We start from the raw sequence: 57,671 nt of genomic DNA, 5'->3' as shown, positions 1-57,671 counted from the left end.
GGGAACTGCTGGCCATTCCCTTCGCCACGGTGTTGCTGGGGCTGGTGTTGCTGCTGGGGATGGCTCGCCCGTTGAACGCGCTGATGGCCGGCGAGCAGACCGCCGTGACCCTGGGCCTGAACGCGCGCAATGTGCGGCTCAAGGTGTTCCTGATCGCCTCGCTGATGACCGGCGTGCTGGTGTCCATCAGCGGTTCCATCGGCTTTGTCGGGCTGATGGTGCCGCACATTGCCCGGCGCCTTGTAGGTGCCGAACACCGGCGTTTGCTGCCGGTGTGCGTGCTGTTGGGCAGTGTGTTCCTGGTGTGGGTGGATGTGGCGGCCCGCACGATGATTGCCCCCGAGGACCTGCCCATCGGCGTGGCCACGGCGGCCATTGGCGGGCTGTTTTTTATCGGGCTGATGCGGCGGCGTTAAACCCCCTGGTCGGCCTGCTTGAATGCATGCAACAAGCGCCGCGCCACCTGGCTGCGGGGTTGCCAGAAGCGATCGGTTTCCAGGATGGTCAGCTTGCCCGAGGTCGCCAACCGGCGGATCACCTCGCTGGGCTTGACCTTCACCACACCCGTGTCTTCGTCGATCCAGTCATCGCGCAGCAACTGGCTTTCGTCTGCGTGATAGCTGGGCTCATAGACAATCAACGCGCCGTGCACCGGGGTGAAGTAGTAACGCGCCCCCGCGATCTTGTCCTGGCGCAGCATCTCGATGAACCCGCGGATTTCCTTCTGGGCAATGAAGTTGTGGGCCAGGCCTTCTTCGTAGCGATCCGCCAGATGCTGGCGCTCGGTGTCGAGCTTGAACAACTGCTGGACGCCCATCACCTTGTAGCCCGCCGGGTAGCGGGTCGATGTGCCGGGGTAGCCGAGGTTCATGATGCCTTCGAACAATGCCTTGTAGGCCGGTGTGTCCGGCCGCAGTCCCACGGCCACCGAGGGGCCCGGGTCTGCCACCGGTTGCACGGCGATGAAGGTGTCGCTGTCGCCGTTGCCCAGCACCGCTCCCAGCCGCGCCTGGTGCTCCAGCGGCACAACCTGTTGCCATACCTGGCGCGCGGCATCGTCCGGGTGGGCGCACAACGGGCCCAGGGCCATGCGGGTATCGCGCACTGCCAGTGTCGTGGCCAGGCGCTTTATCCGGGGCAACAAGGCATCCCAGAACGGGCTGCTGTCGAGTACCCGCAGCTCGCCGGACTCCACCAGTTTCAACACATGGCTGTCGATGCTGCCACGACTGTTGAGGTGTTTCAGATACGCCGCCTGCCGGCGGCTGGAATCCCAGTCCGGGTCGATCCTCACCGCCTGGTACCGAAACAGTGAGCCGTCGGCACATGACACATGCAACGCCAGGAACCGCTCACTCTGTGCCACCCGCAAAAAGCTCAGCGCCGCCAGCACCACGGCCGGAGCCATCAGTTGCGCGTAGCCTTCGGCCTGGGGCAACTCGGGCGCAGCACGCTGCGGCAGCCTCAGATACAGGCCTTGCAGGCTGTACCCGCTCGGCAACTGCCCGCGCAGGAACGCCCGGTCGAGGGCAAAGCCCAGGTCGTCGCCCTTGACCGGCGCACAGGCGACAAAATGCCCATTGTCGGAGGACTTGAGAATCACGCCAAAACTCAAATCGGCGCGCCCCTGGGCGTATTGATGACCATAGCGTGCCGCGTCGTCGGCATGCTTGAACACCGGGCCCAGCTGCCGATCCGCCACGGCATGGACCGCCGCCTGCGGCGCAACGTAGGCCAGGCCGGGCATCCAGCCCGGCAGCACACGCTGGGCAGAGCCCCACAACGGGCCGCCCTCCAGTACCTGCAAAGTCCCCACCCGCGCCAGCTGATTGACCAGCTCGGTGGGGCTCTTGCGGCCGCTGCGCATCTGCTGCTCGACGGCATTGCTGTAAGGGTCGTGCAGCGCCAGGCTGTTGGGGGCCAGGGAGGTTTCCAGGTGGCTGAGCAACTGCGTCGCTTCGTTGCGCCGGGCCGAATCCAGCAAGCTGCGCTCGGCGTCCTGGGTACTGAAACCGATGAGTGAGCCGTCGGGCGTCAGCAGGTATTCGTGGGTCCACAGGTGACCCGACTTCAGGGCGGTCTCCAGTACTTTGGTCGAGAACAGGTTTTGATACACCGCGTTTTCTTCAGAGGGTAACCAGAACTCCAGCACCCGGGCGACACGTGACCGGTAGCGCGCGACCATTTTCCAACCAGGGGCCAGCAGCGCCTGGCTGACGTCCAGGCCCGGCAGGATGACGTTCGGGTCGAAGTCTTCACTCAACACCGGCACCGCCAGGGTCGCGACAAACTTGCCGTTGCGCTGCAACACCAGCCCGCCTTGCAGCGTGTCGCGCTGTGTGCCCAGCTGTTGGTGGGCGTAACGCACCGCATCGGCCTGGTTGCTGAACAGCGGGCTCAATGGGCGACGCATAAAGTTGGCGAAGGCGGTCCATGGGGCCTGGCTGACATCCAGCTTACCCGCCAACGCCCAGCATTCGCTCGGCACCAAAACGCTCAACCAGCTCAACTTCGCCACTTCGTTGACAAACCCGACCGCCGAGAGCTGCCCGCTGGCCATCAAGGTCTGCACGTCTTCATAGACCCCCGACGGCTGGCGGACCGGGTTGAACAGCGTCGATGCCACCGGCGTTTGTACCTGCAGCAGCGCCTGGTCCAGTGTCGAGATAAACACCGGCAAGCCCGTCAGTGCGCCTGTCTCCCGTTGGCGCTTGGCCTCGACGGTGGCACTGGCCAGATCCCCGGCCGAAATAAAATGCTGCGCCAGCCAGTGTTCGGCGGTGGTCAGCCCCTGTGGCATCCAGTTGCGCCGGTAAACCAAGGCGTGAAGTTGATAACCCGCGGGGTAAATGAACTCGCTTTCGTCATCCACGGCAAACACGGCGCTCAAGGCGAACAGCCCGGCCCTATCCCAGGCGGGTACAAGCTCGGAGCAGACAAAGGCGTCCTGATCGCGATGCTTGAGCATGAAACCGAAACCGGTTTGCGTCGGTGCTTCATGGTCCAGGCGCGTGTGCAGTGCCCGAGCCGCGTCAGCGGCACTGGCGCAGACCGGGCCATAGGCAATCTGCTCCGGACGTTCGCGCCGGGGTATCGGCAGGCGTGGCCGCCAGTGTTCGGCGATCAGCCCCGGCGCGCCCCACAACGGGTTGGCCTGCACCACCCGCACGCTGCCGGCCGCCGCCACCTGGCTGATCCACTCCCGCGCCGTCAGCGTGCCGCTGGCCAGGTTGAGGGCCGTTGGGCTGCGATGGGGCAAGGGGTCGAGCGCCTTGAACAGGTTCGCCTGGGCGGCAGAGTCGATCAGGTCATACGCCAGCAAACAATCTTCGGCGCCCGACAGGTAGGCCACGGACACCTGTTGGCGATTGCGGATCAGCGTGTGCACGTCCAGGGCGCTGAACATCTGCGCCTCCAGGCAGGCATCGTCCCGCGACCAGCCCGGGCGCTGCAGGCGCTCGGGTTCCAGCAACGAAACCCCGCGGCTGGAACCGTACACGGCCTTCAGCATGTGACCGGGCGGGAGCAGTGAGCGGCCCTTGACGTCCTGAGGGTAGACAACGCCCAGGGCAAAGCGCCCGGCGTCGCTGGCCGGCAATGGCTCAGTGGCCACGTAGAGACCGTCCGGGCGCTGCAGGATATAGCCGCAGTATTCGCCCTCACGCCAGCTGCCGATTTGCCCGTGGGCATAGCGTGCCGCGTCTTCTACCTGGAGAAACCCGCGGCTCAGTTGCGGGCGGGGTGCCAGGGCGTAAGGTCGCCAGGTGTCGGCGACCAGCCCCGCCACATCCCACAACGTGCCCGGTTGCAACACCGACAGCGCCCCGGCGGCGGCGACCTTTTGGATCATCTCGTGGGGCGTCACGGTGGCGGCCCGCAGTTCATCCCCCAGCCCGTTGTCCGTCACCCGGCCATCGGGCAGCACCTGGTAGAGCTGGCTTTCCTCGGCCGAGCCGGAAGCGTCATAGGCCAGCTGAGCGCCGTCCGCCGTGCTGAGGTAGAAGGCCAGATTGCTCTCGGGGTGGATGCGCAGCGCGGCAATCCCCTGGGCAAAATCCGTGGTGTCGATAAAGCCCTCGTACAACCAGGGTTCGGCGCCGATGCCGGTGGCGTCCGGTGCGCTGCGGCAGTACCAGCCACGCAGGGCGAAGCCTGGCGGCAGGCTGGCATTGCCAAAAACATTCGCCAACACGAAAAGGGTTTCGCCGGCGGGTATCGGTGCGCAAGGCTCGCTGACCACATACTGCTCTGCACTCGAGTGTTTGAGGATGCAACCGACTCGCCGGCCATCCGCCGTTGCCTGCATACGGTCATGGGCATAACGGGCGGCGGTTGCCAGGTCAGTGAAAACCCAGCTCAGGGGCATATCAATGGGGGCTGCGGCGGCGAAAGGCGTTTCGGGCTCCCAGGTGGCCGGGACCCGGCCCTGGACGTTGTACCAGGTCTCATCCGCCAGCAGCACCGTCAACTCACCGAGTTTTACCAGCTCTTTGATCAGCCCTTCACGCGTGCCGTCAAAACCTTGTACGCGGGCCACTCCCTGGCCATCGCGTTCAACTTGTGCCAGGTACTCGCCGAATTCACGCTCGGCCCGAGAGCCGCTGACAGCGTATTTGATCAACGTACCGTTTGTTCCGCTGGTGTAAAGCACCTTGATCTGATCGGAAAAAACCAGCGTCATGTCGATTGCTTGAGTCGACGGTGTACTGATCAGGAACGCCAGCTGTCGCGAGGTTTTTTGAGGATAGTTGGCACGCACCTCGGCCAGGTCGTAGACAGCTCGATTGAACTCGCCAACCATTTGGTGCCCTTCAAGCTCGACCCGCGTCAGAGCGTTGTCGGTGGGCAATGCCCCACCCCACAACGACAGCCACTTTTCAGGGTTTGACAGACTGGAGGCCACAAACAGCCCATCGCTGCGCTTGAAGATGTAAGCCTGGAGAAAAGAGCCGTGGGGTGAACCCACCTTGTAATGCAGGTAGCGTGCGACATCATCGGCAGTGACGAAGGCAGGGCTCAGCGACGCATGGACTTTCGCGAAGGCGCGCCATTGCGGTCCTACCACCCCGGCCTTGTCCCATATCCGTCCGGGCTCAACCACCGTCAGCGTGCCCACGGCAGCCACTTGCCGGACAAACTCGGAAGGGCTCAAGGTAGCATCCTTCAAGCGTCCGTCGAGATCCGCGCCGCGATTGGCGAACAGCTGGGACTGCGCCTGCGAGCCGGTGCAGTGGTACATCAGCAGCGCGCCGTCGTTGGCGCGCAAGTAGAAGTGCAAGCCCAGGTCGTCGGTCCCCGCCATCATCACCACGGCAGCCAACGCAGAAGCCGTGAAGAAGTTTTCCGCCAGCCACGACTCTTTCGCCACGGTCGGTTTCGCTTGCGGTGATAGGGAGCAGTAAATACCGAAGGTCAAAAACTCACTGTCCGCCTTGTGCACTTTTGGCAGTGACAACTTGCCACTGGTCAGCGCAAACGCCGCCTTGAGTTCATCCGACGGAAATTCGGCCACGTACTGGTTCGACGCGCTTTTGTACAGGTAGCCAAAGAGACTCTCCTGCCGTGCAAACCCCAGCGGCGGCAAGACTGATCGCACCGCGTCCTGCCACCGGCGGCTGACTTGGCTGGCGAGAGGCGCCAGTGCGTTCTGCCCGATTTGCGACAGGGTTTGATTGAGGGTCCACGGCGCCAGCAGTTGGCCAGGCTTTCCACCCAGCTCGGCGTTGGCAACGATGACCCGCAGGTAGCCGGCCCTGGCCGTCTGATTGATAAAGGCGATGTAGTCGTCGAAATCGGCCGCAGGCTTGGCCGCCATCAACGTGTTCAAGAAGCTGGCCTCAGTCGCAGAGCCGCTGCTTTCATACTGGATGAGCGAGCCATAGAACCCGGACAGGTAGTAACGGGTGCACAGCATGCGCACCTGGATGATGATGCGCAGGATATTGATGGGGAAAAAGCTGCGATCCAGGCGGCGCTGCGCGCCTGTCCAGTGCTGTATCTGCGCGGAGCGTCGGGTGCCATCCTCGCCGCGCGAACTGTACAGGGCGTGAACGCTGTGGCCCTCGTACGCCAGGAAATTCCTGTTGGCATCGACCTTGAGCAGGTCGCTCTGGAAATCGAATGCAGTGGCGGTGCCGGCCACCGGCACGCTTGGCAGGTACATCCCGTCATCACGCTTGAAAACCAGCCCGCCAAATACCGTCTCGCGCCGGTTGCCGATCTGTTGATGCGCCCAATGGGCGGCATCGTGATCGGTAACGAACGCCGGCCCCAGATGGGGAACCGGCCTGCGCGTGCTCGCCGCTTGATCGTCTTGAATGTGAGTACTGTCCATGTTCATCGTCACTTGAGTGAAGTTAAGAAAACTGGCGCTGCCCCTGGGTTGCCGGGGGCACCAGGCAGGCTTCACTTTCAAGGGTTTGGCTGGACGCAGGCATTAGATAGTTAAGGCTCGGGGCGCCAGGCACCATCAGGGTGCGCCTGCACGCACAGCCTGCGTTGATTGGCGCCGCATTGGTGCATCGCCCACCCCCACAGCCCGGTCACGGCTCGCGCGCACCACGATTGCGCGCCCCGGCACAGCCTTTGCAATCACTCCCTCATCACATCATTGAGTCATGGAGATTGCACAATGAAGCGTCGCAGCTTGATCAAGGCTTTCACACTGTCGGCATCCATCGCCGCGATGGGCATGACCTGGACGGTACAGGCCGCCGAGACCATCAAGGTCGGCATCCTGCACTCGCTGTCCGGGACCATGGCGATCTCCGAGACCTCGCTCAAAGACATGGCGCTGATGACCATCGACGAGATCAACGCCAAGGGCGGCGTGAACGGCAAGATGCTCGAACCGGTAGTGGTGGACCCGGCTTCCAACTGGCCGCTGTTCGCTGAAAAGGGCCGCCAGTTGCTGACCCAGGACAAGGTCGCCGTGGTGTTCGGTTGCTGGACCTCGGTGTCGCGCAAATCGGTATTGCCGGTGTTCGAAGAACTCAACGGCCTGCTGTTCTACCCGGTGCAATACGAAGGCGAAGAGATGTCGCCGAACGTGTTCTATACCGGTGCGGCGCCGAACCAGCAGGCGATCCCGGCGGTGGAATACCTGATGAGCGAAGAAGGCGGCGGCGCCAAGCGCTTCTTCCTGCTGGGCACCGACTACGTGTACCCGCGCACCACCAACAAGATCCTGCGTTCGTTCCTGCACTCCAAAGGCGTAGCGGATAAAGACATCGAAGAGGTCTACACCCCGTTCGGCCACAGCGATTACCAGACCATCGTGGCCAACATCAAAAAATTCTCCGCCGGTGGCAAGACCGCAGTGATCTCCACCGTGAACGGCGACTCCAACGTGCCGTTCTACAAAGAGCTGGCCAACCAGGGCCTGAAGGCTACCGACGTACCGGTCGTCGCCTTCTCCGTGGGTGAAGAAGAACTGCGCGGCATCGACACCAAGCCGCTGGTGGGCAACCTCGCCGCCTGGAACTACTTCCAGTCGGTGGAGAACCCGGTGAACAAGAAATTCGTCGCCGACTGGAAAGCCTACGCCAAGGCCCACAACCTGCCGGGCGCGGATAAAGCCGTGACCAACGACCCGATGGAAGCCACCTACGTGGGCATCCACATGTGGGCGCAGGCGGTGGAGAAAGCCAAGTCCACCGACGTCGACAAAGTGCGTGAAGCCATGGCCGGGCAGACCTTTGCCGCGCCGTCCGGCTTCACCCTGACCATGGACAAGACCAACCACCACCTGCACAAGCCGGTGATGATCGGCGAGATCCAGTCTGACGGGCAGTTCTCGGTGGTGTGGCAGACCCAGGAGCCGATTCGTGCCCAGCCGTGGAGCCCGTACATTCCGGGGAATGACAAGAAGCCGGATTACGCCGTCAAGAGCAACTAAGACCGCCGCACTGATCGTTCCCACGCTCCGCGTGGGAATGCATCCCGTGACGCTCTGCGTCACACAGCGGACGCAGAGCGTCCAAGGCGGCATTCCCACGCAGAGCGTGGGAACGATCTATAGGAAACTGCCATGCCCACTGCCCTATACCGCTTCATCCTCGCCGCCCTGCTGTTGCTACCCCTCGCCGCACACGCCAGCGACGCCGAAGACTTCATCAACGCCAACCCGATGCAACAAGCCAAGCTGCTCCAGGACTGGGCCGCCCAGCCCGACCCGGCGCGCATCGAGCTGGTGGACGCCCTGCAACAAGGCCAGATCAGCGTCAACGGCGAAACCAAGACCGTACGCCTGAACAACCGCCTGCGCGGCCTGATCGACAACGTGCAAGCCAGCCAGGAATTGCTCGCTGCCGACCCCAAGGTGCGCCTTGCCGCCGCCCAGACTCTGCAAAAAAGTGCACAACCTGCGCAGCTGAAATTCCTCGACCAGCAACTCGCCGGCGAAACCAATGATGACGTACACACAGCCCTCAGTCTCGCCCTGGCCAACCTGCAACTGGTAGACCCCGACCCGGCCGTGCGCCTGGCCGCCGTGCGCTTGCTCGGCGGCACCGGCGACCCGCTGGCCCGCACTCGCCTGGAAGCCTTGCTCGCTCCCGGCGTCGAAGCCGACGCCACGGTGCACACCGCCGCCGAGACCAGCCTGGCCCAGGTCAAACGCAAACTGATGGTGGGCGAGATTCTCGGCCAGGCCTTCAGCGGCATGTCCCTGGGCTCGATCCTGCTGCTGGCGGCGCTCGGCCTGGCGATCACCTTCGGCCTGCTCGGGGTGATCAACATGGCCCACGGCGAGATGCTGATGCTCGGCGCCTACTCCACCTATGTGGTGCAGTTGCTGATGCAGCGCTACGTGCCCCAGGCCATCGAGTTCTACCCGCTGATCGCGCTGCCGGTGGCGTTTTTTGTCACCGCCGCCATCGGCATGGCCCTGGAGCGCACGGTGATTCGTCACCTCTACGGCCGCCCGCTGGAAACCCTGCTCGCCACCTGGGGCATCAGCCTGATGCTGATCCAACTGGTGCGCCTGGTGTTCGGTGCGCAGAACGTTGAAGTGGCCAACCCCGAGTGGCTGTCCGGCGGGATCCAGGTGCTGCCCAACCTGGTGCTGCCGTACAACCGCATCGTGATCATCGCCTTCGCGCTGTTCGTGGTGGTGCTGACTTGGCTGCTGCTGAACAAGACGCGCCTGGGCCTCAACGTGCGGGCCGTCACCCAGAACCGCAACATGGCCGCCTGCTGCGGCGTGCCCACCGGACGCGTGGACATGCTCGCCTTTGGCCTCGGCTCCGGCATAGCGGGCCTCGGTGGCGTGGCCCTGAGCCAGATCGGCAACGTCGGCCCGGACCTCGGCCAGAGCTACATCATCGACTCGTTCCTGGTGGTGGTGCTCGGTGGTGTCGGCCAGTTGGCCGGTAGCGTCATGGCCGCCTTCGGCCTGGGGATAGCCAACAAGATTCTTGAACCGCAGATCGGTGCCGTGCTCGGCAAGATCCTGATCCTCGCGCTGATCATTCTGTTCATCCAGAAACGCCCGCAAGGACTCTTCGCACTGAAAGGACGGGTGATCGACTGATGAACCAGCCATTGATGCTTACGGCCGCGCAAAAGGCCGGCCCCAAGGTGACCGTCGCGGTCGGTGCAGTGGTGCTGATCCTGCTGCTGGCGCTGCCGTTGTTCTCGCTGTTGTCACCGGAAAATCCGCTGCACGTTTCCGCCTATACCCTGACGTTGGTGGGCAAGATTCTGTGCTACGCCATCGTCGCCCTGGCGCTGGACCTGGTGTGGGGTTATGCCGGGATGTTGTCCCTCGGGCACGGCCTGTTCTTTGCGCTGGGCGGTTATGCCATGGGCATGTACCTGATGCGCCAGGCGTCCGGCGATGAGCTGCCGGCGTTCATGACCTTTTTGTCGTGGACCGAGTTGCCGTGGTACTGGACCGGCACCAGCCACTTCCTCTGGGCAATGTGCCTGGTGGTGTTGGCGCCGGGATTGCTGGCGCTGGTGTTCGGATTCTTCGCCTTCCGCTCACGGATCAAGGGCGTGTACTTCTCGATCATGACCCAGGCCCTGACCTTCGCCGGGATGCTGTTGTTCTTCCGCAACGAGACCGGGTTTGGTGGCAATAACGGCTTTACCAATTTCCGCAGCATCCTCGGGTTTGGCATCACCGAGCCGGGCACGCGAGCGGCGCTGTTTGTGGCTACCGTGGTGTTGTTGGTGGCGAGCCTGTTCATCGGCTGGCGCCTGGCCCAGAGCAAGTTCGGCCGGGTGCTGACGGCACTTCGGGATGCGGAAAATCGCCTGATGTTCTGCGGCTACGACCCGCGCGGCTTCAAGCTGTTCGTGTGGGTGTTGAGCGCGGTGCTGTGTGGTTTGGCGGGCGCGTTGTATGTGCCGCAAGTGGGCATCATCAACCCCAGCGAAATGTCGCCGACCAACTCCATCGAGGCCGCTGTGTGGGTGGCCCTCGGCGGGCGTGGAACCTTGATCGGCCCGCTGCTGGGCGCCGGTGTGGTCAACGGCATGAAGAGCTGGTTCACCGTGGCGTTTCCTGAGTATTGGCTGTTCTTCCTCGGTGCGCTGTTCATCATCGTCACCCTGTATTTGCCCAAGGGTGTGATTGGCCTGCTGAAGAAGAGGGGCGACCAATGAGGATCACAGCGACGGCCGAATTTATGCTCGAACCTATCCTTGAACCCAATAAAGACCAAGGCAGCGCCCGCGATGCCATTGGCCTCGGCCAGGCTGCCGGCAAAGGCCTGAACACCCGCCACGGCACGATCCTGACCCTGGAAGACATCAGCGTCAGCTTCGACGGCTTCAAGGCGTTGAACGACTTGAACCTGTACATCGGCGTCGGCGAATTGCGCTGCATCATCGGCCCCAACGGCGCGGGCAAGACCACGCTGATGGACGTGATCACCGGCAAGACCCGGCCCAGCCACGGCAAGGCCTGGTTCGGCGAAACCCTCGACCTGACGAGCATGAGCGAAGTGCAGATCGCCCAGGCCGGCATCGGTCGCAAGTTCCAGAAGCCCACGGTATTCGAAGCCCTCAGCGTGTTTGAAAACCTGGAGCTGGCGCAGAAGACCGACAAATCGGTGTGGGCCAGCCTGCGGGCGCGCTTGAGTGGCGAGCAGAAAGACCGCATCAGCGAAGTGCTCGACACCATCCGCCTCACCGCTTCAGTCAATCGCCCGGCCGGCTTGCTGTCCCACGGCCAGAAACAGTTCCTGGAAATCGGCATGCTGCTGATGCAAGACCCGCAACTGTTGCTGCTGGATGAACCGGTGGCGGGCATGACCGATGCCGAAACCGAGTTCACCGCCGAGCTGTTCAAGCGCCTGGCGGGCAAGCATTCGCTGATGGTGGTGGAACACGACATGGGCTTTGTCGGCTCGATTGCCGACCACGTGACGGTGTTGCACCAGGGCAGCGTGCTGGCCGAAGGGTCGCTGGAACAGGTGCAGGAAAATGAGCGGGTGATCGAGGTTTACCTCGGCCGCTGAACCTGATCGTTCCCACGCTCCGCGTGGGAACGCATCCGGTGACGCTCTGCGTCACACGGCGGACGCGGAGCGTCCATTGCGGCATTCCCACGCAGAGCGTGGGAACGATCATTAAGGGGAACTGAACATGCTGCAAGTCGACAAGCTGCACCAGTACTACGGCGGTAGCCACATCCTGCGCGGGCTTTCCTTTGAGGTAAAAGTCGGCGAAGTCACCTGCCTGCTGGGCCGCAACGGCGTGGGCAAGACCACCTTGCTCAAGTGCCTGATGGGTTTGCTGCCGGCCAAGGAAGGTGCGGTGAACTGGGAAGGCCGCGCCATTACCGGCTTCAAGCCGCACCAGCGGGTGCACGCCGGTATCGCTTACGTGCCCCAGGGCCGGGAGATTTTTGGCCGCCTGACAGTGGAAGAAAACCTGCTGATGGGCCTGTCACGCTTCCCCGGCTCCGAAGCCAAGGAAGTGCCCGCCTTCATCTACGAGCTGTTCCCGGTGCTGCTGCAAATGAAGCAACGCCGGGGTGGTGACTTGTCCGGCGGCCAGCAACAGCAGCTGGCTATCGGTCGGGCCCTGGCCAGCCGCCCGCGCCTGCTGATCCTCGATGAACCCACCGAAGGCATCCAGCCGTCGGTGATCAAGGAGATCGGCGCGGTGATCAAAAAGCTCGCGGCACGCGGCGACATGGCGATTCTGCTGGTGGAGCAGTTCTATGATTTTGCCGCGGAACTGGCCGACCAGTACCTGGTGATGTCCCGGGGCGAAATCGTCCAGCAGGGGCGTGGAGAAAATATGGAAAGCGAGGGTGTGCGCGGGCTCGTTACGATCTAATCTGTAGCGTCCTAACGATAAGCACTGACCATGACCCTACCTGCCCCCACCGCGCTGTTCACCCCAAGCTGGCACGCCGAGCTGGAACTCGGCTACGCGCGTTTCGGCGACACCACGCGCCCAGTGATGCGCCGCCACCTCGGCCCACTGCGGGTGCAAAAGCATCTGTACGCCGAAGGCCCCGAGGTGTGCCAGCACATCATCGTGCACCCGCCGGGCGGGATTGCCGGCGGTGATCGTCTCGATATCAGCGCCCATGTCGCCGAAGGTGCGTGGGCGCAACTGACCAGCCCCGGCGCGGCCAAGTGGTACCGCGCCGGCGGGCCGGCGTATCAGAAACTGGAGCTGACGGTTGAGGCGGGCGCGACGCTGGAATGGCTGCCGCAGGAGACCATCGTGTTCAGCGCCGCCCAGGCCGAACTCACCACCCGCATCGACCTGCAAGGCGATGCCCGGCTGTTTTACTGGGACGTGGTCGCCCTCGGGCGCCCCGCCAGCGGCGAGCGTTTCGACCTCGGGCACTTCCAGTCGCACCTGGATATCCGCCGCGACGGCCAGTTGATTTGGCATGAGCGCCAGCGCATTGTGGGCGCCGACGGTTTGCTCGACTCACCCATCGGGCTGGACGGGCAACCGGTGTTTGCGACCTTGCTGGTGACCGGCGAAATCGACCCTGAACTGCTCGAACAATGTCGCTCCCTGCCCCACCCGGTACGCGGCGACCTGACCCAATTGCCCGGCCTGCTGGTGGCCCGCTGCCTGGCCAGTGAAGCGCTGCTGGCGCGAGCCTGGCTGATCGCACTGTGGCGCCTGCTGCGCCCGGCCGTGTTGGGCCGCGAGGCTGTATCACCGAGAATCTGGAGCACATGAAGATCAAAAGTCGACCCTGTTCCCTGTGGGAGCCGGGCTTGCCCGCGATGGCATCACCTCGGTACATCAGACATACCGAGTCGTCAGCATCGCAGGCAAGCCAGCTCCCACATAAAGCAGCTTTCACATCGGATCTTCAGTGTTTTTATGAATATTGTTTGAAGGACCTTGAACGATGGACCTGACCCCACGGGAAAAAGACAAACTGCTGATCTTCACCGCCGGCCTGGTGGCCGAGCGGCGGTTGGCGCGCGGTGTGAAGCTCAACTACCCGGAAACCATCGCCTACATCTCCGCCGCGTTGATGGAAGGCGCCCGCGATGGCCGCACCGTGGCCGAGCTGATGCACTTCGGCACCACCCTGCTCACCCGCGAACAGGTGATGGAAGGCATCCCGGAAATGATCCCGGACATCCAGGTGGAAGCCACCTTCCCCGACGGCACCAAGCTGGTCACCGTCCACCAACCCATCGCCTGAGGCCCGACCATGTCCTTTTTGATTCGTGATGCGGTGCACGCCGATTTGCCAGGGATTCGCGATATCTACAACGACGCGGTGCTCAACACCACGGCGATCTGGAACGAACAACCGGTAGACCTGGGCAACCGCCAGGCCTGGTTCAGCGCTCGTCAGTCACAGTTTTACCCGGTCCTGGTGGCCGTCGAAGACGAGCAGGTCATCGGCTATGCCTCGTTTGGCGACTGGCGGCCTTTTGAGGGTTTTCGCCATACCGTCGAACACTCGGTGTACGTGCGCAACGACCAGCGCGGCAAGGGCCTCGGCCCCCAGCTGATGCAGGTGCTGATCGAGCGGGCGAAAACCTGCGACAAACACGTGATGGTCGCCGCCATCGAAAGCGGCAACCAGGCCTCGATCCGCCTGCATGAGCGCCTGGGTTTCATCACCACCGGGCAGATGCCCCAGGTCGGCACCAAGTTCGGGCGCTGGCTGGACCTGACCTTCATGCAACTGACGCTCAACCCAGGCGCTGTGCCGCCCAAGGAGTGACACTGATGAACGCCCAACTGCGTCGAGTCAATGCCGAAAGTTTTGCCCATTACCGCCCGGGTTTGATTGAGCTGTTGCTGGACGCCGTGAGGCACGGCGCATCGGTGGGTTTCATGGCCGACTTCGATGAGGCCCAGGCCAACACCTATCTCAATGGCGTGCTGGTCAGCCTCACCGATGGCAGCCTGCTGCTGTGGGTGGTGGTGCGTGATGAGCACGTCATCGCCAGCGTGCAATTGGCGCTATGCATGAAAGCCAACGGCCTGAACCGCGCCGAAGTGCAGAAGCTGCTGGTGCACAGCGAGGCCCGGCGCCGTGGCCTTGGCCAGCAACTGATGAGCGCCCTGGAACTGAGCGCCCGCCAGTACAAACGCGGGCTGCTGTACCTGGACACCGAAGCCGGCTCCGGCGCCGAAGCCTTCTACCAGTCGCTGCGTTATACCAAGATCGGTGAATTGCCCGACTACTGCCAAAGCCCGGACGGGCGCTACACCCCGACCGCCATCTACTTCAAGACCCTGGGGCAACCTGCATGATTCCTGGCGAATTTCAGATCCAGCCTGGCGACATCGAACTCAACGTGGGCCGGCGCACCGCCACCCTGAGCGTAGCCAACAGCGGCGACCGGCCGATCCAGGTTGGTTCCCACTATCACTTTTTCGAAACCAACGACGCACTGACGTTCGACCGTGCCGCCAGCCGTGGCATGCGCCTGAACATCCCGGCCGGCACCGCCGTGCGCTTTGAGCCGGGGCAGAGTCGTGAAGTGGAACTGGTTGAGCTGAGTGGCAAACGCCGGGTGTTCGGGTTTGCCGGGCGCATCATGGGCGACCTGGATTAATGATCGTTCCCACGCTCTGCGTGGGCATGCATCCTGTGACGCTCCGCGTCACGACCTTCAAGAGCGGACGCAGAGCGTCCAGGGCGACATTCCCACGCAGAGCGTGGGAACGATCAGGAACTAAACACATGAAGATTTCCAGACAAGCCTACGCCGACATGTACGGCCCCACCGTTGGTGACAAGGTCCGCCTGGCCGACACCGAGCTGTTCGTCGAAGTCGAACAGGACTTCACCGTCTACGGCGAAGAAGTGAAGTTCGGCGGCGGCAAGGTGATCCGTGATGGCCAGGGCCAGAGCCAACTGCTTGCCCATGAGGTGGTCGACACCCTGATCACCAACGCGCTGATCATCGACCACTGGGGCATCGTCAAGGCTGACGTCGGCCTGAAAAACGGCCGCATCGCCGCCATCGGCAAGGCCGGCAACCCGGACATCCAGCCCGGCGTGACCATCTGTGTCGGCGCCAGCACCGAAGTGATTGCCGGTGAGGGCATGATCCTCACCGCCGGCGGCATCGATACCCACATCCACTTCATTTGCCCGCAGCAAATCGAAGAAGCACTGACCAGCGGCGTCACCACCATGATCGGCGGCGGCACCGGGCCGGCCACCGGCACCAACGCCACCACCTGCACCTCCGGCCCATGGCACCTGGCGCGCATGCTCCAGGCCTCCGACTCGTTCCCGATGAACATCGGCTTCACCGGCAAGGGCAACGCCAGCCTGCCGGAGCCGTTGATCGAACAAGTGAAGGCCGGTGCCATTGGCTTGAAGCTGCACGAGGACTGGGGCACCACGCCGGCGAGCATCGACAACTGCCTGAGCGTCGCCGACGAGTACGACGTGCAGGTGGCGATCCACAGCGACACCCTCAACGAATCCGGCTTTGTCGAAACCACCCTCGCCGCCTTCAAGGGCCGCACCATCCACACCTACCACACCGAAGGTGCCGGTGGCGGTCACGCGCCAGACATCATCAAGGCCTGTGGCTTCCCCAACGTGCTGCCCAGCTCCACCAACCCAACCCGGCCGTTCACCCGCAACACCATCGACGAACACCTGGACATGTTGATGGTGTGCCATCACCTGGACCCGAGCATTGCCGAAGACGTGGCCTTTGCCGAAAGCCGCATCCGCCGCGAGACGATTGCCGCCGAAGACATCCTTCACGACCTCGGCGCCTTCTCGATGATCAGCTCCGACAGCCAGGCCATGGGGCGGGTCGGCGAAGTGATCACGCGTACCTGGCAGACCGCCGACAAGATGAAAAAACAGCGCGGCCCGTTGCCTGGCGACGGCGAAGGCAATGACAACTTCCGCGCCAAACGCTACATCGCCAAGTACACCATCAACCCGGCGATTACCCACGGCATCAGCCACGAAGTGGGCTCGATTGAAGTGGGCAAGTGGGCCGACCTGGTGCTGTGGCGCCCGGCGTTTTTCGGGATCAAGCCAACCCTGATTCTCAAGGGCGGCGCGATTGCCTCAAGCCTGATGGGCGACGCCAATGCCTCGATCCCGACGCCGCAACCGGTGCACTACCGCCCGATGTTCGCCAGCTTCGGCAGCTCGCTGCACGCCACCAGCCTGACCTTTATCAGCCAGGCGGCGTTGGCGGCAGGCCTGCCGGAGCAGTTGGGGTTGAAGAAGCAGATCGCCGTGGTCAAGGGTTGCCGCGCGGTGCAGAAAACCGACTTGATCCACAACGATTACCTGCCGGATATCGAGGTTGACCCGCAGACCTACCAGGTCAAGGCCGATGGAGTATTGCTGTGGTGTGAGCCTGCGGATGTGTTGCCGATGGCGCAGCGTTACTTTCTGTTCTGAAGCGCGATTTCCAGAGCCTCGTCAGTGAGCCTCTGGAGAATCGCCTTGCGCTCCTCGTGCAGTTTCACCGCAAGCGCATCATAGACGTCCTGGTGCATGGGCGTGCCGGGAGGAAAATCCTCAACCGACTTGTCCAGCATCAGGGCCGAATTGCGCAGGGTATTGCGCAGGGCCATCTTCTGCGACTCAAGCAATCGACCATTGGCCGCCAGATCATTCAGGGCACTCGTCAAGTCTTCCAGCGCCGCCCTTTTGCGCGTCAGCCAGACAAAGGCCGCGGGCGTCGAACGCTCAAGGTACTCACCCCAGAAGTCCAGCTCGACGAGCGCATCCCTGAGCAGGTCGCCCTCCTCCAATGCCATGACCCGATCAAAAGCATCGTCCAGCATCTGCGGGGTGACGTCGGGTTCCGGGTACATCACATCCGCTGATTGCCAGGGCAGCTCAAGCCGTTGGGCCAACCCGGTGGAAAACGCCAGATGGACCCCCACTTCGTCGATAGCCCGTTCGGGGTTTCCAGCAGAGTCGGTTCCCCGGTCTCGATCATTGGGGAACTTGCGGCCTTGCTCACCCAATGCCGCCACCCGGGCGCGAGCAATTTCTCCCAGCTTGTTGAGCCGGGTCCTGCCTTTGGCCACCGTCAACATCAGTTGCTCGACCACGTCGGGGTGAGGGTTGGTCCAAGCCTCATACACCATCACTTCGATCCCCATGGCATTGAACAATTGGGCACCCGCATCAACGCAGCTGGTAGGCGCCCTCGCCATGTCGAAAAGCTTCTCACGCAGCCGGGTGTCGTCGTACATGGCGCGCAACATTCGCCAGACCTTGGCCGTAAGGTCTTGCGCGAAGTCCTCCGACATTGCATCGGCAGACTCGCTCAACTTGCGGATTTCGTTAAAAAACGGTTCGGCGCCCCTGGACTCTTCCAAGGCATTCCATAGGGGCTGCAAGTCCCTCCACTGCATGTCGGTGAGGCCGGACTTCCATTGGATGCTGTCCTGCATCCCTCGGGGTGGAAACTGCCGCTCCGGGTCCATACCTACAGATGCAATGTACTGCTTGAGCTGGCGAAGGCCTTCGGGCGTCAGCAAGGAGCGAGTAACACGGGTGCGCGCAAGAATCGCAGCCTGCGCTGAACCTGGCTCGACTATCGGCACCTCGAGCGCATTACCTTCCAGGTCCAGGTTGAACTCGCGAGGTCGAGGCCTGGCGAAGATCCCAATGGGCCAACCACGCTGCCCGGTATCGCCCAATGAAACGTGATACAGCCGGCGCATCCGGCTGATGTCCGGCGCCATGCCCAGCGGATTGGACTCCAGCTCGAGTGTCTGGAGCCGGGTGAGGTTCTTCAATCGGTTGACGGCCGCGACGTCCAGCACAATCTCGTTATCCGCCAGTATCAACGTCTCAAGCCTGGGCAGATGCTCAAGCAACAGGGGCAGGCGAGTGAGCTGGTTGTCTTCCAGGTTGAGGGTGCGCAAGCCGCGAAAGGGAGCCAGGAAAGGCTCGACGGCATTGGTCAGTTCCGCACTGGATATTTCCAGGTAAGTGACATGATCAAAGTTGGCGCTCAGCGCCGGAAGCGACGCCAACTGAGGTTGTATGTCAATCTCGCTCACTTCGATCTTCTGGCCCAGGGGATTGCCGGAACTATCCACATCAACCTCACCGTTACGCCTCCAGGCGCGAATCAACACCTTGCGCAGTTCTTTACGGATGGCACGCTGCTCTCGGTATTCAGCGCTATTGGCCTCACCAAAGCCCTGGATCGGTGATGCTTCCCAGGTCTCCAAGGTGGAACGGAGCATTTCGTACTCCTGCTCCAGAGAGATGAGCCAGGTGTCGTCGGCCGGCGTGTAAGGTGCACGCAGTTGGGTAATCTGCACTTCGTCAAAAGTGGGGTAAAGGGCTTTGATACGCTGGCGAACGTTGTGCTCCCAGGAGCCCGCACCACGACCACTCCAGGCATAACCGATCCGCCCGCGAGAAGAGCGCTGCGGCGAAATGAAAAAGGGTGAGCCCAACGGTTGCATGCCCAGCACCTTGCGCAGGCCGGCACGGGACAGGGCGTGCTGTTGAATCAACCTTCCAAGTTGTGGCCCCTGCCCGACCTCTGGCAACCCCACGGACTGGCGATGGGCCTCCGGCAGTGCGTGCTGCAAGGAATCGTACAAGCTATCGACCCCATGTAACTCGTTGCCCTGGGTGTCAAACACCTGATACTGACCATCGCCCACTCGCACCAGCAGTTTGAGGTTGCTGGACCCAGGCAGGCCATAGCTGGCACGCAGGCGCCCGCTCACCGAGCCTTCGTGCACTTCAATGCGCAGGCTGTCCCGCCAACCGGGAAGGTGCTCAAGGGTATTGAGCACCAGGGCTTCAGTGTCAGCATTGGCCAACGCATCCAGGTACAGCCCTTCATACGCCCGGGCCAGGCGCAATTCCCCAAGTTTCTGGCGCGCTTGCTGCGCCAGCTCCAGGGGAATCTTGCGATTGTTGACCAGGCTCGCCCTCTGCGAGGGGCTGGCACCTTCCAGCAGTTCCTCGACCATGACCGGTGGCAGGCTTTTGAAGTCGCGCGCGAACAGTTGCAGTTCGGCGCTGCCAGGCGATGACCGCCCGAGGTAAAGGCTGTCGAACACCCGCCGCAGGGACTGTTTGGCATAGATTCCCAGGCGAGCCTGCAACGCCTGGCTACGCAGCGCGGCCCCGTAAGGCATGTGTTGGCCGAGCAGGTTTTTAAGCTGCTCCTCGGGCAAACTCTCGACGATCAACGCCGGCAGCTTGCCGCCGAACAGGTCTATGCGGCTGATGCTGATCAGTTCCGTCCCGGGCGCATGAGGTTGGCCATACAACGCAGCTGTCCTGCTGGCGCCATGGCCGTCAAATACTTCGATGGTCCTGCCGGGCGGCCAGCCGGTCATTTCCACCATCAACGACGCGGCGTAGCTACCCAGGTCCATCGACATCGACCCCGCAAGGATCTGCCCACTCAAGCTTTCGGCACGCCCGTAAGCCCGCATGCGCACCGCCGTATCGAGTGTGATTGCCTGCGTGGGCTCGCTTTCCACGTACAGCCGGCGCATCACGCTTTCGTCGGTGTCACTGATCTTGCGCACCTGCTCCAACTGCGTATCGCTCAGGCCTTCCATTACATGGCTCAGTCGCCGCATCAGCGGAACACCTTGCCACGTCAGGGGCTCATCGGCCTCATGGGTCCAGGCGCCAGAACCGTTGTTGACGATCTGAGGCTCATACGCCTCGGGCCTGCTGGGGTGCTGGACCCGGTACACGCCCGGTTCGTCTTGCGCGGTCACGGCGTAGCGATTGCCGTCCACCGACACCACCTGGCGCCCATTGACGGTATGTAGTCCCGCCTGGTCGGGAACCGAGCCTGCCGGCAGTCGGATGTCCTGCGCATAGGGCGCAAGGTCCGGCTTCCACAAGCGGGCCTTGCCCGACGGCAGCCTGACCGCCTTGAGTCCTTCGATAAACGGCGACACGCTGATATGCAACGCAGCGCCGCCCACCGCCAGTTGCGCGAGATTTTCCAGCACGTCAGCGATATGCGCCCAGCCGGCCTCGCGGTCACCCTGGCCGAGTTCAACCACGCCCTCCAGCACTTCGTACAGCAGTTGCCCGGCCGTGACCACCGCCATCAGTGCACCCAAGGGCGGAATGAACATCGACACCAGGTTCAAGGTGAACAGGCCGATGTTCATCAGATGCGCCATCCGCCGGTCGTGGCCAGCCGCGTCGGTGTGAGCGGTGGGTATCGCCATGCTCAACCCATCGTCGAGTGCGCGCTTGCGCATGTCGGCGTACAGCTCGTCCCAAGGGTCGACATCGATCCACAGCCCCTTGATCGGGTGGGCGTTGAGGTTCAGGTTTGGCTGGTCCTGCGGCGTGCGGCTGATATGTCGCGGGGACTTTATGACGGCGTTGATCGCCTGGAGTTCGGTAAGGGATTTTCTAGCGTAGTACTGTCGCCACGCTGGATCAGGGCCCAGGGCCACGCGCCCTTGCGGTTCATCGACGCGTTTCTCGGTGAACCGCCCGTAGTAGTAAGCCAGGTATTTTTTCCCGATGAACCGTGAGAAAAACTGTTGGTGGGCCGTGACCTGAACCCCCCTGCTGTCCCAATAGTCCTCTGGCCTGTAAGCGGTCAGCTCACGGGTCGTTTCCTCTGCATAGTCGGCAAAGGTTTCGTAGCGCTTGACGGGGTGCTCGGGGTGGTCGGGGATGTAGACGATAAGCCAGGTGCCATACCCATGCTCCACGCTCGGGTCGATCATGAGGCAGCCGTGCATTTGCAGTTCCATGATACTGGGCCAGCGGTGCCAGACCTGCTTGCCTTCGTGCTTGATGCGTCGCTCGCCATTGGCGATGCGCAGCAGTAGCGCGTAGTCGTCGCTGCGAATATCACCTTTGAGCAACGCCACGTAGGCGGCGGCTCTGAAGGCGTCCTTTTGCCGGGTGATAAAGCGTTCACGCAGCAGGTTCCTGGACACGGTTTGCACGGGCAGCAGGTAGGTGGTGAGGTGTTCCTGGTACAGCCTGCCCAGGTCCAGGTCGCGGCATAACCGGGCGAAGGTCTCGATCGTCAGGGTCGTGGTATGGCGCTCGAAACGGCCATCCGCGCCGGGAGCGGTGATAAAGCCTGAAGCACTGTCGAAGAACCCGGCGCGGGTCTCGCGCGCTTCAAAATTGTTCAAGGCCGCTTGCAACAGGGACAAAGTCTTGGTCCGGTAGCCTGTCGCTAGACCTTCGACCGGTACATAGAGGCGCAGATGCACCTGGTTGACGTCCAGCTCAAACCCGGCGGCCTTCAACGCGGCTTCAAGCAATGGCCGGGCGAAGGCGTTGACCTCTTGCACCTTGCCGGTCGCTTGCTCCAGTGCAGTGTGAGACTTGATGCTCGCCTCCAACAGGTTTTGCAGCGCAGCCTTCTGTGCCGGGGTGGTGGCCGCATACCAGGCGGGGATCTCTGGCTTGGCCTGCGTGATGGCTGCACGCAGGGCAGGAGATGCGCTGACCAGGCTTTCGGGGATGGCGGCTTTGATCTGTGCATAGTGACGCCCTTCGCCGCCCGGCAGGAGCGAGGAGGAGGCTTGAGGTGCTGGCATAAACGAGTACCGATAGGGAAATTAAGGCAATGACCTTAATCAGTCGCCCCCGGCACTCGGCGGTAGCTATTTGAACGGATTGCCCCCCATGGACGAACACTCAAAAAGCGCTGGCAGGCTTGATGCACACGGGGGGATTTCCATGGGGTAATTAAGTCGTCGATCCATAGGTAATCCGGGGCCGATGCGTTAACTATTGCGTGCTATCCAGCGGCTTTTCGACTTATTAATCCACAGCGGTTTTCAGTAGCCTTTTTCCTTTGCTTACCCAAAGGAATGCCCCCATGCAGGATGCCCCCTCCGTTACTCCCCTCTCATCTTCCGACGACAACAGTGCGTTCATTCGCCAGGCCATTCCGGACTGGCTGGTACAGGCGCCGGCCCACCGCATAGAAGCGTTGAAACAGGCCAGGCTCGAACAGGCGCAGTGGATGGACAGCTTGTCGCCGCTGCAGCGAAGAACCTTGAAGGCGTTCAATGAAACCAGTTTCAAATCCCAACACGCGGTGGATAAACACCTGGCCAACGTCCAGGCACTCAAGCCCTTCGCCATAGGCCTGCTCAACGGCGCGCTGAAAGAACAATTCAACCTCACCGTGGATGTCGAAGGCACCTCTCTTCGTTTGTATGAGCCGCTGAGGCTCGGCACCCTGGGGATCAAGGCCGGCGAATACAAAGTACTGGAGGTGTCGCTGGTGCAGGCTGCCCTGCATAACTTTGAAGCCAGTGAAGGTGAAGACGGCGCATTCGATCCTGCCTCCGGGTTCACCCAATACCCGGACCGGGAAGGCGCCTCTCCCAGGATCAGCCCGGCGCTGACCGTACCCGCCTTTATCAGGCTGTGCCGTACGCTGGACGTGGGTGCCCGCTACCAGGCGCACCTCAAGGAAACATTACTGCCCACCGACGAGACGGCCGCCACCCGGTTGCGCGACGCCGTGATCACCAGCCAGAAGGATGCCCTCAGGGCTGCGGCGTACCTGGCGCTGCTCAAGCAGGACATTCTCCCGGATGACTTCACCATGGTGCTCAAGGTGGTCGACGGCGAACGCAACCCGACGCTGGGCGGCAAGCCGGTGTGGTTCAGTTGCCTGAGCGTGATGGACCGCGCGCTCATGGGGAGCGTGGTGTTTACACCGGTGGAAAAATATCGCTATGCCACCGACTTCATCGTCTACCTGCCCCACGATCCGGAGCACCCGCTCAAGCGCTACAACAGCCTTGATGCGCTGAAAACCGAACTGAACCGCCAGTGGGTGGCGCGCGACAAAGCGCCAAGCGAATCCGGCAATAACAACCGCCCGACGCCCACGAGCTACCAGCATTTTTTCAGCCAGTTTCTCAATGAGCATGACAAGCCGGCGTTCTTCAACCGGTTTACCGAACCCGCTGCGGACTCCACCGCCGCCGTCGACGCAGTAGCGCGTTCGCCGGTGACCCAGACAATGCTGCAACTGGCCTTCCCGGTATTGACTACGACGGTCATGCCCCAGTCGCTTCCGCCCCCGAAAGCCGGCTGCAGGGTGGTGAAGACGGGCGCTCCCGACCTGTACCTGATGGTGGTCTCAAGACAGGGCCTGTGGGCTGACAACGTCGACCTGTGGGCCAACCTGTTTGAGCATGGCCGCGACAAGGCCCTCGGCGATGCGCGCGACCAGGCAGTGCCCACCGCCGAGGTCGACGCCCGGGTGCGCGGGCAAAAAATCGCCCGTTGGCTGGAGGCCGGCGCTACCGTGCTCGGCCTGGGACTGGCGTTCGTCCCGGTGCTCGGCGAAATCATGCTGGCCGCCATGGCGGGCCAATTGCTCTACGAAACCTTCGAAGGTGTGATCGACTGGGGCGAAGGCGACCGGGACACGGCCAAGACGCACTGGTTCGACGTCGCGCAAAACCTGGCCGCCATGGCGCTGCTGGCCGGTGCGGGGAAAGGCCTGCAAAAACTCGCGGCACCGCCTACACCCGCGTTGGTACAAGGGCTCAAGCCGGTGCGTTTGCCAGGTGGCGAGCTACGGCTGTGGAAGCCGGACCTTACGCCTTATCGCAGCCCCGTCGTATTGCCCAAGGACGCCACGTTTGATGACCTGGGCTTGCACAGCCACGACCAGCAGCCGCTGCTGCCCCTCGACGATCACCTGTATGCCGTCAAACCCGAGCCCGACGGCGACACCTATCGCATACAACACCCCACACGCTCCGACGCTTATGCCCCGCAGGTGGCGCATAACGGCGCAGGTGCCTGGCTGCATGAAGGCGAAGAACCGCTGACCTGGGACGGCCCGGCGCTGATGCGCCGCCTGGGTTGTCGCACACGGGGCTTGAGCGACGCACAACTGGAACAGGCACGCCTGGCCAGTGGCACTCGCGCCGATCAACTGCGCCAACTGCATGTGGACCTGCAACCGCCGCCCGCCCTGTTGAGTGACAGCCTGGCGCGCTTTGGCATCCATCAGCGGATCGAGACGTTTATCGAGAAGATGGGCAGTGACGACCCGCTGGATTATGCGCTGGCCGACCCGGCGATCACCGAGCGCGTGGTGGCGCACCGAGGCTTGACCTATCCGGCGGTCCTCGACCCGACTCCCCGGGTGCTGGACGAACAGACGATGCTGTGGCGCCGCGAAGTTGCCCAGGCTGCCCGGGACAGTCGGACCTCGCTGTTCGACGCGGATTACCGCGCCCATAACCTGACCCGCTCGCCCCCGGTACAGCAGCTCATGGACAGGTTTTCCGGCCTGCCGGCGGAGGTTGCCAGGCAGTTGCTGGAAACCGCCACGGACGCGGATTTAACTGCGCTGAGTGGCCATCAGCAGTTGTCACCAAGGCTCACCGCCCTAGCGCGCGAGAGCCAGCAGCAAGTGCGCATGGCACGGGCCTATGAAGGCTTGTTCCTCGACACCCTGCAGAGCCAGGACAGCCTGCGCTTGGCCCTGCATACCCTGCCCAGCTTGCCGGGTTGGGACCCGAGCCTGCGGGTGGAAATCCGCTTGGGCAGCGAACAGGGCCCCCTGATCGACGCCGTCGGCCCAGAGGCCGACGCACTGCCGTTGGTGCTGGCGATGGGTGAAGACGGAGCGTTCGGCGCCACCGACCTGTATGGCGCCGTTCTGGCACGCCTTGAACAGGGCCAGCGTCGAGTACTTGGCGAAGCCGCACGGGACGCCGGCACCCTGAAGCAGCGGGTGCGGCAAACGCCATTGGCCCGGGACGAGCTGCGCTCGGTGCTGCTGGAATACCCGATGCTGCGCAAACCCTTGGCAGGAGACCTGCGCCTGCGGGGCGGCTCCCCGCTGCACAAACTCACTCAATTGCGCAGCACCCATACGCGGGTGCGCAAGCTGTATCCGGGGTTCAGCGACGAGCAGGCCACAGCCTTCATCGAGACCCTCGGGAGCGATGCGCGCACTGAATTGACGCGCCGGGAAGACCAGTACGCCGCCCTCAAACGCGCACTCAAGGACTGGGTGAATCGCAGTGCCCGAGAAGATACGAGCCGGCGTCCATTTGAGGTAAACCCGGGAGGCCGGGAGCAGTCAGTGGCCGATGCATTGAGAGATTGCTGGCGCCGACAGACCGTGGACCGTGCCGGGGCCTACACCGGGCGCCGACTGGAAATCAGCGCCCAGGTGAACCTGCCCAAACTCAACGCCGATTTTGCCCATGTCGAGGAGTTGGTTCTCGACTACGTGAGCTTCAGCGACGGCCCCGGGCAGTTCCTTGGCAACTTCCCCAATCTGAAACGTTTGACCCTCAAACAAGTCGGCGGTATCGGACGCCACACGCTGACCGAACTGCCCGAAGCAATCACGGCCATAAAGGCGCTGACGCACCTGGACCTGTCGAAAAATGCCATCCGCCTGAGCGAAATCAGCGCCGGCCAACTGGCCGGCCTGAGCCGCCTGGAAGAACTGTGCCTGAACGACAACCCCTTGGGCACCCTGCCGGATTTCAGCCCGCTGCTACGACTGCGAAAGCTGGAGCTGCGTGACACCCGGATCAATCAGTGGCCCACAGGCCTGCTGGAACTGCCGGAGCTGAGAGAAGTCGACCTGTCCGGCAATCACCTGAGCGCGGTGCCCGACAGCCTGCTCAACCCAGCCCCCGAAAACGTGGAAGCCAGCATCCGTCTCAACCGCATGACCCGCCTGCGTGACAACCCATTCACCCCGCAAGCCAATCAGCAGATGCGGGCGTACATCGCTCGCCTGGCACAAACTCGCCCGGGCTGGCGCAACGGCGGCCAGCCTGGCGCCTTCGAAGTACCCTTGAGCCACACCGACGAAATGCGGCGGATAAGGGACCTGTTTCCCGGCTACAGCGAGGAGGAAAACGAGCAATTCGTATTGCACGCAGGCGACGGGGCGCCGGCTGAACTGACGCGCCTGGAAGGCGAGTGGCAAACCTTGAGCACCCAACTGAACGCCTGGGCCACACAACGGTTCCTGGTGGCTGCCGACAGCGAAAACCTGCGTGCAGGGGATGCCAACCATCGCCAGCAATTCGCTCGAGACCTCAAGGCGTGCTGGCGGCGCATGACTCCCAAAGTGCTGGCCCAAGATGGTTCTCCCGCCGGCTACACCCTTGAAGCACTCGGCTTGAGAGTCGGCGACTTGCCTGCGCTGGAAGCAGATTTCAGCCACGTTGGGTCAATCAAGCTTCAGGACATGCAATCCGTATACGGCCTGGATGAGTTTCTCGGCCACTTCAGTCACACCCGTTGGCTCGACCTGTCGTACGGAGAGTTGCGTTCAATCCCGCCCAGCGTTGCCCGGATGACTCGGCTTACCCGCCTGGACCTCAGGAGCAACCAACTTTCCCTGAGCGAGGCCGACGTGGATCTGCTGGAGGGGCTCACCTCACTCAAGATCATCAATCTGAGCCGCAACCCCCTGGCGCGTACCCCCAACTTCGCAACCCTACAGAACCTACGTAGGGTGAATTTGAAAAACACCGGGATCACCGAGTGGCCGCAGGGCTTGGGGCCACATCAGGCGTTGGACATCGTTAACCTGGCGCAGAACCGCATCACGCAGTTGCCCGAGTCCCTGGTCAACCCGCTGCCCGAGGAGGCCGAGGCATTCATCTACGTCAACAACGTCACCTTTATCGACGGCAACCCGCTGAGCACCGAAGCCCGCAGGCAGTTGGTCGAGTATTGGAGCAATGCAACCTTGCTCCACCGCGAGGCAGCAGCGGGCCGGCAGCCCGGCGCGATGCGTTATCGGGCGCCACAGCCCGCTACAGTCGAGGTTCACGCGCCTCAAGAACAGATCGTGGACGACACACCGGAGCCGGCATACCAGCACTGGATGGATGGTCTGTCACCCGAGGAAATCGACGTACGACGCAGCCTGTGGGAGTCGATTGCCGAGAAACCCGGTTCGCAGATCTTCCTCGACATCCTCGACAACCTCAAAGAATCGGCGGAGTACCGCAGCCGCTATACCGACCTGCAATCGCGCCTGTGGCAATTGCTCGATGCGGCCTGGGACGATGGCTTGCGTGAAGAGCTGTTCAACCTGGCGGGTGACCCGCGCTGCGGCGATCGGTCGGCCCTGGTGTTCAGTGACATGGAGACCAAGGTGCTGACGTGGCAAGCCACGCGCTATGCCGCCGATGGCGAGGCGGGACCGGCACTCTACACCTTGGCCAAAGGTCTTTTTCGCCTGGACGAGGTGGAAAAATTAGCCAGCGCAGACATTCGGGTTCGAGAAGGCATGATTCGCACGTCGACCATGACCCCTGAACAAAAAGTCGCCGCCCTGGAAAAACTGGAAGATATTGAAATTCGCCTGGCCTATCGCATGGGCCTGGCCCGCCGCCTCGGCCTGCCCGGTCAGCCCAACGATGCCCGCTACCTCGCAACGGGACAGGTAGCGCCGGATATCCTGAATAATGCCGCCATCACAATCGAAAAACTGGACAACTCCAAGAAGCTCGTACAGTCGCTGTTAGGCCGCGAATTCTGGCAGGCCTTTATTCGCAACCATTATGACGATGAGTTCAGCGTCCTGAGGGAGCCCCATGACGTGCGCTTGAATGCGTTATCCGAGGAACACGATGCGGGCGCCCTCAGTGATGAGGCATACGCAACCCAGGCTGAAAATGTGCAACTGCAACTGGCCGTGGACGAGGCGCAACTGATTCGCTCGCTGACCCTGCGCGACTGGGTGCCGTGCAAGGCGCGCTGCAGCATCACCTGATGGATTCAGGGCGTTTGCACCAACCGCCCCAGCCGTTGCTTGAGCATCTGGTTCTCGGCCCGCAGTTGCTGGACCTCTTCCAGCAGGTCGAGCGCCAGGGCGACGCCTTCCCATTCCAGCTCCAGGTCCTTTTGCAGCGCCGAGGCGCGCTTGGCCAGGGCCAGTTCGTAATCGGTGAAGCGCCAGGACTCGGGACTGGTCCCCACCGGTTCAACGATGCCGTGCTCGACGATTTCGATCACGTAGGCCACCGACAGGTCGGTGGCCTCACAGAATTCTGCCATGTTCACTTGAACCAAACGGGGACTGCTCATCGTTAGCTACTCCATGATTCTCTTGGATCGAAGGCGGCTTTTTGTGCCAGTTCCTGCCACAACGCCTTGACCTCGTCGTCGGTGTTTTTCGGCATCACCGCCTTGAGTTGCACAAACAGATAACCGCGCTGCCCGGCCTTGTTCAACAAGCCATGGCCCTTGGCGCGCATGCGCTGGCCGTTCTGGCTGCCGGCCGGCACCTTGAGGTTGATTTTGCCGGTGAGGGTCGGCACCGCCACTTCCGTGCCCAGCGCCAGCTCCCACGGGGCCAGTGGCAGGGTGATGATCAGGTTCTCACCTTCCACATCGAATTTAGGGTGTGGCGCGAACTTGATGATCAAGTACAGATCACCATTGGCACCACCGCCAATCCCCGGCGCGCCCTGGCCCTTGAGGCGGATGCGCTCGCCGTCGGCCACACCGGCCGGGATCTTCACGTTCAGGCTCTTGGTGGTGTTGCTGACGTGCTGGCCGGCCGCGTTGTATTGCGGCACCTGGAAGTTGACCTGCTTGGACTCGTTGGACAGGGTCTCTTCGAGGAAGACCGGCAGTTCCATTTCCACATCTTGCCCTCGACGCCCGGCACTGCGGCCCTGGGCACCACCAAAACCATTGCCGCGCGAACCGAAGATCGAGCTGAAGAAGTCCGAGAAGTCGCCGGTGTCCTGGCCACCGCCGCCATAGCCACCACGGCTCTGCCAGCCTGGCGGGCCCTGGAACGGCTGGCCATGCTGGCCGTACTTGCGCAGATCGTCGTATTCGGCGCGCTTGTCGGCACTTTTCAGCGCTTCATAGGCTTCGGACGCGTCCTTGAACTTGGCTTCAGCGTCCTTTTCCTTGCTCACGTCCGGGTGATATTTGCGCGCCAGCTTGCGATAGGCGGCCTTGATCGCCTTGTCGTCAGCGGTGGGTTCTACACCGAGAATCTTGTAATAGTCTTTGAAGTCCATCGGGGGCATCACCATCCATTATCGATATCGCACTGCCAGCGTCACAGCATGCGCCTGTTTGCGGCGTCTGGATTGACCGATCTCAATCTTGTGACCGAAGGGTGCGTCAGAAGTTTATCGGCGCTGCGGGCAGAATCCTGCAGCCACCAACCGTATGGGGAGGATTTGGGGGCAAAGGCCGGGCTTTCAAGGTAACAAGTGCGTTGTATTTAGCGGATAGTCGGCCTACGCATCTGCACGCGGGTGGCATACACTGCGCGGCCGTTTTTCAACCGGAACCCGATTGACATGAAAAACCCATCCCCAGCCCGTGCCTGCGGTATCGACTTCGGCACGTCCAACTCCACCGTCGGCTGGATTCGTCCCGGCATGGAAACGCTTATCGCGCTGGAGGACGACAAGATCACGCTGCCGTCGGTGGTGTTCTTCAACTTCGAAGAGCGCCGCCCGGTGTACGGTCGCCTGGCCCTGCACGAGTACCTGGAAAACTACGAAGGCCGGCTGATGCGCTCGCTCAAGAGCCTGCTGGGGTCCAAGCTGATCAAGCACGACACCAGTGTATTGGGCACGGCCATGCCGTTCACCGACCTGCTGGCGCTGTTTATCGGCCAACTCAAGAGCCGCGCCGAGACCACCGCCGGGCGTGAGTTCGACGAAGTGGTGCTGGGCCGTCCGGTATTTTTCGTCGACGACGACCCGATGGCCGACCAGGAAGCCGAGAACACCCTGGTGGACGTGGCCCGCAAGATCGGCTTCAAGGACATCTCGTTCCAGTACGAACCGATTGCCGCGGCCTTCGACTACGAGTCCACCATCGAGAAAGAAGAGCTGGTGCTGATTGTCGACATCGGCGGGGGTACCTCCGACTTCTCCCTGGTGCGCCTGTCGCCCGAGCGCCGCCAGATCGACAACCGCCACGACGACATCCTCGCCACCGGCGGTGTGCACATCGGCGGTACCGACTTCGACAAGCAGCTCTCGCTGGCCGGCATGATGCCGCTGTTCGGCTACGGCAGCCGCATGAAGAGCGGCGCTTATATGCCCACCAGCCACCACATGAACCTGGCGACCTGGCACACCATCAACTCGGTGTACTCGCAGAAATCCAAGCTGGCGCTGGGCAGCATGCGCTACGACATCGAGGACACGGGTGGCATCGACCGCCTGTTCAACCTGATCGAGCAACGCGCCGGGCACTGGTTGGCGATGGAAGTGGAAGAAACCAAGATCCAGCTGACCCGGCAGGACAGCCGCCATGTGTTGCTGGACCGGGTCGAGCCGGGGTTGAGCGTGGAATTGAGCCGGGCGCTGTTCGAGTCGGCCATCGATGGCTTGCTGGAGCGGGTGCGCAATGCGGTGACGCAACTGCTCAACGACGCCTCGGTGGACGTGGCCCAGGTGGACACAGTGTTCTTTACCGGGGGTTCCAGCGGGATTCCGGCGCTGCGCCACAGCATCTCGGCGATGCTGCCGAATGCGCAGCATGTGGAAGGGAATATCTTTGGCAGTATTGGCAGTGGTCTGGCGATTGAGGCCAGCAAGCGCTACGGCTACTGAGTTTTAGCTGAAACCGTGGCGCGCCCTTCGCGAGCAAGCCCGCTCCCACATTCGGCTGCATTCCAAAGTTGGAACTCGGTCAAATGTGGGAGCGGGCTTGCTCGCGAAGGGGCCAGTCCAGGCAACATCAATGCCTAAACCATCCCCGCCAGCTTCAACTCACTCTTCAAGTACGCATAATAAATCGGCCCCGCCACCACCCCCGGCAGGCCGAAGGCGGCTTCGAACACCAGCATCGCCAACAACAATTCCCAAGACTTGGCACTGATCTGCCCACCGACAATCCGCGCGTTGAGGAAGTACTCGACCTTGTGGATCACGATCAGGTAGCCCAACGCCGCCACCGCCACCCAGATCGACAGCGACAAGGCCACGATGGTGATCAGGGTGTTGGACATCAGGTTGCCGATCACCGGCAGCAGGCCCAGCAGGAACGTCAGCACGATCAGGGTCTTGGTCAGCGGCAGGTGGATCCCGCACAACGGCAGCACCACCGCGAGGAAGATCGCGGTGAACGCGGTGTTCAGCGCGGCGATCTTGATCTGCGCGAAAACGATGTTGCGAAAGGCCTGGACCAGCAGGTGCAGGCGATCAAACAGCGCGGCCGCCAGGGGTTTGCGCTTGGTCAGGTCCGGCACCCGTTGCAGGGCGATGATCGCCCCCAGCACCATGCCGATCAACAAGGTCACGAACATGTGCGCGGCGTCTTTGCCCACCAGTTGCAGTTCGCTGAGGTGTTTGCTCAGCCATTCGCCGATGGCCACGCGGAACTCGGCGGCGCTGGCCGGCAGGTAGGCGTCGAGGAACGGCGGCAACTGGCCGCGGGCACGGTCGACCACGCCCATGAACTTATCGAGGGAGGCCCCCGGGTTTTCCGCTTCGTGCAGCAGGAAGCTGATGGCCCCGGCAAAGATCAGGGTCAGGATGCTGACGATCAAGGTTCCCAGCAAGGCTACCGCCAACCAGCGCGCACGCCGGCCTTCGATCAGCCGCTGCAACTGCGGGGTGAGCATGTTGACCAGCTCGTACACCAGCAGCCCGGCCAGCAGGCTCGGCAGCAACTTCAATGGCAAAACCAGCAGCAGCCCGCCAAAAATCAGCACGCAACTGACCAACAACAACACGTGACGCTGAGAAAACGTTGGCATACAGCCTCAAAACGAACGGCGTTAAAGGATGGGCAGTCTGCCAGCGTTGGGTGAATCAAGCGAGAAGTCTAAACGCGGTCCAATGTGGGAGCTGGCTTGCCTGCGATGGCGGTGGGTCAGCCAACAAAGGCATCGACTGTCAGGTCGCAATCTTAGGCAAGCCAGCGCCCACAGAGTTCTGCATCATTATTTCTTCAGGCAGGTGCTCATAAAGGTTTTACGCGCATCGCCGGTCAGCGCCTGGGTTTTCGCGGTGGCGTTGCAATCTTTCATCTTCTGTTGCTGTGGGGTCAGGGTCTTGGCGTCGTTGGCCGCCGGGGCCGCCTTGAGGCAGTTGCTCATGAACGCCTTGCGATCATCACCGGTCTTGCCACTGGTCTTGGCTTCGGCGTTGCAAGTAGTCATTTTTTGTTGCTGAGCCGTCTGTGCGGCAGTCGCGGCAAAGCCTTGGGAACACAGCAGCAGGCCCATCATCAACAGCGGAATACGCAGCATCTTCATGGAGTTTTCTCCCTGTTACCGTGCCGAGGGGCACGGCCTCCCCAGCAGTGTAGTCAAACCCTGTTACACCTTCCTGCCGCGTATATGGGTCCGGCGATACTGCTCCGGCGTGCAGCCGGCCTGGCGCTGGAACATCGCGATAAACGCCGAGGCCGTGCTGTAGCCCAGGTCAAACGCAACTTCCTGGACACTGCGCGCGCTGTCCAGCGCCTCGATCGACGCCAGGAACCGCAGGCGTTGGCGCCATTCGCCGAAGCTCATCCCCAGCTCACGCACAAATTGCCGCGCCAGGGTGCGCTCACTGACATGCACCTGCTGCGCCCACTGGGCCAGCGCGCGGTTATCGCCAGGGTCGGCCTGCATGCCCTCCAGCACACTGAGCAACCCGGGATGGCTGGCATACGGCAGGAAACAATCGTGCACCGGCGCCTGCCTGAGCTGGTCTACCAGCACCTGGGCCAGGCGCACGTCGGCTTCGTTCTCGGGAATGTTGACGTCACGCTCGGCGAAATCACTGAGGATCGCCTTGAGGATATCGCTGATGGCCAGGGTGCACGGCTGCGCCGGCAATTGCTCGCACAAGGCGGGCGCCAGATATACGGAGCGGTAGACGATCGCCTGGGCGTTGTAGGAACTGTGCTGGGTGTTGGGTGGGATCCATACCGCATATTGCGGCGGCGACATAAAGCGACTGCCAGCCACTTCAAAGCGCATCACGCCACGGGCCGAGTAGTCCAGGGAACCCCAGGCATGCTGGTGCGCACTGGCATGGGTGTCAGCCTCGAATTCCGAATAACGGAAATACACCGGGGCCGGCAACTGGTCAAAATCGGGAAGGTTGATGTACTTCTTGAGCATGTTGTCTGGATACAAAGGTCGGATGGCTGGATCGAAGTATAGGCTTCGATCCAGACAAAGGATAATCACCGCTCATAGACGCAACTGGTTCTTTTCGATGCAATACGCTTATCCGTTACTGGCCATTTTTATCTGGGCCGGCAATACCGTGGTCAACAAACTCGCGGTGGGGACGATTTTCCCTGCCGAGATCGGTTTTTACCGCTGGCTGCTGGCCGGCCTGCTGTTTACCCCGTTCATGCTCAAACCCGTCATCGCCAACTGGCCGCTGATTCGTCCCAACCTGGGCAAGATCTTCATCCTCGGCGTGCTGGGCATGGCGGTGTACCAGAGCCTGGCGTATTACGCCGCGAACCTGACCTCGGCCACCAACATGGGCATTATCCTCTCGCTGATGCCACTGATGGCTCTTACCGCCGCAATCATCAGCCTTGGCCAGCGCCTGACCTTCGGCGCCCTGACCGGTGCCGTGCTGTCGTTTGCCGGCGTGGTAGTGGTGGTTTCCGCCGGTAGTCTCAGCGCCCTGCTGCAACACGGGCTGAATATGGGTGACGCGATGATGCTGGTGGCCACCCTCGCCTACGCGGTCTACAGCACCCTGCTGAAAAAATGGCAGCTGCGCTTGCCGCCACTGGTGTTGCTGTACCTGCAGGTGCTGGTGGCGGTGGTGGTGTTGTTTCCGCTGTTCCTGCTCTCCGACAAGGCCGGCCTTGGCTGGTCGAATATCCCGCTGGTGCTGTACGCCTGCCTGCTGGCCTCGATGCTCGCGCCGCTGGCCTGGATGCATTCGGTGAAGACCCTCGGCCCAAGCCGCACCACGCTGTTTTTCAACCTGCTGCCGCTGATCACCGCGTTGATTGCCGCAGTGGTGTTGAAAGAGCAGCTGGCGATGTATCACCTGGTGGGCGGCTTGCTGACCCTGGGCGGGGTGATTTTGTCGGAGCGCTGGACGACGCCGGTTCGCAGCAATGTCAGCGCGCAGGAAGCTACTTGAGCCCCACCACTCCGGCGACGATCAAGCCCACCGACACCAGCTTGATCAGCGTCAGGCTCTCCCCCAGCAACGCGAACCCGAGAAACACAGTGCCCAGTGAGCCAATGGCGGTCCAGATCGGGTAGGCCACGCTCACCGGCAACTCACGCATGGCCAGGGTCAGGAAGTAGATCCCGCCCACGGCCGCGACGACGGTGACCAGCGACGGCCACAGCCGGGTGAAGCCGTCGGCGTACTTCATGCCCATGGCGAAGGTCACCTCAAAGCCGGCGGCGATCAGGAGGAAAAGCCACGACACTTCAGAAGCTCCCGGCCAGGTCGCGCAGTTGCCCTTCGACTGCATCGCAGGAACGGCGGAAAACGCTCGGGTCGGACTCTTCGCCTTCTGCGGCGATCACCGTGACGTCTTCAATGCCGATGAACCCCAACGCGGTCCGCAGGTGCGGATCGGCGTGGTTCATCGCCTCGTTTTCCCCGCCCGGGCCAAAGCCGCTGCCGCCGCGACTGGTGATGATCAAGGCCTTTTTGCCCAACAATAACGGCTGGTACTGGGCGATACCCTGGCTGTCCTGGGTGATATCCACGGTATGGCCCATGCGCACGATCTGGTCGATCCAGGCCTTGAGGCCGCTGGGAATCCCGAAGTTGTACATCGGTACGGAAATCACCAGCAGTTCGTGCTCGACGAGCTCGGCTACCAGCTCATTGCTCAGTTGCAAATCGGCGTGCATGGACAACGGCATCGCCTGCGGCTCCGGGTGGAAGCTGGCGGCAATGAACGCTTCGCTGACGTGGGGGATAGACGCCCGGCCCACTTCGCGGCGGGTCAGTTGCGCGTCGGGATTGGCGGTGTGCCAGGCGGCCAGGAACACCTCGGCAAGGCGCCGGGAGTGGGAACGTTCGCCGCGGGGGCTGGAATGGATCGCAAGCATTTTTTTCATCTGTAGGCCTTCACACGCTAGACTCAGGCAACCTGAATGGCTGCCTCTGTTGCGCATAAATCTAGAACCGAGCGGCCACCCTCACAAATGAGCAATAGTTGTTTTGGATGAACTGAATTCATCCATGGAGCCACACATGTTTGCTTCGCTGCCCCTGACTGCCCTGCGCGCCTTTGAATCGGCCTCGCGCCTGTTGAGCTTCAAGGCCGCCGCCCAGGAGTTGTCGGTCACGCCGACGGCGGTGTCCCATCAGATTCGCTCCCTGGAAACCTGGCTCGGCGTACCGCTGTTCGAGCGCCTGCCGCGCCAGGTGCGCCTGACGGAACGCGGCGAGCGCCTGTTCCACAGCCTGCACGGCGCGCTGCTGGACGTCGCGCAAAGCGTCGACACCCTGCGCCCGCAGCGCAGCGCCGGCAATCTCACGCTCTCCACTACGCCGGCGTTTGCCGCTCTGTGGCTGGTGCCGCGACTCGGGCGCTTCTATGCCGCCCATCCGGATATCAGCCTGCGCCTGGACACCAACTGCGCCGTGGTCGATTTACAGCAGGATGCCAGCGTCGACCTGGTGATCCGCTACAGCATCGACGACTACACGAACCTCTACGGTTTGTGCCTGTTCGACGAATGTTTCGCCGTGTATGGCTCCCCCGAACAAGTCGCCCTGGCGCGCGAGCGCACCCCGACCCTGATCAGTGTGCGCTGGCACAACTCCAGGCTGTACGCCCTGGGCTGGCAGGCCTGGTGCGAAAAGGCCGGGGAAGACTGGTTGCAATCCGCTTCGCCGCTGCGCGAATACGACGAAGAACACTACGCCCTGCAAGCGGCCATCGCCGGCCAGGGCCTGGTGCTGGCGAGCAATATCCTGGTCTCGGAAAGCGTCGCCAGCGGGTTGCTGGTGCCTTACCGGGCACAGGTCCGCGTCAACGGCGCCGGCTACAGCGCCCTGTGCGTACCGGGACGGGAACGGCACCCGCCGGTCCGGGCGTTTTTTGAGTGGTTGCAGGAGGAAGCGCGGCTGTCGGGGCACGCTCTGTAAAATCCGATAAAACTTTTTGCGTTGCCTGGGACTCACAACTTGGAGCGATCACGCCGGCAGAGCGTGGCGCAAAACCGGATTAGTACCAGGAGAATGAGATGACTGACTCACATTTGTCTGACGTAGCCACTTTACGTGACCGCGCCCGCAAGAACGTCGAAAACGGTGCCGTGACCGAAGGTTATGACGCCGACCGCCAGGAAATCCTGCGTCTGCTCAACGAATCGCTGGCCACCGAGCTGGTGTGCGTGCTGCGCTACAAGCGCCACTACTTCATGGCCAATGGCGTCAAGGCGCATGTCGCCGCCGAGGAGTTCCTCGAGCACGCCACCCAGGAAGCCGAACACGCCGACAAGTTGGCCGAGCGTATCGTGCAGTTGGGTGGCGAGCCGGAGTTCAACCCCGACTTGCTGTCGAAGAATTCCCACGCGCAGTACGTGGCCGGCAATACGCTGAAGGAGATGGTCTACGAAGACCTGGTGGCCGAGCGCATCGCGGTAGACAGCTATCGCGAAATCATCCAGTACATCGGTGACAAAGACCCGACCACTCGCCGGATCTTCGAAGACATCCTGGCCCAGGAAGAAGAACACGCCGACGACATGGCGGATATTCTGAAGGACCTGTAACTAACACAGCTAACACCGCAAAACCCATGTGGGAGCGGGCTTGCTCGCGAAGGCGGTGGGTCAGTCGGAACATTCTTGACTGATCCACCGCCTTCGCGAGCAAGCCCGCTCCCACATTTGGTTCACGGTTTTGTCAGCTAGCCTTTCACCGTCTTCGGTGCCTTGCCTTCCTTCATCTGTTGCAGCAGCGGCGCACACTGGTTCGGCTCATCGCCGCTCGGTGCCACCAGCGCCAGCAAACCCGCCGCCGGCCCGGCAATCACACCCAAGGCAACCATACCCGCACCACGCAGCATCAGCGGCACCGCCTTCACGCCAGCATTCGGTTTGATAAACGGCCCGTTGACGTACAACGGTGAGCGCAGGGAAAACAGGCGGAAGCCTTTGGACTCCGGAGTAATGGTCAGGTCAAGCTGCTCGCTGGCCATGTTCGCGGTGCCATCGATGTAGATGATCGCGTTCTCGGTATCGAACACAAACAGGCGAGTCGTCGCCAGGCCCGACTTGATGCCGAAGTCTGCGGCCGCACAGTTGATCTTCACTTCCTTGTCGCCAAACAGGCGGCCGACCACGTAGTTGCCGACGTTGAGCCCGGCGATTTCCATCAGTCCGCGGCTGATGGCGCCGTCGTTGATCAACATCTTCAGATCGCCATTCGACGTGCCAAGCAATGCCGCGACGGAGTTGCCGCGCCCGGAAATGTCCGCGTCGCCGTTGAGCTCACCGAAGCTGGTTTTCATCGGCTCGAAGGTCGGGAACAGCTGCTTGAGCTTGAAGTTGCGCGCGGTGAGTCTGGCCTGGCCTTCCATCGGCGTGGTGCGCCCGTTGAGACGAATCTGCGCGTCGAGCTTGCCACCGGCCACGCCGAAACGCAGGGGCTCCAGGCTCAACTGCCCGTCGTTCAGCACCAGGTGAGTGTAGAGATCGGTGAACGGCAATTCGGCACTGTGGACGATGCGTTTGCCGGTGAATTCGACGTCGGCATCCATGTCGCGCCAGCGCTCGGTGCGGAACTCTTCCACTGGCAGCACCTTGGTCGCCGGCTGCTTGCTTTCGCCGCCACGGGCTTTTTGCTTGGCGTTGGAGTCGGCGCCGATCAGCGGCGCCAGGTCGGTCATCAACAGCTGGTTGGAGACCAGCGCCCCGGTGAGCTTGGGCCGCGGCTGGCTGGCGACGTAGCCGAGGTTGCCGTGGATGTCGCTGTTGCCGATCTTGCCGTTGAAGTTTTCATACTGGAACGACGCGCCACTGGCCTCATGCAACTTGGCGATCAGGTGGCCGTCGGTGGAATAGGCCGGCGAATCCGGCAAGGTCACGCCGGTCAGCGGGTACAGGTTGCCCAGGCTGCTGCCGGAGAGTTTGAGGCGCAGGTCGAGGGCGCCGAGGTTCATCGGATCGGTCAGGGTGCCGGCCAGCGCGATGCTGGTGTCGCCGATCCTGGCCTGGGCTTGCAGCGGGAACGGCTTGGCCGCGTCCTGCAAGGCCAGCAGGCCACCGATCTTGCCGGTGCCATCGAGTTTCTGGCCGTGGTATTGGCCCTTGACCTTGAGGCCGAACGCGTAATCCTGCGGCGCCGAGCCTTTTTCCAGGGCTTTCCTGGCGTCGGCATCGCCGACGATCTCGCCGAAGGGGATCGGCTTGCCGAGCAGGTCGATCACGACGTCGAGCTGGGTCTTGAGAGTCTGGTCGTCGAGGGTCACATGGCCTTTGTCGAAGCCGATGGCGCCGATGTCCACCACCCAGTTGGACGGTTCGGCATTCGGGTCCTTGGGGTCGAACTTGAAGGTCCAGTTGGCGCGGCCATCGGCCAGGCGCTGCAACTGCGCACTCGGTTCGGTGAGGTCGATACGCGGGATCACCACGCGCTGGGCCAGCAACGCCAGGGGCGAGATGCGCAATTCCACGCGCTTGAGGGTGACCATCTGCGGGACTTTCGACCAGTCGGGATTGCCCAGGGTCAGGTCTTCGGCAATCACATGGGGCCACGGAATCCAGGCGCGCCAGCCACCTTCATCAGGCTCGCGCTGCCACACCACGGCCAGGTTGCCATTGATGGCAAACGGTCGATGCAACTCTTCGGAGACCTTGGCGTTGAGGGGCGGCTTGATCCGGTTCCAGTCAAAGAACACCAGGACCAACACCACAATGGCGATTAACAAAACGAAGCTGGCGCAGCTCCAGGCGAGAATTTTACGAGTGCGCGTCATTGCACAGGACTCCAGGTTACGACTGAGCGGGCGCTTTGCGGCGCGCGTTTTGACTACAGCTTATATGGCTACGACTGACAAACGGCGCGGGGGTTTAACCCCATTGATGAATTCCTCATAAAAACCGCCTTTCCTGACCAACCAGACAGTTTCAATCATCAACGACGCACCGTTGTTACCCACGTTCGTGTCGAAAATACCCACCTCGGTGCAAAAGCGCGGGCTTGAGACCTGCGAGATAGAGCCTTCGCAGGGAACAATCAATTCTGTTGATTATTACCATTGTGTTTATGAACTTTTATATCGACTTATCAAGAGTAGCATTAGCCCTGTACCCAATTTATCGCCCTCCCAAGGAGCAACCCATCATGAAACGCCAAATACTCGCAAGCTTTGCACTTTCCCTCCTGGCCACCAGCGCATTTGCCCTGCCAGCTGCTGAACAGGCCACCCCACAAGTGAAAGCCGACGCTTCCCACTTCAGCCAAACCCTGGCTCGCAGCGGCGCTTCGGACAAGAACAACACCGACTACAACGGCAGCATCACTGAAAACGGTTCGGAACAAGCCAACAAACGTGCTTACACCGAAGGCGTTGCTGAAGGTGGCCGTGATCGTCTGGAACAGAAAGGCCTGGTTGAAGGTGGCGCTGATCGCCTGATGGAACGCAACGCTGTTGCCGAAGGTGGTCGTGATCGTCTGGAACAGAAAGGCCTGGTTGAAGATGGTTCGAGCCGCGCCAACAAACGCGCTTATGCTGACGGCGTAGTGGAAGGCGGTGCTGACCGTCTGGCAGAACTGCATCAAGCACAGAGCTAAGCCCGTGCTGGCCCTGGAAAAAAGCCCGATCAGCCGATCGGGCTTTGACTTTGTGTGAACCGCAACGCCCTTCTCCCTTTTGAAGTTCGACGCTGGCAAAGCTGATTTGCTAGAGTGCGTCGCTGTCCTTGTCCACAAAGCCCGCCTGCCAATGCTGCCCCGCGCCGAACAGAAGCAACAGACCCGACTCGCCCTGATGGACGCAGCCCGCCATCTGATGGAGTGTGGCCGTGGGTTCGGCAGCCTCAGCCTGCGTGAAGTGGCCAAGACCGCCGGCATCGTGCCCACCGGTTTCTACCGTCACTTTGCCGATATGGATCAGTTGGGCCTGGTATTGGTCAGTGAAGTCGGCCAGACCTTTCGCGCGACGATTCGCCTGGTGCGCCACAACGAATTCGTGATGGGCGGCATCATTGATGCCTCGGTACGGATTTTCCTGGATGTGGTCGCCGCCAACCGTTCGCAATTCCTGTTCCTGGCCCGCGAGCAATACGGCGGCAGCCTCGCCGTTCGCCAAGCCATTGGTGCCCTGCGTGAAGACATCGCCAGCGACCTCGCCGCCGACCTGACCCTGATGCCCAAGCTCCAGCACCTGGATGCCGACGGCCTGCACGTGATGGCCGACCTGATCGTCAAGAGCGTGTTCGCCACCCTGCCCGACATTATCGACCCGCCCGCCGAAGCGCTGCCTGCGCACCTCACGCCGCAAGCCAAGATCACCCAGCAGCTGCGTTTCATCTTTATCGGCCTCAAGCATTGGCAAGGCCTGGGCAGCACCGAATAACTCAGCGCACAGTGTGAAAACGCTTGGCGGTGGTGTAGTTCCGGTTCCAATAGCTGTTGGCCAGTGAGTCGATGCGCACGCTTTTGCCCGTGCGCGGCGAGTGGATGAACTTGCCCTCTCCTATATAGAGACCGACGTGGCTGACCTGGCCGCGCCCATTGCCCCTGAAAAACACCGCATCACCCGGTTGCAACGCATTGCGCTTGACCGTGGCCGCGGTTGAGCGGTGCATCGCCGAGGTGGTGCGAGGCAGATGAATGTTGGCTTCGGTCTTGAACAGGTACACCAGGAAGCTGCTGCAATCGAAGCCCTGCTTCACCGAAGCGCCGCCCAATTTATAGGGCGTGCCCAACAGCTCGTGGGCGCGGTCGATCACGTTGTCGATAGTAGGTGGCGGCGCGAATGCCGGGGCACGCTGAAGATTGGCCGAAGCAGATGAAATGGCGAGCGACAAACTGACAATGAGTAAACAGAAAAATGACTTGTACATGGTGGAAACCGCTGAAGATTAAATACGGAGCGGAATCCTAATGAAACAGCGCGTAACGCAACGCACGGCAAATCCTGCAAGTGCGTAGGAAAAGTCCCAAGCAATCAAAACTCAAAAAAAGATGAAAGAAATTTCATGCAACAAGCAATGGAATTCAACGCCGAGCGCCCGGATCCGGTGCTATAAATCCAACCACGCACCAAAATGAAACATTTTGGAATAATTTCCTGCGCCATCAGGTGGCACAAGTCGCCTGCCTACAGGGAATTCCTACTCCCCGCGTGGTTGGCAAGACCCTTGCTCTAGCTTGCTTATCGCTCATAGCTGGAAGCTTTCTGATGCTGGTGATCCACCGCCGAATCGCCCCCCAACCCGTCTGGGCCGCAGAGTTGCTGCTGAATTTCGAAGCCCGCAGCAAAAGCCGCCTGCGCTGTTTCAGTGCCGACGGAGAAGACGTCGGCCTGTTTCTGGAGCGCGGCCAACCGCCGCTGCACGATGGCGAATTCCTACAGGCTGAAGACGGACGTGTCGTACGCGTGTGCGCCCGGCCTGAACAACTGCTGCACGTCACCTGCGGCAACGCCTTTGAACTGACCCGCGCCGCCTATCACCTGGGCAACCGCCACGTGGCGCTGCAAGTGGGTGACGGTTGGCTGCGCCTGCTCGATGACTACGTGCTCAAGGCCATGCTCGATCAGTTGGGCGCGACGACCGAGACCATCGAGGCCCCCTTCCAGCCGGAACACGGCGCCTATGGCGGCGGCCACCACCACTCCCGCCATGGCGACGAAGACTTCAACTACCCGCCCAAGCTGCACCAGTTCGGCGTACGCCTATGAACCCAGCCTGGGCGCTGTTGCGTCTGGCCAGTCCGCAGCTGCCGATTGGTGGCTACAGCTATTCCCAGGGCCTGGAAATGGCCGTGGAGCAAGCCCGCGTGACCGACCCGGCAAGTGCCGGGCGCTGGATCAGCGATCAACTGTTGCTCAACCTGGCGCGCTTCGAAGCGCCGCTGCTGCTCGCCCACTGCCAGGCCGCCGCCGAACAGGACTGGCCACGCCTCGCGCAGTTGTGCGAGGAACACCGCGCCAGCCGTGAAACCCGCGAGCTTTATCAGGAAAGCCGGCAGATGGGCTATTCCCTGCACCAGCTATTGAACGGTTTACCGGAGCTGGATGACGCCGCCCGAGAGTTCCTGGCACAGCGCTCCGAACCGCACCTGGCCCTGGGCTGGGCCCTGGCCGCCCGCGCCTGGCAGATCAGCCCGGATGACGCCCTGGCCGCCTGGCTGTGGAGTTGGCTGGAAAACCAATTGGCGGTGCTGATGAAGACGCTGCCTCTGGGCCAACAAGCCGCCCAGCGCCTGACCAGCGAACTGCTGCCGCTGCTGCAACAAGCCCAGCAGGACGCCAGCCAGCTTGACCCCAATCACTACGGCAGCGCCGCGTTTGGCCTGTCCCTGGCGTGCATGGCCCATGAGCGCCAGTACAGCCGCCTGTTCCGTTCCTAGGGCACTTTATCTTGGAGAATCACATGAACACCCAACCCCTGCGCGTCGGCATCGGCGGCCCGGTCGGCTCCGGCAAGACCGCCCTGACCCTGGCCCTGTGCCTGGCCCTGCGTGATCGCTACAACCTGGCGGTGGTCACCAACGATATCTACACCCGTGAAGACGCCGACTTCCTGGTGCGCAACCAGGCCCTGGCGCCCGAGCGCATCATCGGTGTGGAAACCGGCGGCTGCCCCCACACCGCGATTCGCGAAGACGCCTCGATCAACCTCGAAGCAGTAGACCAACTCAACCGTCGCTTTCCCGGCCTGGACCTGATCCTGGTGGAATCCGGCGGCGACAACCTGTCGGCCACCTTCAGCCCGGAACTGTCGGACCTGACCATCTACGTGATCGATGTGTCGGCCGGCGACAAGCTGCCGCGCAAAGGCGGGCCGGGAATCTGCAAATCCGACCTGCTGGTGATCAACAAAATCGATCTGGCGCCGCTGGTAGGCGCATCCCTGGAACTGATGAACAGCGATACCCAGCGCATGCGCGGCGGTAAACCTTTCGTCTTCAGCAATCAGAAAACCGGCGTCGGCCTGGAAGAAATCGTCGCCTTCATCGAACGCCAGGGCTTGCTGACCGCAGCCTGATCAACCCCCACAAGGAGCCTGTCCATGCGCCTCAATACACTTCTCGCTGCCGCAGCCTTGCTGCTCACTCCCGCCCTCGCCTTCGCCCACCCCGGCCATGGCGACAACGGCCTGGTGGCCGGTATCAGCCACCCGCTGGGCGGCATCGACCACTTGCTGGCAATGGTCGCCGTGGGCCTGTGGGCCGCTCAACAAAAAGGCTCGGCGCGCTGGGCGCTGCCGTGCACGTTTGTCGGCACCATGCTGATCGGCGGGATGCTGGGCTTTGAAGGGCTGGAACTGCCGGCGCTGGAAAGCGGGATTGCCGCGTCGGTGCTGGCGCTGGGCCTGGCGGTAGCGCTGGCGGTGCGGCCGCCGTTGTTCGTGGCGGTGGCGGCGACGGCGCTGTTTGCACTGTTCCATGGCGTGGCCCATGGTTTGGAGCTGCCGGACATGTCCAGCCCTTGGGCGTATGCCATAGGGTTTGTGGGTGCGACGGCGGTTTTGCATGCTGCCGGTTATGCCGTGGTGCGTTTCCTGCCGGCGGCGGCTGCGCCGTTGGTGCGGGTGGCGGGTGCGGCTTCGGCGGCGACTGGGGTTTGGTTGCTCGCTGCCTGATTTTCGGTGCTCCTGAGGGCCTCTTCGCGAGCAAGCCCGCTCCCACAGTCGACTGCATTCCAACAATGGAACTCGATCGAATGTGGGAGCGGGCTTGCTCGCGAAGGCGGCAGTAAAGACAACACCGATCCCAAGCCTGATACCATGTCGCGCAAACACCCCTGCCGTGACGACGCCAGCCGATGCCCATCGCTCCAAGCTCCGCCCTCAAGCCTCAATTGACCGCCGTGTTGACGCACTTCCACGACCTGATCGTGCCGCTCTGGCAAGGCCCGGGCTGGAATGCCGACCTGGCGCTGCCCTATGAGGCCCTGGACGCCGATCATCGGCCTTTGCCCCCGCAACGCTATCGCGCCATGGCCTGCGCACGGCAGTTGTACCTGTTTGCCAGCCTGATCGGTGAACCCGGCGCAGCCTTTGCCGAGGAGCGCGCCGCCGCGTTGTTCCGTTCCCTGCAACGGCACTTCCACGACGCCGAGCACGGCGGCTGGTTCTACAGCATCGACGCCCACGGCAAGCCGCTGGATAAGCGCAAGGACCTCTACACCCACGCCTTCATCATCTTCGCCTGCGCCCACTATTGGGCCAAGGTACGTGAATCGCTGGTGGAATCGGTACTCGACGCCGCTCTGGAAGTGGTCGCCGAACGCTTCGCCACCGGCGACGGCCTGTACGAAGCGGTGCTGGAACGTAACTGGTCATCCCTCAAGTCTGGCCCTCTGCAAAACCCGCTGATGCACCTTGCCGAAGGTTTCCTCGCCACGTTGGCCGTGCGGGAGGACGCCGTCACCCAAGACGCGTTGCTGGACCTGGCCAACGCCATGCAGAAGCGCTTCATCGACCGCCAACACGGGGTGATGATGGAAAAACCGCTGGGCGCTGTGGATAACTGGTTTGAACCGGGGCATCAGTTCGAATGGTTCTTCCTGCTGGAATCTTCGGATTTGCTGCGGGGCACACCGTTGCACACATCACTGAGCAAAGCGTTCACCTATGCAGAGCAAAAGGGTGTGGATAACCTGACCGGTGCGGTCAGCGGCATGCTCGCCCTGGACGGCAGCGTGCGCGACGGCACCCAGCGCATCTGGGCCCAGGCCGAATACCTGCGGGCGCTGACCTTGCGGCCCGACAGTGAAGCCGTGCTGCAACGCCAATTGCTGGCGCTGCAACAACGCTTCCTGCACGACAAAGGCTGGAATGAGTGCCTGGATGCCAAGGGGCACGTGAGCCGGCGGGACATGCCGTCGACCACGCCTTACCACTTGGCGACGTGCTACCTGGGCCTTACGCAATCCATTTGCGGTCCCCGGTAAAACTGATCGTCAGCCAGCGGGCCGCGTCGGGCTTGCCCAACCCTGTGGATATTTCTTCGCGCAGCCCGTCCAGGGTGGCGACGTTATCCACCGGGTAATCCGCCGGCAGCACCACATGAATCTCGATAAACCGCGCCCGCCCGTGCTTCTGCACGTAGGACACGTAATCATCGAAACCATGCCTGGCCTGGGCCGCCTCCATCACTTCGCGCACTTTGCCGTCCAACTGGTCCGGCACAATCCCCAACACGTCGCGTAGCGCCGGGCGCAGGATCTTGAAGGCCGGCGCCAGCATGCTCAACGCCAGCAGGATCAGGATCAACGGGTCCACATACACCGCCCACTGCCCATAGCCCTGGGACTTGAGCAACAGCGCCGCCAGGAAGCTCACCAGCAGCCCCACCGACAGCATCGCGTCCACCAGCCAGCTGATGTTGTCGAACTGGATCAGCGACGACTTGAGCCTGCGATTGCGGTAACGCACGTAGAAGAAATAGGCGAACTCGACGACGGTAAACACCGCCGCATAGATGATCACCAGGCCCAACTCGATATCGCGCCCGCCATTGATAATGCCGAACACGCCGTTGAGAAACGCGTAGATGGCGATCAACAGCAAAAAGCTGCCCTCGATCAGCAGCACCATGGGCTCCAGGTGCCAGTAGCCGAACTGGAAACGTTCGTTGCTTTTCTTGGCGATCAGCTTGGCCGTGATCAGCATCAGCACCTTGATGGCGGTGGCGATCAGCGAGAAAAAGCCGTCGAATAAAATCGATTGGGCGCCCGACACCACCCCCGTGACAATCCCGGCGATCGCCACGGCGAACATCAGGATGGTCGATTGTTTGAGCAGCGACTGCTCACCTCGGTTACTCACATATCCTCCTGTCAAAACCTTTGAACCGCACAGCGCGGCGGGGTTTTCAGGGGTGGAGTGTACCTTATGTCCTGTTTTGGCCGATTTGCCGCATATTCAAACCTGACAAAACCCTGTGGCGAGGGAGCTTGCTCCCGCTGGGGCGCGGAGCGGCCCTGGCTTTTTTGGGGCCGCTTCGCAGCCCAGCGGGAGCAAGCTCCCTCGCCACAACAGCTCGACGAACTTAGGCCTTGGCGCCACGCTCAATCGCAAACCCGGCCCAGGTCTGGCTCACTGGCATCAGCTCCAGGCGGTTGATGTTCACGTGTGCCGGGGTGTTAAGCACCCAGAAGATCGTATCCGCAATGTCCTGCGGCTGGATCGGCTCGGCACCGGCATAAGTCGCGTCATAACGCGCCTGGTCACCGGCAAAGCGCACCAGCGAGAACTCACTCTCACACAGGCCCGGCTCGATGTTGGTCACGCGCACGCCGGTGCCCTGCAGGTCGCAACGCAGGTTCAGCGAGAACTGTTTGACGAAGGCCTTGGTGCCGCCATACACGTGGCTGCCCGGGTACGGGTAGCTGCCGGCAATGGAACCGAGGTTGATGATGCCAGCGCCACGGCCGTGGGCGATCAAGCGCGGCAACAGCAGGCTGGTGGTGGTCAGCAGGCCCTTGATGTTGGTGTCGACCATGGTTTCCCAATCGTCGAGGCTGCACTTCGGCGCAGGGTCGGTGCCCACCGCCAGGCCGGCGTTGTTGATCAGCCCGCGCAGCGTGGCAAAGGACGGCGGCAGGTTGGCGATCGCCTCTTCCATGGCCTTGCGGTCACGCACGTCCACCACCAGGCCGAGCACTTCGGTCTGCTTGGAAAGCTCGGCGCACAGGGCGTTCAAGCGCTCTGCGCGGCGGCCGGTGAGCACCAGTTTCCAGCCGGCTTCGGCAAAACGGCGGGCACAGGCTTCGCCAAAACCGGAGGTCGCGCCAGTAATAAACAGCGTATCGGACATGGTGTTCTCCTTGCGGGGCTACGAGGTAAAAAATCAGCCAGCAGAATGCCCGGCTGCCGGGCTGGCGGCAACTGATACACGCTGTGGACACAGGTGAATGCCGCTCATGCTGTACGAAATTCAACCAATCGCCCGAAAGCCATACAGGCCGTGGCGTGCAGCCATGTGCGCGCACCTTATCCACAGCCCCGTCCACAGTCTTTGGGGGCAAGTACAAAAGCTGAAAGCCGCGCTACACAAGGCTTTCAGCGTGATTCAAAAAGTTTTTTGCTTGACCTTGCGCAGCCCGTATGTAGCCCGGCTCAAAACGGTGCAACCAGGACGATGGCTCCAGGCCAGTCATTCCGGCCTCTGCGGCACTCTTTCCAGAGTTTAGTCACAGACTTATCCACAGGCCGGAGTGACATATTCCGGTCATATACCTGTGTCTTTAAACAGGTTGACAAAACCCTCGGGTGGTCACGAAAAACTCACTGATCAATAAACAACCACCACGCTGCAAGCCGCGAAAACAAAGGCCTCCAGCCAGCTACTCCCACGTTACCCACAGCCGGTTCCACAGTGCTTGGGGACAAGTCAAAACTGTGACAAAACAGGGATTTGCGGCGGCTATATGTCGCGCTTTGGCAGGTGCCTGGATTTGTTGTCCACAATTTCAGGAAAGCACTGTGGATGATCGTTCCCACGCTCTGCGTGGGAATGCAGGCCGGGACGCTCCGCGCCCCAAAGCGTGACGCAGAGCGTCACAAGAGGCGTTCCCACGCGGAGCGTGGGAACGATCAGAGTTACATCAGTGCCCGCCGAGGTAGGCGTTACGCACCTCCTCATTCACCAGCAGCTCCTTGCCGGTGCCGGTAAGGCGAATCTCGCCGTTGACCATCACGTACGCCCGGTCCGACAAGCGCAGCGCATGGTTGGCGTTCTGCTCCACCAGGAAGATGGTCATGCCGGTAGACGCCAGCTCCCGCAGCGTGGAAAAGATCTGCTTCACCACGATCGGCGCCAGCCCCAGGCTCGGCTCGTCCAGCAGCAACAGCTTGGGCCGGCTCATCAGTGCGCGGGCGATGGCAAGCATCTGCTGTTCACCACCCGACATGGTCATCGCCCGCTGGTTGCGCCGCTCCTTGAGCCGCGGGAACAGCTCGAACATGCGCTGCATGTCTTCGGTGGCGAACTTGTCGCCAATCGGGATGGTGCCCATCAGCAGGTTTTCCTCGACGGTCATGTCGGGGAACACCCGCCGCCCTTCCGGCGACTGCGCGATGCCGTTGGAGGCGATGTAGTGGGACGACTTGTGGGTAATGTCGACGCCGCGGTAGATGATCTGCCCGGACTCGGCCCGTGGCTGGCCAAAGATCGACATCAGCAGCGTGGATTTACCCGCGCCGTTGGAGCCGATCAGGCTCACGGTTTCGCCTTCGTTGATGTGCAGCGAAACTTTCTTCAGGGCCTGGATCGGGCCGTAGAACACGTCCAGGTCTTTCAGTTCGAGGATTGGCTCACTCATACCAGCTCCTCTTCGTCAGCGCCCAGATAAGCCGCGATCACCTTCGGATCATTGCGGATCGCTTCCGGCCCGCCCTCGGCAATCACGTTGCCGTGGTCCAGCACCACGATGTGGTCGGAAATACTCATCACCATGCCCATGTCGTGTTCGATCAGCACCACCGTCAGGTCGTGCTCGTCCCGCAGCAGGCGAATCATCGCGCTGAGGGCTTCGGTTTCCTGGGGGTTGAGGCCGGCGGCCGGTTCGTCGAGGCAAATAATCTGCGGCCGGGTGCACATGGCACGGGCGATTTCCAGGCGGCGCTGCTGGCCGTAGGACAGCTCGCCGGCCAGGCGGTTGGCGCAGTCCACCAGGTCCACCACTTCCAGCCAGTAGAACGCATGGTCGAGGGCATCGCTTTCAGCCTTGCGGTAGCCCTTGGTATTGAGGATGCCCGCGAGCATGTTGCGGTTGACCCACATGTGCTGGGCCACCAGCAGGTTCTCCACCACCGACATTTCCTTGAACAGGCGAATGTTCTGGAAGGTGCGCGCCAAACCCGCCCGGTTCACCAGGTGAGTGCCGCCGAACATCTTGTAGAACACCCGGCTGACGAAGCTTTTCGGCGAGACAAAGTCGGTGGCCTTGAAGCGCTCACCGAGCAACTGGATCACGTTGGTCTGCTTGCCGCGCACATTGAGTTCGATCTTGCCGCCGGAGGCTTTGTAGAAACCGGTCAGGCAGTTGAACACGGTGGTCTTGCCGGCACCGTTGGGACCGATCAGGGCGAAGATCGAGTTGCGCTTGACCTTGAGACTTACGTCGCTCAAGGCCTTGATGCCACCAAAGTGCATCATCAGGTGTTCCACGGAAAGAACAACTTCCTTGCTCATGGCGCCACTCCTTTACGCGGGACAACACCGGTACGGCTGATACGAATCAGGCCTCGTGGTCGCCAGATCATCATCACCACCATCAACACGCCGAAGAGCAGCACGCGGTACTCGGAGAAGCTGCGCAGCAGCTCCGGCGCCACCGTCAGCACGAACGCGGCAATCACCACGCCGACGGTCGAGCCCATGCCGCCCAATACCACGATGGCGAGGATCAGCGCCGACTCGAAGAAGGTGAACGACGACGGGTTGACGAAGCCCTGGTAGCTGGCGAAAAACACCCCGGCCAGACCGGCAGTGGACGCGCCGATGGTGAACGCCGAGAGCTTCACCAGCACGTGGTTGAGGCCCATGGAACGGCAGGCGATTTCGTCTTCGCGCAAGGCTTCCCACGCGCGGCCCACCGGCATGCGGGTCAGGCGGTGCTTGATGTACAGCACCAGCAGCACCACCAGGAACAGCACGATGTAGATGAACAGGAATTTGATGTTGGGGTTGTAGTCGATGCCGAAGAACTCGTGGAACGGCACCCCGCCATCCTTCGCCTTGCGCACGAACTCCAGGCCGAAAAACGTTGGCGACGGCACCGGCATGCCGTTCGGGCCACCGGTAAACGACAGCCAGTTATTCAGCACCAGGCGGATGATTTCACCGAAGCCCAGGGTCACGATCGCCAGGTAATCGCCGTGCATTCGCAGCACCGGAAACCCGAGTATGCACCCCGCCAGCGCCGCACAAATCGCCGCCAGCGGCAGCACCGACCAGAAGCCCAGGCCGAGGTACTGGTAACCCAGCGCCAGGCCATAGGCGCCGATGGCGTAGAACGCCACGTAACCCAGGTCGAGCAGCCCGGCCAGGCCGACCACGATGTTCAGGCCAAGGCCCAGCAACACGTAGATCAACCCGAGGATCACCACGGTCAGCAGGTATTTGTTGGCAAAGAACGGGAACACGATAGCAATCACGATCAACGCCGGGATGATCCAGCGCAGGCGCGACTTGTAGTCCGGCTTGAGCACATGCACACCGGAGCCGGTGCTTTCAAACCCTTGCAGAATCCGCAGGCCCCTTGGGGTTTGCAGGAACAGGCTCATGGCGAACCGGCCGACCATCACGATGGCCACCAGGATGCCGACACGCGCCGGTTGCAGGTTGAAGCTGTAGCCGTCGAGGACCACGCCGACGATCGGACCGAACACGATCAGCGAAATCAGCCCGGCGAGTACCGCATCGACGACACTTTTCTTGATATCGATAGAGTAGGCAGCAGACATAGTTATACCTTCGCCACGAGTGGGCGACCGAGCAGGCCCTGGGGACGGAAAATCAGGATCACCACCAGCAGGGAGAAACTGAACACGTCTTTGTAGTCAGAGTTGATCAACCCCGAGAACAGCGACTCGGAAATACCCAGGATGATCCCCCCCAGCATGGCCCCAGGCAGAGAGCCGATGCCGCCGAGTACCGCTGCGGTAAATGCCTTGATGCCGATGATGAAGCCGGCATAGAAGTCGAACGTGCCGTAGTTCAGGGTGATCAGCACACCGGCCAGCGCGGCCATGGCGGCACCAATCACGAATACGTAGGAGATGACCCGGTCGGTGTTGATACCGAGGATCGACGCCATCTTGCGGTCTTGCTGGGTAGCGCGGCACATGCGGCCGAGCTTGGTGTACTTGATGATGTAGGTCAGCAGGCCCATGCCGACGAACGCGGCCACCAGGATGAACACCTTGGTGTAGGTCAATTGCACGAAGCCGGTGCCGATATCGACTCTCCAGGCGCCGGCCAGCAGCGTCGGGATGCCTTGTTGCTTGGCGCCCTGGGCGATCTGCGCGTAGTTCTGCAGGATCAGCGAAATACCGATGGCGCTGATCAGCGGTGCCAGTCGGGTGGAGTTGCGCAGCGGTTTGTAGGCGACACGCTCGATGACCCAGCCGTAGACGCCGGTGACGACGACGGTGAAGATCAGGGTGCCAAGGATGAGCAGCGGGAAGGATTCGATGCCGAAGTAAGCCAGCAGTGCCAGACTGATCGCCGCGAGGTAAGCGGAAATCATATAAACCTCGCCATGGGCGAAGTTGATCATGCCAATGATGCCATAGACCATTGTGTAGCCGATGGCGATCAAGCCATAGACCGACCCGAGGGTCAGCCCATTGACCAGTTGCTGCAGGAAAATACCATCCATAACGCAATCTCACGCAGTGAGAGCCTGCACACCTGTGGGTGTGCGGATCTTCTAGGAGGAAAAGACAGACACAAAAGGGGCTGGCAACCAAGTCCCCGTGTGGGAGCTAGCGTGTGTGGGCGCCGGGCTTGCCCGCGATAGCGACACCTCGGAATGTCAGTCAACCCGAGGTGACGCTATCGCAGGCAAGCCAGCTCCCACATAAGCCCGGTTCCCACAGGGTCAAGTGGCGTCTAACCTATCGCGCTAACTATTACTTCTGCTTTTCCAGCTGGTGATACTTGCCGTCCTTGTCCCACTGGTAAACCACATAGTCGGAGATTTTCAGGTCGCCCTTGGCGTCCCAGTTCTTCTCGCCCATGACGGTTTTGACCGGGTGGGATTTCAGCCATTTGGCTGCGTCTTCGCCCTTGTTGGACTTGGCGCCATTGAAGCCAGCGGCCAGGGCCTGGATCGAGGCGTAGGCGTACAGGGTGTAGCCTTCAGGCTCGGTGCCATTTTTGCGGAACTCTTCCACCACGGTCTTGCTGTCTGGCAGCAGGCGTGGGTCGGCACCGAAGGTCATGTACACGCCATCCACATACTGTGCACCACCGGCAGTGGCCACCAGTTCGTCGGTCACCACGCCGTCATCGGACATGAACTTGACGTCTTTCAGGCCGGCTTCACGAATCTGCCGAACCAGTGGGCCGGCTTCCGGGTGCAGGCCGCCGAAGTACACGACGTCAGCACCGGTGGAGCGGATCTTGGTGACCAGGGCGCTGAAATCTTTCTCGCCACGGGTCAGGCCTTCTTCCAGCACCGGCTTCACGCCGCGCTTGGTCAACTGCGCCGCAGTGGCGTCGGCCAGGCCTTTGCCGTAGGTGTCCTTGTCGTTGATAACGGCAACTTTCTTGCCCTTGAGCACGTCGACGATGTAGTCGCCGGCCACGATGCCTTGCTGATCGTCACGACCACACATGCGGAACACGGCCGACAGGCCACGCTCGGTAACCTGCGGGTTGGTGGAGCCCGGGGTGATCATGATGATGCCCGCTTCGTCGTACACCTCGGACGCCGGGATAGTGTTCGACGAGCAGAAGTGCCCGACCACGCCAATCACTTTGTCCTGGTCTGCCAGACGGTTGGCCACGGCCACGGCCTGCTTGGGTTCGCAGGCGTCATCGCCGGCCACCAGCTTGATCTGCTCGCCGTTGATGCCGCCGGCCTTGTTGATGACATCGGCTGCCGCCTGGGCACCTTTCATGTACTGCTCACCAAATGCCGCGTTGGCGCCGGTCATCGGCCCCGCTACGCCAATCTTCACATCAGCTTGAGCAAACGCAGAAACACCCAGCGCCGCAGCAACGGCGAGGGCTAGAAAACCTTTCTTGTAAAACGTCTGGGACATGAGTGGTGCTCCGAGGTTTTTGTTGAATTGGCACTGCAGCTTCACTTCAAAAACTTTCGGAGAAAGCCCAGAGCAAGCGTCGTGCCATTACGTTTTTATTATTCAAAAAGACACGGTGTCATTGTTATTGCAGGTTTTTGGGCGCCTTTTGATTGGACGTGCAACCGTCTATCTCAACCAGGTGCAACCATTGGACCTATAAAGTGCAACCCGACCAATCAAGCACTGCAACCCGGCCACTAAACGGCCACCCTTAAACATGTAACAGCGTGCGTAACGGAAGTGCACATTTACAGTGCGTTACTGCTACGACTCGCACCAATACAGATTAGTAGCCGGCTAAGAAAATGCAGGCTTCTGAGGGGTATTTCGTTGATCAGATCACGATCCGCAAGCATTGGCCCGCGTGATACAGCGAGAATCCCGCCTCGTACAAACAGCTGCGCAGGCCCACACCGGCCAACGGCTGCATCGGCGCAAAGGGGATCGGCAGTGCCTGTGGATCCTGGTGACACAGATAATCCGCGAAGGCTTTGCCCACGACACTGCCGGTCGTCACCCCGCGCCCGTTGTAACCGGTGACCGCCACCAACCCGGGCGCCGGCTCGAACAGGCGCATCAAGTGGTCAGGGGTGAACGCGATGCAGCCAGTCCAGGTGCACTCCCACTGCACCGGCTTGAGGTACGGGAAGTAGTGCTGTTGCACCCGATCGGCCCAGGCCTTGAGGAACCACGCAGGTTTCTGGTTGCCGTTGCCCAGGCTGCCGAGCAGCAGGCGGCCTTCGGCGTCGCGGCGGATGCTGCTGAGTACCTGGCGAGTGTCCCAGGAGCCTTGGCCGCCCGGAAGGATTTGTTGGGCGGCGTCGTCGGTCAGAGGGGCCGACGCCACCTGATAGTAATAACCGGGGAAAAAGTTGCGGCGCAGCTCGGTCCACTCGCCTTCGGTGTAGGCGTTCGAAGCGATCACCACCTGTTCGGCCTGCACCGAGCCTTGGGCAGTCTGCACTGACCAGTGCTGGCCCTGGCGTTCCAGTTGGGTGACTGGGGAGTGATCGAACAACTGTCCGCCGAGCCCGACGGCGGCATTGGCCAAACCACTGGTGTAGGCCATCGGGTTCAAGGTGCCGGCCCGCCGGTCGAGCAAGGCGGCGGCGATCTTTTTGGTACCGGTGGCTTGTTCGCATGCAGCGCCGGTCAACAGCTCCACCGGTGCGCCGCGACGCTTCCATTGTTCTTCACGACTGCGCAAATCCGCCTCGCCACGGGCGTTGTGCGCCATGTGCAAGGTGCCCTCGCGACGCAGTTGGCAGTCGATGTTGTATTTGTCGATCAGACTGAACACCAGGGACGGTGCCGCGCCGAGCATGCGGTTGAGCTGGCTGCCCACCGCGGTACCAAAACCGGCTTCGATCTCGTCCGGGGGAATCCACATCCCTGCATTGACCAGCCCTACGTTGCGCCCCGAACCACCGTGGCCGGTGCGATGGGCCTCGAGTACGGCGACACTTTTTCCTTGTTCCAGCAAGTGAATGGCTGCCGACAAACCGGTGATGCCGGCGCCGATCACGCACACATCCACTTTTACCTCGCCCTTGAGCGCGGCACGATCCGGCCGGCCAGGAGTGAGTTGTTCCCACAAGCATGCTTCGCGTAATGCCATTGCCAGACTCCGATGAGACCTAACAAACCACTTTTCCGAATTGTAAATACGGTCAAATGTGGGAGCGGGCTTGCTCGCGAAAGCGGTGGATCAGATAAGCATTCGTTGACTGACACACCGCTTTCGCGAGCAAGCCCGCTCCCACATTGACCTCACTCCGACTTGAGGTATCAGTCGAAGGTAATACCCTGGGCCAGCGGCAGTTCCAGCGAGTAGTTCACGGTGTTGGTCTGGCGACGCATGTACCCGCGCCATGCATCCGAGCCCGACTCACGCCCGCCACCGGTCTCTTTCTCACCGCCAAACGCGCCACCAATCTCCGCGCCGCTCGGGCCGATGTTGACGTTGGCGATCCCGCAGTCACTGCCCACCGCCGACATGAACTGCTCGGCCTCGCGCACGTCAGTGGTAAAGATGCACGAAGACAGGCCTTGTGGCACCGCATTGTTCAGGCGCAGCGCTTCAGCGAAATCGGTATAGCCGACCACATACAGAATCGGCGCGAACGTCTCGGTGCACACCACATCACTCTGCTCCGGCATTTCCACGATGGCCGGCGACACGTAGTAAGCGTTGGGGAACGTGTCTTCCAACTGGCGCTTGCCGCCAAACACCCGGCCGCCTTCGCTCAAGGCCTGCTCCAGGGCGTCCTGCATGTTTTCGAAGCTGTGCTTGTCGATCAGCGGGCCGATCAGGTTGCCTTCCAGCGGATGGCCGATGCGCACTTTGGAATACGCAGCCTTGAGGCGGGTGACGATTTCCTCTTTTACCGACTCATGGGCGATCAGCCGACGCAGGCTGGTGCAGCGCTGGCCGGCGGTACCGACGGCGCTGAACAGAATCGCGCGCACGGCCATGTCCAGGTCGGCGCTTGGGCCGAGGATCATCGCGTTGTTGCCGCCCAGTTCGAGAATGCTGCGGGCAAAACGTGCAGCGACTTTCGGCGCTACTTCGCGGCCCATGCGGGTGCTGCCGGTGGCGCTGATCAGCGCAACACGCGGGTCATCCACCAGTGCGGCGCCGGCATCGCGGCCACCGATGATCACCTGGCTGAGGTACGGCGGCGCATCGCTGAAGTTCTTCAGTACGCGCTCGAACAGTGCCTGGCAGGCCAGGGCGGTAAGCGGGGTTTTTTCCGACGGTTTCCAGATCACTGCGTTGCCGCACACCAGCGCCAGCGCGGTGTTCCACGCCCATACGGCGACCGGGAAGTTGAAGGCGCTGATCACGCCAACCACGCCCAGCGGGTGCCAGGTTTCACGCATGTGGTGGCCCGGACGCTCGGAGGCGATGGTCAAGCCGTACAACTGGCGCGACAGGCCGACGGCGAAGTCGCAGATGTCGATCATTTCCTGCACTTCACCCAAACCTTCCTGGGTGATCTTGCCGGCTTCCCACGACACCAGCTCGCCGAGGTCGGCCTTGTACTCGCGCAACACGTCGCCGAACTGGCGCACCAGCTCACCACGACGGGGGGCCGGCACCTTGCGCCAGGCCTCGAATGCATGCTCGGCGCGACTGACCTGCTGCTCCACCTCGGCGGCGCCTTCCCAGTGCACACTGGCAATCCGGCTGCCATCAATGGGCGAATGCACGGGTTGTTTACCCGACTGGTACAGCGCCGGGTTTACCCCGAGACGATCAAGCAATGCGGCAACCATGGGTCACTCCTTCAATCCACAAACAGAAATATGCGCCGCCAGCGGTCGCGGCGATCCAGACCTTATTTGTAGCTGGCCCAAGACTTGCCAACAAACGACGATTAGGCGAGATATCATTCCGTTTATTCATGCTAAGAACAAAAAGAGGCGTGCCGTGCTGAATAAAAGACATTTGCCCTCGATCACCGCCCTGCAGTGCTTCGAAGCGGTCACCCGCCACCTGAGTTTTACCCGCGCCGCCGAAGAGCTGAACCTCACCCAGAGCGCTGTCAGCAAACAGGTCGCGCAGCTGGAAGAACTGTTGCAGCACCTGCTGTTTCGCCGGGTGCGCCGCCGCTTGCAGATGACCCCGGCGGGCGATCTGTACCTGGTGGAAGTGCGCAAGATCCTCACCCAAGTGGAGATGTCCACCCATTACCTGCGCTCCTACGGCGGCGAGACTGAAGTGCTGCGGGTGTCCACGCCCTACACCTTCGGCGCCCGCTGGCTGGTGCCGCGCCTCAAGGGCTGGCGACTGCGGCATCCGCAGATTCACCTGGACCTGTGCAACGAACAGGAGCCCGACGAGCTGTTGCAAGGCAAGGCCGACCTGGCCTTCTATTTCGGCCAGGGTTCACGGCCCGGCACCGAGAGCCTCAAGCTGTTCAGCGAAGAACTGGTGCCCGTGTGCTCACCCGACAGCCTGCCCGCCCAAGCATTTACCGACCCCACGCAACTGAGCGAACTGGTGTTGCTGCAAAACGCCTCGCGCCCGCAAGGCTGGCACGACTGGTTCGCCGCCCAGGGTCATCACACCGAGCACAGCTACCATGGGCCGCGCTTCGAGACCTTTTATATGTGCATTCGCGCCGCACAGGTTGGCTGCGGTGTGGCGCTGCTGCCCAGGTTTCTGGTGGAAGAAGAGCTAGCAGAAGGCAAGCTGGTGATCCCCTGGCAGCACGCGATGCCGAGCCAGGATGCGTATTACCTGGCCTACCCCGAGCACTCGGCGGAAGTGCCCAAGGTGCGGGATTTTGTGAAGTGGATGATGGAGCAGGTTGAGTCTGATTGACCTTTTTTGCCTGC

General features: G+C 61.9%; 45 protein-coding genes (1 of these 45 only partly in view). 25 read left to right on the top strand and 20 right to left on the bottom strand.

From position 1 onward, the window contains the following. Positions 1-416, top strand: partial view of an iron ABC transporter permease gene (locus HX818_RS22865; RefSeq protein ID WP_177020775.1) — the end only. The gene continues 595 nt to the left of window position 1, outside the view; 416 of the gene's 1,011 nt are visible here — the last part of the coding sequence; the start codon falls outside the window, past its left edge; it ends in the stop codon at positions 414-416. Here the strand turns inward: HX818_RS22865 and HX818_RS22860 are convergent. After that, on the bottom strand, positions 413-6,334 hold the full coding sequence (locus tag HX818_RS22860) for a hypothetical protein (protein WP_177020774.1): 5,922 nt from the start codon (positions 6,332-6,334) through the stop codon (positions 413-415). The two genes, HX818_RS22865 and HX818_RS22860, sit on opposite strands and share 4 nt — an antisense overlap. 297 nt (positions 6,335-6,631) lie before the next feature. On the opposite strand from HX818_RS22860, the gene urtA reads away from it, so the two are divergent. The 11 genes from urtA (at position 6,632) to ureC (ending at position 16,843) form a co-directional block, all read left to right on the top strand. Beyond that, on the top strand, positions 6,632-7,897 hold the full coding sequence (urtA, locus tag HX818_RS22855; protein ID WP_003217372.1) for an urea ABC transporter substrate-binding protein: 1,266 nt from the start codon (positions 6,632-6,634) through the stop codon (positions 7,895-7,897). 132 nt (positions 7,898-8,029) lie between these two features. Further along, positions 8,030-9,532, top strand: coding sequence for an urea ABC transporter permease subunit UrtB (gene urtB / locus HX818_RS22850; RefSeq protein WP_003217374.1), 1,503 nt, complete (start codon positions 8,030-8,032; stop codon positions 9,530-9,532). After that, on the top strand, positions 9,532-10,611 hold the full coding sequence (gene urtC / locus HX818_RS22845) for an urea ABC transporter permease subunit UrtC (RefSeq protein ID WP_008439056.1): 1,080 nt from the start codon (positions 9,532-9,534) through the stop codon (positions 10,609-10,611). The genes urtB and urtC overlap by 1 nt, the downstream gene beginning before the upstream one ends. Next, positions 10,608-11,468, top strand: a complete 861-nt coding sequence (gene urtD, locus HX818_RS22840) for an urea ABC transporter ATP-binding protein UrtD (RefSeq protein ID WP_003217378.1) — start codon at positions 10,608-10,610, stop codon at positions 11,466-11,468. Before urtC ends, urtD begins: the two co-directional genes overlap by 4 nt. Positions 11,469-11,595: 127 nt before the next feature. Beyond that, the gene (urtE, locus tag HX818_RS22835; protein WP_003217380.1) at positions 11,596-12,294 is read left to right on the top strand and encodes an urea ABC transporter ATP-binding subunit UrtE; all 699 of its coding nucleotides are present in this window, start codon (positions 11,596-11,598) and stop codon (positions 12,292-12,294) included. A 30-nt stretch (positions 12,295-12,324) separates the two neighbouring features. Continuing rightward, positions 12,325-13,164, top strand: a complete 840-nt coding sequence (locus HX818_RS22830) for an urease accessory protein UreD (RefSeq protein WP_003217381.1) — start codon at positions 12,325-12,327, stop codon at positions 13,162-13,164. A gap of 175 nt (positions 13,165-13,339) precedes the next feature. Continuing rightward, positions 13,340-13,642, top strand: coding sequence for an urease subunit gamma (ureA, locus tag HX818_RS22825; RefSeq protein ID WP_003217383.1), 303 nt, complete (start codon positions 13,340-13,342; stop codon positions 13,640-13,642). Positions 13,643-13,651: 9 nt separating this feature from the next. After that, entirely contained in the window at positions 13,652-14,173 is a 522-nt protein-coding gene (locus HX818_RS22820; protein WP_003217385.1) for a GNAT family N-acetyltransferase, read from the top strand. Positions 14,174-14,178: 5 nt separating this feature from the next. Further along, positions 14,179-14,709, top strand: a complete 531-nt coding sequence (locus tag HX818_RS22815) for an N-acetyltransferase (RefSeq protein WP_305729088.1) — start codon at positions 14,179-14,181, stop codon at positions 14,707-14,709. Continuing rightward, positions 14,706-15,014: an urease subunit beta gene (locus HX818_RS22810; protein ID WP_003217389.1), complete on the top strand. Its 309-nt coding sequence runs from the start codon at positions 14,706-14,708 to the stop codon at positions 15,012-15,014. Before HX818_RS22815 ends, HX818_RS22810 begins: the two co-directional genes overlap by 4 nt. A 128-nt stretch (positions 15,015-15,142) precedes the next feature. Further along, positions 15,143-16,843, top strand: a complete 1,701-nt coding sequence (gene ureC / locus HX818_RS22805; RefSeq protein WP_087693127.1) for an urease subunit alpha — start codon at positions 15,143-15,145, stop codon at positions 16,841-16,843. Here ureC and HX818_RS22800 read toward each other — a convergent pair. Beyond that, on the bottom strand, positions 16,828-21,972 hold the full coding sequence (locus tag HX818_RS22800; RefSeq protein WP_177020773.1) for a dermonecrotic toxin domain-containing protein: 5,145 nt from the start codon (positions 21,970-21,972) through the stop codon (positions 16,828-16,830). The two genes, ureC and HX818_RS22800, sit on opposite strands and share 16 nt — an antisense overlap. Before the next feature lie 284 nt (positions 21,973-22,256). Here HX818_RS22800 and HX818_RS22795 point away from each other — a divergent pair, with 284 nt between their 5' ends. After that, positions 22,257-28,172, top strand: coding sequence for an NEL-type E3 ubiquitin ligase domain-containing protein (locus HX818_RS22795; protein WP_177020772.1), 5,916 nt, complete (start codon positions 22,257-22,259; stop codon positions 28,170-28,172). 5 nt (positions 28,173-28,177) lie between these two features. Here HX818_RS22795 and HX818_RS22790 read toward each other — a convergent pair whose 3' ends face one another. Together HX818_RS22790 and HX818_RS22785 are read right to left on the bottom strand one after the other, a co-directional pair. Continuing rightward, positions 28,178-28,486, bottom strand: coding sequence for a chaperone modulator CbpM (locus tag HX818_RS22790; protein ID WP_003217397.1), 309 nt, complete (start codon positions 28,484-28,486; stop codon positions 28,178-28,180). A 2-nt stretch (positions 28,487-28,488) separates the two neighbouring features. Continuing rightward, complete coding sequence (locus tag HX818_RS22785; protein ID WP_008439071.1) at positions 28,489-29,436, bottom strand: DnaJ C-terminal domain-containing protein; 948 nt, start codon at positions 29,434-29,436, stop codon at positions 28,489-28,491. A gap of 288 nt (positions 29,437-29,724) precedes the next feature. On the opposite strand from HX818_RS22785, the gene HX818_RS22780 reads away from it, so the two are divergent. Then, a complete protein-coding gene (locus HX818_RS22780; protein ID WP_003217400.1) occupies positions 29,725-30,993 on the top strand; it encodes an Hsp70 family protein in 1,269 nt (422 codons plus the stop codon). Between the two features lie 134 nt (positions 30,994-31,127). On the opposite strand, the gene HX818_RS22775 is transcribed toward HX818_RS22780, so the two are convergent. The 3 genes from HX818_RS22775 to HX818_RS22765 form a co-directional block, all read right to left on the bottom strand. Continuing rightward, positions 31,128-32,141, bottom strand: coding sequence for an AI-2E family transporter (locus HX818_RS22775; RefSeq protein WP_003217402.1), 1,014 nt, complete (start codon positions 32,139-32,141; stop codon positions 31,128-31,130). A 186-nt stretch (positions 32,142-32,327) separates the two neighbouring features. Continuing rightward, positions 32,328-32,642 (bottom strand): PsiF family protein, encoded by a 315-nt coding sequence (locus HX818_RS22770; protein ID WP_003217404.1) that lies wholly within the window; start codon positions 32,640-32,642, stop codon positions 32,328-32,330. A 63-nt stretch (positions 32,643-32,705) separates the two neighbouring features. Beyond that, positions 32,706-33,500, bottom strand: a complete 795-nt coding sequence (locus tag HX818_RS22765; RefSeq protein WP_177020771.1) for a helix-turn-helix transcriptional regulator — start codon at positions 33,498-33,500, stop codon at positions 32,706-32,708. A gap of 97 nt (positions 33,501-33,597) precedes the next feature. On the opposite strand from HX818_RS22765, the gene HX818_RS22760 reads away from it, so the two are divergent. Then, positions 33,598-34,494: a DMT family transporter gene (locus tag HX818_RS22760; protein ID WP_087693122.1), complete on the top strand. Its 897-nt coding sequence runs from the start codon at positions 33,598-33,600 to the stop codon at positions 34,492-34,494. Here the strand turns inward: HX818_RS22760 and HX818_RS22755 are convergent. After that, positions 34,487-34,792, bottom strand: coding sequence for a multidrug efflux SMR transporter (locus HX818_RS22755; protein ID WP_003217412.1), 306 nt, complete (start codon positions 34,790-34,792; stop codon positions 34,487-34,489). The two genes, HX818_RS22760 and HX818_RS22755, sit on opposite strands and share 8 nt — an antisense overlap. Before the next feature lies 1 nt (position 34,793). Beyond that, positions 34,794-35,435, bottom strand: coding sequence for an FMN-dependent NADH-azoreductase (locus HX818_RS22750; protein WP_087693121.1), 642 nt, complete (start codon positions 35,433-35,435; stop codon positions 34,794-34,796). Between the two features lie 124 nt (positions 35,436-35,559). On the opposite strand from HX818_RS22750, the gene HX818_RS22745 reads away from it, so the two are divergent. Together HX818_RS22745 and HX818_RS22740 are read left to right on the top strand one after the other, a co-directional pair. Beyond that, a complete protein-coding gene (locus HX818_RS22745; protein ID WP_134325651.1) occupies positions 35,560-36,471 on the top strand; it encodes a LysR substrate-binding domain-containing protein in 912 nt (303 codons plus the stop codon). A 98-nt stretch (positions 36,472-36,569) separates the two neighbouring features. Further along, a complete protein-coding gene (locus tag HX818_RS22740) occupies positions 36,570-37,100 on the top strand; it encodes a bacterioferritin (RefSeq protein WP_003217418.1) in 531 nt (176 codons plus the stop codon). Between the two features lie 137 nt (positions 37,101-37,237). Here the strand turns inward: HX818_RS22740 and HX818_RS22735 are convergent, their stop codons facing one another. After that, entirely contained in the window at positions 37,238-39,307 is a 2,070-nt protein-coding gene (locus HX818_RS22735; protein ID WP_177020770.1) for an AsmA family protein, read from the bottom strand. Between the two features lie 368 nt (positions 39,308-39,675). Between HX818_RS22735 and HX818_RS22730 the strand changes: the two genes are divergently transcribed. Then, the gene (locus HX818_RS22730) at positions 39,676-40,125 is read left to right on the top strand and encodes a hypothetical protein (protein ID WP_003217421.1); all 450 of its coding nucleotides are present in this window, start codon (positions 39,676-39,678) and stop codon (positions 40,123-40,125) included. A 151-nt stretch (positions 40,126-40,276) separates the two neighbouring features. Then, positions 40,277-40,909, top strand: coding sequence for a TetR family transcriptional regulator (locus HX818_RS22725; RefSeq protein ID WP_003217423.1), 633 nt, complete (start codon positions 40,277-40,279; stop codon positions 40,907-40,909). A gap of 1 nt (position 40,910) precedes the next feature. Here the strand turns inward: HX818_RS22725 and HX818_RS22720 are convergent, their stop codons facing one another. Then, a complete protein-coding gene (locus tag HX818_RS22720) occupies positions 40,911-41,399 on the bottom strand; it encodes a C40 family peptidase (RefSeq protein WP_003217425.1) in 489 nt (162 codons plus the stop codon). A 338-nt stretch (positions 41,400-41,737) separates the two neighbouring features. On the opposite strand from HX818_RS22720, the gene ureE reads away from it, so the two are divergent. The 5 genes from ureE to HX818_RS22695 all read left to right on the top strand — a co-directional run bounded on the left by ureE (position 41,738) and on the right by HX818_RS22695 (position 45,457). After that, positions 41,738-42,238 (top strand): urease accessory protein UreE, encoded by a 501-nt coding sequence (gene ureE, locus HX818_RS22715; protein ID WP_008439076.1) that lies wholly within the window; start codon positions 41,738-41,740, stop codon positions 42,236-42,238. Further along, complete coding sequence (locus HX818_RS22710) at positions 42,235-42,909, top strand: urease accessory protein UreF (RefSeq protein ID WP_003217429.1); 675 nt, start codon at positions 42,235-42,237, stop codon at positions 42,907-42,909. Before ureE ends, HX818_RS22710 begins: the two co-directional genes overlap by 4 nt. 23 nt (positions 42,910-42,932) lie before the next feature. Beyond that, positions 42,933-43,547 (top strand): urease accessory protein UreG, encoded by a 615-nt coding sequence (gene ureG, locus HX818_RS22705; RefSeq protein WP_003217431.1) that lies wholly within the window; start codon positions 42,933-42,935, stop codon positions 43,545-43,547. 24 nt (positions 43,548-43,571) lie between these two features. Further along, entirely contained in the window at positions 43,572-44,144 is a 573-nt protein-coding gene (locus HX818_RS22700) for a HupE/UreJ family protein (RefSeq protein WP_087692463.1), read from the top strand. Between the two features lie 182 nt (positions 44,145-44,326). Beyond that, complete coding sequence (locus tag HX818_RS22695) at positions 44,327-45,457, top strand: AGE family epimerase/isomerase (protein ID WP_102367989.1); 1,131 nt, start codon at positions 44,327-44,329, stop codon at positions 45,455-45,457. On the opposite strand, the gene HX818_RS22690 is transcribed toward HX818_RS22695, so the two are convergent. The 9 genes from HX818_RS22690 to HX818_RS22650 all read right to left on the bottom strand — a co-directional run bounded on the left by HX818_RS22690 (position 45,429) and on the right by HX818_RS22650 (position 56,606). Then, positions 45,429-46,334 (bottom strand): cation diffusion facilitator family transporter, encoded by a 906-nt coding sequence (locus HX818_RS22690; RefSeq protein ID WP_177020769.1) that lies wholly within the window; start codon positions 46,332-46,334, stop codon positions 45,429-45,431. The genes HX818_RS22695 and HX818_RS22690 overlap by 29 nt on opposite strands. Positions 46,335-46,557: 223 nt before the next feature. Continuing rightward, positions 46,558-47,325 carry an SDR family oxidoreductase gene (locus tag HX818_RS22685; protein ID WP_008439080.1) on the bottom strand — a complete coding sequence of 256 codons (768 nt, stop codon included), beginning with the start codon at positions 47,323-47,325 and terminating at the stop codon, positions 46,558-46,560. A gap of 790 nt (positions 47,326-48,115) precedes the next feature. Then, positions 48,116-48,832 carry an ABC transporter ATP-binding protein gene (locus tag HX818_RS22680; protein ID WP_003217439.1) on the bottom strand — a complete coding sequence of 239 codons (717 nt, stop codon included), beginning with the start codon at positions 48,830-48,832 and terminating at the stop codon, positions 48,116-48,118. Further along, a complete protein-coding gene (locus tag HX818_RS22675; protein ID WP_003217442.1) occupies positions 48,829-49,704 on the bottom strand; it encodes an ABC transporter ATP-binding protein in 876 nt (291 codons plus the stop codon). The genes HX818_RS22680 and HX818_RS22675 overlap by 4 nt, the downstream gene beginning before the upstream one ends. After that, the gene (gene livM / locus HX818_RS22670; protein WP_003217445.1) at positions 49,701-50,978 is read right to left on the bottom strand and encodes a high-affinity branched-chain amino acid ABC transporter permease LivM; all 1,278 of its coding nucleotides are present in this window, start codon (positions 50,976-50,978) and stop codon (positions 49,701-49,703) included. The genes HX818_RS22675 and livM overlap by 4 nt, the downstream gene beginning before the upstream one ends. Before the next feature lie 2 nt (positions 50,979-50,980). Further along, positions 50,981-51,895 carry a branched-chain amino acid ABC transporter permease gene (locus tag HX818_RS22665; RefSeq protein WP_003217447.1) on the bottom strand — a complete coding sequence of 305 codons (915 nt, stop codon included), beginning with the start codon at positions 51,893-51,895 and terminating at the stop codon, positions 50,981-50,983. A gap of 253 nt (positions 51,896-52,148) precedes the next feature. Beyond that, a complete protein-coding gene (locus HX818_RS22660) occupies positions 52,149-53,285 on the bottom strand; it encodes a branched-chain amino acid ABC transporter substrate-binding protein (RefSeq protein WP_177020768.1) in 1,137 nt (378 codons plus the stop codon). A 376-nt stretch (positions 53,286-53,661) separates the two neighbouring features. Next, positions 53,662-54,945, bottom strand: a complete 1,284-nt coding sequence (locus HX818_RS22655) for an FAD-binding oxidoreductase (RefSeq protein ID WP_087692468.1) — start codon at positions 54,943-54,945, stop codon at positions 53,662-53,664. Positions 54,946-55,115: 170 nt separating this feature from the next. Continuing rightward, entirely contained in the window at positions 55,116-56,606 is a 1,491-nt protein-coding gene (locus HX818_RS22650) for an aldehyde dehydrogenase family protein (RefSeq protein ID WP_003217452.1), read from the bottom strand. A 154-nt stretch (positions 56,607-56,760) separates the two neighbouring features. Here HX818_RS22650 and HX818_RS22645 point away from each other — a divergent pair, with 154 nt between their 5' ends. Beyond that, on the top strand, positions 56,761-57,657 hold the full coding sequence (locus HX818_RS22645; protein WP_003217454.1) for a LysR family transcriptional regulator: 897 nt from the start codon (positions 56,761-56,763) through the stop codon (positions 57,655-57,657). The last annotated feature ends 14 nt before the right edge of the window (positions 57,658-57,671 follow it).

Source organism: Pseudomonas sp. F9001 (genome assembly GCF_013385435.1).
Classification (GTDB): Bacteria; Pseudomonadota; Gammaproteobacteria; order Pseudomonadales; family Pseudomonadaceae; genus Aquipseudomonas.
This window is presented reverse-complemented; position numbering and strand designations above follow the sequence as displayed.

Coding starts and splice junctions, on each gene's coding strand:
- urtB (WP_003217374.1), top strand. CDS start 8,030: ATGCCCACTGCCCTATACCGCTTCATCCTCGCCGCCCTGCTGTTGCTA.
- HX818_RS22685 (WP_008439080.1), bottom strand. CDS start 47,325: ATGTCCGATACGCTGTTTATTACTGGCGCGACCTCCGGTTTTGGCGAA.
- HX818_RS22655 (WP_087692468.1), bottom strand. CDS start 54,945: ATGGCATTACGCGAAGCATGCTTGTGGGAACAACTCACTCCTGGCCGG.
- HX818_RS22820 (WP_003217385.1), top strand. CDS start 13,652: ATGTCCTTTTTGATTCGTGATGCGGTGCACGCCGATTTGCCAGGGATT.
- HX818_RS22760 (WP_087693122.1), top strand. CDS start 33,598: ATGCAATACGCTTATCCGTTACTGGCCATTTTTATCTGGGCCGGCAAT.
- HX818_RS22815 (WP_305729088.1), top strand. CDS start 14,179: ATGAACGCCCAACTGCGTCGAGTCAATGCCGAAAGTTTTGCCCATTAC.
- HX818_RS22730 (WP_003217421.1), top strand. CDS start 39,676: ATGAAACGCCAAATACTCGCAAGCTTTGCACTTTCCCTCCTGGCCACC.
- ureC (WP_087693127.1), top strand. CDS start 15,143: ATGAAGATTTCCAGACAAGCCTACGCCGACATGTACGGCCCCACCGTT.
- HX818_RS22785 (WP_008439071.1), bottom strand. CDS start 29,436: ATGGACTTCAAAGACTATTACAAGATTCTCGGTGTAGAACCCACCGCT.
- HX818_RS22750 (WP_087693121.1), bottom strand. CDS start 35,435: ATGAAAAAAATGCTTGCGATCCATTCCAGCCCCCGCGGCGAACGTTCC.
- HX818_RS22765 (WP_177020771.1), bottom strand. CDS start 33,500: ATGCTCAAGAAGTACATCAACCTTCCCGATTTTGACCAGTTGCCGGCC.
- HX818_RS22775 (WP_003217402.1), bottom strand. CDS start 32,141: ATGCCAACGTTTTCTCAGCGTCACGTGTTGTTGTTGGTCAGTTGCGTG.
- urtA (WP_003217372.1), top strand. CDS start 6,632: ATGAAGCGTCGCAGCTTGATCAAGGCTTTCACACTGTCGGCATCCATC.
- HX818_RS22660 (WP_177020768.1), bottom strand. CDS start 53,285: ATGTCCCAGACGTTTTACAAGAAAGGTTTTCTAGCCCTCGCCGTTGCT.
- HX818_RS22675 (WP_003217442.1), bottom strand. CDS start 49,704: ATGAGCAAGGAAGTTGTTCTTTCCGTGGAACACCTGATGATGCACTTT.
- ureE (WP_008439076.1), top strand. CDS start 41,738: ATGCTGGTGATCCACCGCCGAATCGCCCCCCAACCCGTCTGGGCCGCA.
- HX818_RS22700 (WP_087692463.1), top strand. CDS start 43,572: ATGCGCCTCAATACACTTCTCGCTGCCGCAGCCTTGCTGCTCACTCCC.
- HX818_RS22710 (WP_003217429.1), top strand. CDS start 42,235: ATGAACCCAGCCTGGGCGCTGTTGCGTCTGGCCAGTCCGCAGCTGCCG.
- HX818_RS22830 (WP_003217381.1), top strand. CDS start 12,325: ATGACCCTACCTGCCCCCACCGCGCTGTTCACCCCAAGCTGGCACGCC.
- HX818_RS22790 (WP_003217397.1), bottom strand. CDS start 28,486: ATGAGCAGTCCCCGTTTGGTTCAAGTGAACATGGCAGAATTCTGTGAG.
- HX818_RS22860 (WP_177020774.1), bottom strand. CDS start 6,334: ATGGACAGTACTCACATTCAAGACGATCAAGCGGCGAGCACGCGCAGG.
- urtD (WP_003217378.1), top strand. CDS start 10,608: ATGAGGATCACAGCGACGGCCGAATTTATGCTCGAACCTATCCTTGAA.
- livM (WP_003217445.1), bottom strand. CDS start 50,978: ATGTCTGCTGCCTACTCTATCGATATCAAGAAAAGTGTCGTCGATGCG.
- HX818_RS22735 (WP_177020770.1), bottom strand. CDS start 39,307: ATGACGCGCACTCGTAAAATTCTCGCCTGGAGCTGCGCCAGCTTCGTT.
- HX818_RS22800 (WP_177020773.1), bottom strand. CDS start 21,972: ATGCCAGCACCTCAAGCCTCCTCCTCGCTCCTGCCGGGCGGCGAAGGG.
- HX818_RS22795 (WP_177020772.1), top strand. CDS start 22,257: ATGCAGGATGCCCCCTCCGTTACTCCCCTCTCATCTTCCGACGACAAC.
- HX818_RS22810 (WP_003217389.1), top strand. CDS start 14,706: ATGATTCCTGGCGAATTTCAGATCCAGCCTGGCGACATCGAACTCAAC.
- HX818_RS22725 (WP_003217423.1), top strand. CDS start 40,277: ATGCTGCCCCGCGCCGAACAGAAGCAACAGACCCGACTCGCCCTGATG.
- HX818_RS22740 (WP_003217418.1), top strand. CDS start 36,570: ATGACTGACTCACATTTGTCTGACGTAGCCACTTTACGTGACCGCGCC.
- HX818_RS22665 (WP_003217447.1), bottom strand. CDS start 51,895: ATGGATGGTATTTTCCTGCAGCAACTGGTCAATGGGCTGACCCTCGGG.
- HX818_RS22770 (WP_003217404.1), bottom strand. CDS start 32,642: ATGAAGATGCTGCGTATTCCGCTGTTGATGATGGGCCTGCTGCTGTGT.
- HX818_RS22720 (WP_003217425.1), bottom strand. CDS start 41,399: ATGTACAAGTCATTTTTCTGTTTACTCATTGTCAGTTTGTCGCTCGCC.
- urtE (WP_003217380.1), top strand. CDS start 11,596: ATGCTGCAAGTCGACAAGCTGCACCAGTACTACGGCGGTAGCCACATC.
- urtC (WP_008439056.1), top strand. CDS start 9,532: ATGAACCAGCCATTGATGCTTACGGCCGCGCAAAAGGCCGGCCCCAAG.
- HX818_RS22695 (WP_102367989.1), top strand. CDS start 44,327: ATGCCCATCGCTCCAAGCTCCGCCCTCAAGCCTCAATTGACCGCCGTG.
- HX818_RS22680 (WP_003217439.1), bottom strand. CDS start 48,832: ATGAGTGAGCCAATCCTCGAACTGAAAGACCTGGACGTGTTCTACGGC.
- HX818_RS22745 (WP_134325651.1), top strand. CDS start 35,560: ATGGAGCCACACATGTTTGCTTCGCTGCCCCTGACTGCCCTGCGCGCC.
- HX818_RS22780 (WP_003217400.1), top strand. CDS start 29,725: ATGAAAAACCCATCCCCAGCCCGTGCCTGCGGTATCGACTTCGGCACG.
- HX818_RS22650 (WP_003217452.1), bottom strand. CDS start 56,606: ATGGTTGCCGCATTGCTTGATCGTCTCGGGGTAAACCCGGCGCTGTAC.
- ureG (WP_003217431.1), top strand. CDS start 42,933: ATGAACACCCAACCCCTGCGCGTCGGCATCGGCGGCCCGGTCGGCTCC.
- ureA (WP_003217383.1), top strand. CDS start 13,340: ATGGACCTGACCCCACGGGAAAAAGACAAACTGCTGATCTTCACCGCC.